Annotated in this window: 47 protein-coding genes and 1 other RNA gene (2 of these 48 cut by a window edge); 29 read left to right on the plus strand and 19 right to left on the minus strand. The window is 56.6% G+C overall.

The annotated features are described in order from the left end of the window. Both DCS96_RS03565 and DCS96_RS03570 read right to left on the minus strand, forming a co-directional pair. Positions 1 to 599: the 5' portion of a universal stress protein gene (locus DCS96_RS03565; RefSeq protein WP_116472968.1), read on the minus strand. 256 nt of this gene lie to the left of the window's left edge; the window shows 599 of its 855 coding nt (coding positions 1-599); the start codon lies at positions 597 to 599; its stop codon lies off the left edge, out of view. A 15-nt stretch (positions 600 to 614) separates the two neighbouring features. Continuing rightward, on the minus strand, positions 615 to 2,099 hold the full coding sequence (locus DCS96_RS03570) for a SulP family inorganic anion transporter (RefSeq protein ID WP_116472969.1): 1,485 nt from the start codon (positions 2,097 to 2,099) through the stop codon (positions 615 to 617). Between the two features lie 474 nt (positions 2,100 to 2,573). On the opposite strand from DCS96_RS03570, the gene DCS96_RS03575 reads away from it, so the two are divergent. Beyond that, a complete protein-coding gene (locus DCS96_RS03575) occupies positions 2,574 to 2,975 on the plus strand; it encodes a phosphate-starvation-inducible protein PsiE (protein WP_116472970.1) in 402 nt (133 codons plus the stop codon). Positions 2,976 to 3,070: 95 nt separating this feature from the next. Here the strand turns inward: DCS96_RS03575 and DCS96_RS03580 are convergent, their stop codons facing one another. Genes DCS96_RS03580 through DCS96_RS03595 form a run of 4 tightly spaced genes read right to left on the minus strand, consistent with a single transcriptional unit; the run spans position 3,071 to position 6,130 of the window. After that, positions 3,071 to 3,553, minus strand: coding sequence for a DUF3299 domain-containing protein (locus DCS96_RS03580; protein WP_116472971.1), 483 nt, complete (start codon positions 3,551 to 3,553; stop codon positions 3,071 to 3,073). Beyond that, positions 3,550 to 4,797: an ABC transporter permease gene (locus tag DCS96_RS03585; RefSeq protein WP_116472972.1), complete on the minus strand. Its 1,248-nt coding sequence runs from the start codon at positions 4,795 to 4,797 to the stop codon at positions 3,550 to 3,552. Before DCS96_RS03585 ends, DCS96_RS03580 begins: the two co-directional genes overlap by 4 nt. Then, the gene (locus tag DCS96_RS03590) at positions 4,791 to 5,477 is read right to left on the minus strand and encodes an ABC transporter ATP-binding protein (RefSeq protein ID WP_116472973.1); all 687 of its coding nucleotides are present in this window, start codon (positions 5,475 to 5,477) and stop codon (positions 4,791 to 4,793) included. Before DCS96_RS03590 ends, DCS96_RS03585 begins: the two co-directional genes overlap by 7 nt. Positions 5,478 to 5,479: 2 nt before the next feature. Next, positions 5,480 to 6,130 carry a DUF2796 domain-containing protein gene (locus tag DCS96_RS03595; protein WP_116472974.1) on the minus strand — a complete coding sequence of 217 codons (651 nt, stop codon included), beginning with the start codon at positions 6,128 to 6,130 and terminating at the stop codon, positions 5,480 to 5,482. A gap of 295 nt (positions 6,131 to 6,425) precedes the next feature. On the opposite strand from DCS96_RS03595, the gene DCS96_RS03600 reads away from it, so the two are divergent. The 7 genes from DCS96_RS03600 to DCS96_RS03630 all read left to right on the plus strand — a co-directional run bounded on the left by DCS96_RS03600 (position 6,426) and on the right by DCS96_RS03630 (position 13,577). Beyond that, entirely contained in the window at positions 6,426 to 8,708 is a 2,283-nt protein-coding gene (locus DCS96_RS03600; RefSeq protein ID WP_116472975.1) for an FdhF/YdeP family oxidoreductase, read from the plus strand. 214 nt (positions 8,709 to 8,922) lie between these two features. Beyond that, the gene (locus DCS96_RS03605) at positions 8,923 to 9,432 is read left to right on the plus strand and encodes a lipocalin family protein (protein ID WP_116472976.1); all 510 of its coding nucleotides are present in this window, start codon (positions 8,923 to 8,925) and stop codon (positions 9,430 to 9,432) included. A gap of 52 nt (positions 9,433 to 9,484) precedes the next feature. Further along, entirely contained in the window at positions 9,485 to 10,276 is a 792-nt protein-coding gene (locus DCS96_RS03610) for a sulfite exporter TauE/SafE family protein (protein ID WP_116472977.1), read from the plus strand. Positions 10,277 to 10,359: 83 nt separating this feature from the next. After that, positions 10,360 to 10,456: signal recognition particle sRNA small type (gene ffs, locus DCS96_RS03615), an RNA gene on the plus strand. Between the two features lie 690 nt (positions 10,457 to 11,146). Continuing rightward, the gene (locus DCS96_RS03620; RefSeq protein ID WP_116472978.1) at positions 11,147 to 11,704 is read left to right on the plus strand and encodes a hypothetical protein; all 558 of its coding nucleotides are present in this window, start codon (positions 11,147 to 11,149) and stop codon (positions 11,702 to 11,704) included. A gap of 123 nt (positions 11,705 to 11,827) precedes the next feature. Beyond that, positions 11,828 to 12,787: a ribonuclease Z gene (locus DCS96_RS03625; protein ID WP_116472979.1), complete on the plus strand. Its 960-nt coding sequence runs from the start codon at positions 11,828 to 11,830 to the stop codon at positions 12,785 to 12,787. Between the two features lie 127 nt (positions 12,788 to 12,914). Then, positions 12,915 to 13,577: a dienelactone hydrolase family protein gene (locus tag DCS96_RS03630; protein ID WP_116472980.1), complete on the plus strand. Its 663-nt coding sequence runs from the start codon at positions 12,915 to 12,917 to the stop codon at positions 13,575 to 13,577. 148 nt (positions 13,578 to 13,725) lie between these two features. Here DCS96_RS03630 and katG read toward each other — a convergent pair whose 3' ends face one another. After that, the gene (gene katG / locus DCS96_RS03635) at positions 13,726 to 15,954 is read right to left on the minus strand and encodes a catalase/peroxidase HPI (RefSeq protein ID WP_116472981.1); all 2,229 of its coding nucleotides are present in this window, start codon (positions 15,952 to 15,954) and stop codon (positions 13,726 to 13,728) included. A gap of 218 nt (positions 15,955 to 16,172) precedes the next feature. Here katG and DCS96_RS03640 point away from each other — a divergent pair, with 218 nt between their 5' ends. From DCS96_RS03640 to DCS96_RS03650, 3 genes are all read left to right on the plus strand, one after another. Continuing rightward, positions 16,173 to 16,799: a 3'-5' exonuclease gene (locus DCS96_RS03640; RefSeq protein ID WP_157953567.1), complete on the plus strand. Its 627-nt coding sequence runs from the start codon at positions 16,173 to 16,175 to the stop codon at positions 16,797 to 16,799. 588 nt (positions 16,800 to 17,387) lie between these two features. After that, complete coding sequence (locus tag DCS96_RS03645; protein ID WP_116472983.1) at positions 17,388 to 18,524, plus strand: efflux RND transporter periplasmic adaptor subunit; 1,137 nt, start codon at positions 17,388 to 17,390, stop codon at positions 18,522 to 18,524. 26 nt (positions 18,525 to 18,550) lie between these two features. Continuing rightward, on the plus strand, positions 18,551 to 21,649 hold the full coding sequence (locus tag DCS96_RS03650; RefSeq protein WP_116472984.1) for an efflux RND transporter permease subunit: 3,099 nt from the start codon (positions 18,551 to 18,553) through the stop codon (positions 21,647 to 21,649). Positions 21,650 to 22,328: 679 nt separating this feature from the next. Here DCS96_RS03650 and DCS96_RS03655 read toward each other — a convergent pair. Further along, complete coding sequence (locus DCS96_RS03655; RefSeq protein ID WP_116472985.1) at positions 22,329 to 23,090, minus strand: SDR family NAD(P)-dependent oxidoreductase; 762 nt, start codon at positions 23,088 to 23,090, stop codon at positions 22,329 to 22,331. A gap of 404 nt (positions 23,091 to 23,494) precedes the next feature. Between DCS96_RS03655 and hisD the strand changes: the two genes are divergently transcribed. The 3 genes from hisD (at position 23,495) to DCS96_RS03670 (ending at position 26,902) form a co-directional block, all read left to right on the plus strand. Then, complete coding sequence (gene hisD, locus DCS96_RS03660; protein ID WP_116472986.1) at positions 23,495 to 24,790, plus strand: histidinol dehydrogenase; 1,296 nt, start codon at positions 23,495 to 23,497, stop codon at positions 24,788 to 24,790. Between the two features lie 227 nt (positions 24,791 to 25,017). Next, positions 25,018 to 25,812: an HpcH/HpaI aldolase family protein gene (locus DCS96_RS03665; protein ID WP_116472987.1), complete on the plus strand. Its 795-nt coding sequence runs from the start codon at positions 25,018 to 25,020 to the stop codon at positions 25,810 to 25,812. A gap of 46 nt (positions 25,813 to 25,858) precedes the next feature. Beyond that, the gene (locus tag DCS96_RS03670) at positions 25,859 to 26,902 is read left to right on the plus strand and encodes a cupin domain-containing protein (protein WP_116472988.1); all 1,044 of its coding nucleotides are present in this window, start codon (positions 25,859 to 25,861) and stop codon (positions 26,900 to 26,902) included. Positions 26,903 to 26,982: 80 nt separating this feature from the next. Here DCS96_RS03670 and DCS96_RS03675 read toward each other — a convergent pair whose 3' ends face one another. Then, positions 26,983 to 27,684, minus strand: a complete 702-nt coding sequence (locus DCS96_RS03675) for an alpha/beta fold hydrolase (protein ID WP_116472989.1) — start codon at positions 27,682 to 27,684, stop codon at positions 26,983 to 26,985. 397 nt (positions 27,685 to 28,081) lie between these two features. Here DCS96_RS03675 and DCS96_RS03680 point away from each other — a divergent pair, with 397 nt between their 5' ends. Further along, positions 28,082 to 29,116, plus strand: coding sequence for a LacI family DNA-binding transcriptional regulator (locus tag DCS96_RS03680; RefSeq protein ID WP_116472990.1), 1,035 nt, complete (start codon positions 28,082 to 28,084; stop codon positions 29,114 to 29,116). A 197-nt stretch (positions 29,117 to 29,313) separates the two neighbouring features. Beyond that, a complete protein-coding gene (locus tag DCS96_RS03685) occupies positions 29,314 to 30,630 on the plus strand; it encodes a hypothetical protein (protein ID WP_116472991.1) in 1,317 nt (438 codons plus the stop codon). A gap of 534 nt (positions 30,631 to 31,164) precedes the next feature. Here the strand turns inward: DCS96_RS03685 and DCS96_RS03695 are convergent. After that, positions 31,165 to 33,108 (minus strand): TRAP transporter permease, encoded by a 1,944-nt coding sequence (locus DCS96_RS03695; protein WP_116472993.1) that lies wholly within the window; start codon positions 33,106 to 33,108, stop codon positions 31,165 to 31,167. Positions 33,109 to 33,195: 87 nt separating this feature from the next. Further along, on the minus strand, positions 33,196 to 34,152 hold the full coding sequence (locus tag DCS96_RS03700) for a TAXI family TRAP transporter solute-binding subunit (RefSeq protein WP_116472994.1): 957 nt from the start codon (positions 34,150 to 34,152) through the stop codon (positions 33,196 to 33,198). 915 nt (positions 34,153 to 35,067) lie between these two features. Here DCS96_RS03700 and DCS96_RS03705 point away from each other — a divergent pair. Together DCS96_RS03705 and DCS96_RS19030 are read left to right on the plus strand one after the other, a co-directional pair. Beyond that, a complete protein-coding gene (locus DCS96_RS03705) occupies positions 35,068 to 35,787 on the plus strand; it encodes an RraA family protein (protein ID WP_116472995.1) in 720 nt (239 codons plus the stop codon). Between the two features lie 17 nt (positions 35,788 to 35,804). Continuing rightward, positions 35,805 to 36,050 carry an NAD(P)-dependent oxidoreductase gene (locus tag DCS96_RS19030; RefSeq protein WP_157953569.1) on the plus strand — a complete coding sequence of 82 codons (246 nt, stop codon included), beginning with the start codon at positions 35,805 to 35,807 and terminating at the stop codon, positions 36,048 to 36,050. A 183-nt stretch (positions 36,051 to 36,233) separates the two neighbouring features. Here the strand turns inward: DCS96_RS19030 and DCS96_RS03715 are convergent, their stop codons facing one another. Continuing rightward, on the minus strand, positions 36,234 to 37,190 hold the full coding sequence (locus DCS96_RS03715; protein WP_157953570.1) for an amidohydrolase family protein: 957 nt from the start codon (positions 37,188 to 37,190) through the stop codon (positions 36,234 to 36,236). Positions 37,191 to 37,597: 407 nt separating this feature from the next. Between DCS96_RS03715 and DCS96_RS03720 the strand changes: the two genes are divergently transcribed. The 3 genes from DCS96_RS03720 (at position 37,598) to DCS96_RS03730 (ending at position 41,000) form a co-directional block, all read left to right on the plus strand. Next, positions 37,598 to 38,689, plus strand: coding sequence for an ABC transporter ATP-binding protein (locus tag DCS96_RS03720; RefSeq protein ID WP_116472998.1), 1,092 nt, complete (start codon positions 37,598 to 37,600; stop codon positions 38,687 to 38,689). A 143-nt stretch (positions 38,690 to 38,832) separates the two neighbouring features. Then, positions 38,833 to 39,966, plus strand: a complete 1,134-nt coding sequence (locus DCS96_RS03725) for a cobalamin-independent methionine synthase II family protein (RefSeq protein WP_116472999.1) — start codon at positions 38,833 to 38,835, stop codon at positions 39,964 to 39,966. 26 nt (positions 39,967 to 39,992) lie between these two features. Then, entirely contained in the window at positions 39,993 to 41,000 is a 1,008-nt protein-coding gene (locus DCS96_RS03730) for a nuclear transport factor 2 family protein (RefSeq protein ID WP_116473000.1), read from the plus strand. Positions 41,001 to 41,232: 232 nt separating this feature from the next. On the opposite strand, the gene DCS96_RS03735 is transcribed toward DCS96_RS03730, so the two are convergent. Beyond that, on the minus strand, positions 41,233 to 42,048 hold the full coding sequence (locus tag DCS96_RS03735) for an MFS transporter (RefSeq protein WP_116473001.1): 816 nt from the start codon (positions 42,046 to 42,048) through the stop codon (positions 41,233 to 41,235). Positions 42,049 to 42,229: 181 nt separating this feature from the next. After that, the gene (locus DCS96_RS03745) at positions 42,230 to 42,520 is read right to left on the minus strand and encodes an MFS transporter (RefSeq protein ID WP_198649909.1); all 291 of its coding nucleotides are present in this window, start codon (positions 42,518 to 42,520) and stop codon (positions 42,230 to 42,232) included. Positions 42,521 to 43,001: 481 nt separating this feature from the next. Here DCS96_RS03745 and DCS96_RS03750 point away from each other — a divergent pair, with 481 nt between their 5' ends. The 4 genes from DCS96_RS03750 to DCS96_RS03765 all read left to right on the plus strand — a co-directional run bounded on the left by DCS96_RS03750 (position 43,002) and on the right by DCS96_RS03765 (position 47,273). Continuing rightward, positions 43,002 to 44,237, plus strand: coding sequence for an ABC transporter substrate-binding protein (locus DCS96_RS03750; protein ID WP_116473004.1), 1,236 nt, complete (start codon positions 43,002 to 43,004; stop codon positions 44,235 to 44,237). Between the two features lie 73 nt (positions 44,238 to 44,310). Beyond that, on the plus strand, positions 44,311 to 45,372 hold the full coding sequence (locus DCS96_RS03755; RefSeq protein ID WP_116473005.1) for a carbohydrate ABC transporter permease: 1,062 nt from the start codon (positions 44,311 to 44,313) through the stop codon (positions 45,370 to 45,372). A gap of 2 nt (positions 45,373 to 45,374) precedes the next feature. Beyond that, on the plus strand, positions 45,375 to 46,208 hold the full coding sequence (locus tag DCS96_RS03760; protein ID WP_116473006.1) for a carbohydrate ABC transporter permease: 834 nt from the start codon (positions 45,375 to 45,377) through the stop codon (positions 46,206 to 46,208). Between the two features lie 90 nt (positions 46,209 to 46,298). Beyond that, the gene (locus DCS96_RS03765) at positions 46,299 to 47,273 is read left to right on the plus strand and encodes an ester cyclase (RefSeq protein WP_116473007.1); all 975 of its coding nucleotides are present in this window, start codon (positions 46,299 to 46,301) and stop codon (positions 47,271 to 47,273) included. 79 nt (positions 47,274 to 47,352) lie between these two features. Here the strand turns inward: DCS96_RS03765 and DCS96_RS03770 are convergent, their stop codons facing one another. Next, the gene (locus DCS96_RS03770) at positions 47,353 to 48,213 is read right to left on the minus strand and encodes a helix-turn-helix domain-containing protein (RefSeq protein ID WP_116473008.1); all 861 of its coding nucleotides are present in this window, start codon (positions 48,211 to 48,213) and stop codon (positions 47,353 to 47,355) included. Between the two features lie 325 nt (positions 48,214 to 48,538). On the opposite strand from DCS96_RS03770, the gene DCS96_RS03775 reads away from it, so the two are divergent. The 3 genes from DCS96_RS03775 (at position 48,539) to DCS96_RS03785 (ending at position 52,686) form a co-directional block, all read left to right on the plus strand. Next, a complete protein-coding gene (locus DCS96_RS03775; protein WP_116473009.1) occupies positions 48,539 to 49,072 on the plus strand; it encodes an ester cyclase in 534 nt (177 codons plus the stop codon). Between the two features lie 66 nt (positions 49,073 to 49,138). Then, positions 49,139 to 50,176: an ester cyclase gene (locus tag DCS96_RS03780; RefSeq protein WP_116473010.1), complete on the plus strand. Its 1,038-nt coding sequence runs from the start codon at positions 49,139 to 49,141 to the stop codon at positions 50,174 to 50,176. 275 nt (positions 50,177 to 50,451) lie between these two features. Further along, the gene (locus tag DCS96_RS03785; protein ID WP_116473011.1) at positions 50,452 to 52,686 is read left to right on the plus strand and encodes an NADP-dependent isocitrate dehydrogenase; all 2,235 of its coding nucleotides are present in this window, start codon (positions 50,452 to 50,454) and stop codon (positions 52,684 to 52,686) included. A gap of 359 nt (positions 52,687 to 53,045) precedes the next feature. Here DCS96_RS03785 and DCS96_RS03790 read toward each other — a convergent pair whose 3' ends face one another. Together DCS96_RS03790 and DCS96_RS03795 are read right to left on the minus strand one after the other, a co-directional pair. Next, positions 53,046 to 53,615, minus strand: coding sequence for a LysR substrate-binding domain-containing protein (locus tag DCS96_RS03790; RefSeq protein ID WP_157953571.1), 570 nt, complete (start codon positions 53,613 to 53,615; stop codon positions 53,046 to 53,048). Positions 53,616 to 53,659: 44 nt separating this feature from the next. Next, positions 53,660 to 53,899: a LysR family transcriptional regulator gene (locus tag DCS96_RS03795; protein WP_116473013.1), complete on the minus strand. Its 240-nt coding sequence runs from the start codon at positions 53,897 to 53,899 to the stop codon at positions 53,660 to 53,662. A 213-nt stretch (positions 53,900 to 54,112) separates the two neighbouring features. On the opposite strand from DCS96_RS03795, the gene DCS96_RS03800 reads away from it, so the two are divergent. After that, positions 54,113 to 54,961, plus strand: coding sequence for a M24 family metallopeptidase (locus tag DCS96_RS03800; protein WP_198649910.1), 849 nt, complete (start codon positions 54,113 to 54,115; stop codon positions 54,959 to 54,961). A gap of 292 nt (positions 54,962 to 55,253) precedes the next feature. Here DCS96_RS03800 and DCS96_RS03805 read toward each other — a convergent pair whose 3' ends face one another. Together DCS96_RS03805 and DCS96_RS03810 are read right to left on the minus strand one after the other, a co-directional pair. Continuing rightward, positions 55,254 to 56,492, minus strand: coding sequence for a dicarboxylate/amino acid:cation symporter (locus DCS96_RS03805; RefSeq protein WP_116473014.1), 1,239 nt, complete (start codon positions 56,490 to 56,492; stop codon positions 55,254 to 55,256). A gap of 298 nt (positions 56,493 to 56,790) precedes the next feature. After that, positions 56,791 to 57,671: the 3' portion of a proline racemase family protein gene (locus DCS96_RS03810; protein ID WP_116473015.1), read on the minus strand. It continues 118 nt past the right edge of the window; the window shows 881 of its 999 coding nt (coding positions 119-999); its start codon lies beyond the right edge, outside the window; the stop codon is at positions 56,791 to 56,793.

Below are 57,671 nucleotides of genomic sequence, written 5' to 3' on the forward strand. Positions count from 1 at the left end.
ACCAGTACCAGGTGGCAGCTGAGCCCCTTGAACAGCGGACTCTGGGCCAGCATTTCGACGCCCTTGCGGGTGGTGGCGCTGCCGTCGAAGGCCAGCATGATGTGCCGCGGCTCCTTGAATTCACCCAGGGTGACCAGTACCGGCCTGTGGACGGCACGGATCACCTGTTCAACATGGCTGCCCAGATGGGCAAAGGCGGAGCCGCTGTCCTCCCCGTGACGGCCCAATACCAGCAGCCGGGTATGGGGCTCAAATTCCACCAGGGTGTCGACCAGCTCACCATGGCGCTGCAGGGTGGTGGGCTCTTTCACGCCATCTTTAACGGCGCGATCCCTGGCCGCTTCCAGCATCAGCCGGCCCTGTTCCTTCGCCAGCCTGGCCCTTTGTTCGTCCAGGCCGGCCAGCTCTTCCAGCAGGTGCTCCTGAGTGCCGAGGCCGATGGTCCCGCTCAGATCGGCCAGATCCGGCTGTTTGGCCCTGTCCAGCACATGGATCAGGGTCAGGGGGGCGTCCAGGCGAAGGCTGGCCCAGCTGGCGAAATCACAGACGGCGCCGGCAAAACCGGAGCCATCGATACATGCCATTACATTGGTGGTCATTATTTTCCCCTTTGTTTAGTGGCCCATCAGCTTTTCTACCGCGTCGGGTTTATTATGCACGGCGAAGCGGTCCACAAGTGTGGCGCTGGCCTCATTCAGACCAACCAGTTCTACCTCTGTTCCTTCCCGGCGCAGCTTGAGCACTACCTTGTCGAGCGAGCTGATGGCGGTGATATCCCAGAAATGGGCGCGGCTCAGATCGATGCGTACCATATCGATGGCCTCCTTGAAGTCGAAGGCGGCGATAAACTGCTCGGATGAGCTGAAGAACACCTGACCCACAACACGGTATTCGCGGGTGCCGCTGTCGGTCAGCTCGGATCCCACGTAGAGGATCTGGCCCACCTTGTTGGCAAAGAACAGGGCGCTGAGCAGTACCCCGACCAGCACACCGTAGGCCAGGTTGTGTGTGAACACCACCACCACTACAGTGGCGACCATCACCACGCTGGAGCTGGTGGGATTGGTGCCCAGGCTGCGCAGGGACTCCCAGCTGAAGGTACCGATGGACACCATGATCATCACCGCCACCAGGGCGGCCATGGGGATCTGCGATACCCAGGGGCCGAGGAATACCACCAGGATCAGCAGTACCACACCGGCCACCAGGGTGGACAGCCGGCCGCGGCCGCCGGACTTTACGTTGATCACAGACTGGCCAATCATGGCACAGCCGGCCATACCGCCGAGCAGTCCGGTGGCAATGTTGGCCAGGCCCTGGCCCTTGCACTCGCGGTTCTTGTCACTCTGGGTGTCGGTCAGATCGTCCACTATGGTCGCGGTCATCATGGATTCAAGCAGACCCACTACGGCCAGTGCCAGCGAGTAGGGGAAGATAATGCCCAGGGTTTCAAGGTTGAGGGGCACCTCGGGCCACAGGAAGACCGGCAGGCTGTCGGGCAGCTCGCCCATATCGCCGACGGTACGGATATCGAGGCCAATCACCAGGGAGACGATGGTCAACACTATGATGCATACCAGCGGCGAGGGCAGCAGTTTGCCGACCACCGGCACCAGCGGCAGCAGATAGATGATGCCGAGGCCGGCGGCGGTCATGGCGTATACATGCCAGGTCACATCGGTCAGCTCGGGCAATTGCGCCATGAAGATCAGGATGGCCAGGGCATTGACGAAGCCGGTTACCACGGAGCGGGATACAAAGCGCATCAGCTCGCCCAGCTTCAGGTAGCCGGCGATGATCTGCAGCAGGCCGCACAGCAGGGTGGCAGCCAGCAGATATTCAAGGCCGTGCTCCTTGACCAGGGTCACCATCAGCAGCGCCATGGCGCCGGTGGCGGCGGAGATCATCCCCGGCCGGCCGCCGGCAAAGGCGATCACCACGGCCATGCTGAAGGACGCATACAGACCGATTTTGGGGTCAACCCCGGCGATGATGGAAAAGGCGATGGCCTCCGGGATCAGGGCCAGGGCCACGACCAGGCCGGCGAGCACGTCCCCTCTGATGTTGAAGAACCAGGTTTGCTTGATACTGGGCAGCATGATTGTTGTTCCAAGTTTGTAGGTAAATAAAAAGCGGTTTCATCACCTTCCGGGCCGAACGACCGGTTCGGGCCAGGGTGATGGTCAGACATGGAAGAAGCGCACGCAGCGGGCGCCGCAGAAGACGACAACAGCGGGAAGTTAAGGCCTGGGCGATGTAGGCGCTTTATCCAAAAATGTCATAAATAGTTAATTTTTTATAAGTTTTGATTGTTCAAGCCGGCGTATTATAGGGAGTATGGTCAGGGGGCACAAGGATGAGACCCGGCAGAAGCTGGACGCTGCTTTCATTGTCCGGAGTCGGGTCTGCCACAGCCCTGCAGGAGCGGGGCTCGTCGCCGGGATATGGCGCTCTGCATCATCCGAGGCGGGGCCGCACCAGGCCCGCAACAAAGCATGGGGGCATGATAATAATTGAATGGTATGAATCTTGCCTGTAGAAATTCAAGACAATCAATTCCTTGAGGACAAAAAATGAATGATATGCGGATATTGGGGAGCCAGTTGCTGCACGGGTTACAGTACCTTGGCTTGATCATAGTGGCACTGGCGACCCTGGTGGCGGTGGGCATCGAGGTCAACACCATGTGGGTGGCGCGGACCGTGACCCTGGCCGATTTGCTGCTGCTGTTTATCTATCTGGAAGTGCTGGCCATGGTGGCCATCTATCTTCAATCGGGCAAGCTGCCGATCCGCATCCCCCTTTATATTTCCATAGTGGCGCTGGCCCGTTACCTGATCCTGGACATGAAGGGCATGGACAACCTGCGCCTGATCGTGGTCGCCGGCGCCGCGCTGGTGTTGGCGCTGACCATACTGGTGATCCGTTTCGGGCACATCCGCTACCCCTACGACAAGGACGAGGGCGGGCACTAAGCGGCATGGTTGAGGGGGAGCGGCAGGCCAGTACAGGCCCGGGGACGGGCCGCCTGCAGGGGATGAACCCACCATTCCTCATTCCCCTCTGTCGTTCAGAGATCGTAGGGTTCCACGCTCGCTCCTTCCAGAGAATAGGAGGCCTGGGCGATATCATGGCTGGCGGCGACGGTGCGCAGGGTACCGGTCACCCAGACCGCATCCCACAGATCATCAACCTTGGCCCCTTTGGGGTAGTTTACATAGACAATCTGGTTGGTCGGGGGCGGCGGTACATGAATACACGCACCAAAATAGGGCACCAGGAAGAAAGTGGTTACCTCCTTGCTGTCGCCTTCGAGCGGGACCACAAAACCGGGCAGGCGCACCTGCTGGCCATCCAGTGCTGAAATGACCTTGCCAACCGGCTGGGAGGGAATGGCAAACTCGTCATCATGATCCACCGCCGGAGGAAGCGGCGGGTTCAGCTGCTCTTCCAGCGGAATAAGATCATCCCACTCCAGGGTTTTGTAATCTTCGGCCCAGGCGGGCGAGAGCACCAGCGCAAGGGTGGCAAACAGCCAGGAAAATCTTGTCATATCTTGATACTCATTCCATCATTCACAGAGTAGCGATAGGCCTGCGCGGCAGGCAGCAGGCCGATGATCATGCCCGCCAGCCAGATAAGCCCCAACAGGCGCCATTCGGTGGCGGTAGGCAGGCCCGGATAGAATAGCAGGCCGTACTGAGCCTGTACCAGCGGCGCGGCCAGGGTCAGGGCAAGATACAGGGCCAGCATGCCCAGCAGTATGCCCAGGCCGGTGAGCACGGCGGCTTCCAGCACCAGCAAGGCAAACAGATGGCGCGGACCGGCCCCCAGCGAGCGCAGTATGGCCAGCTCCCGACGACGGGCCGACAGACCGGCCAGCAGGGTGGTCAGCATCCCCAGCAGGCCGGCGACCACCACAAACAGGGCGATCAGGGCCATGGCCTGCTCCGCCATGGCCATCATGCTCCACAACTCGTGCAGGGCAACGCCGGGCAGAATGGCCGACAGCGGTTCGGCCCGGTAGCTATTGATCGCCCGTTGCAGCTGAAACGCCAGTATCTTGTTGTCCAGCCCCACCAGGAAGGCGGTAATGGCCTGGGGCGTGAGATCGGCGGCACGGGCCTGCTCCTGACTCAGGTTGTGGGTCTGGCGGCCGCTCTGCCAGCCCAGATGAATGGCTTCCAGGCCGTCCAGACGCACGTGTACGGTTCTGTCCACCGGGGTACCGGTCGGGGCCAGTATGCCTACCAGGGTGAAAGGCAAGTCCTCATGTTTACTGAACGAGGTATTGCCGGCACCGTGGGCAATGACCAGCGGTTCATTCAGGCGGTAACCCAGCCGGCGGGCCACATCGGCACCGACCACTGCCTCGAAGGTGTCGGCGAAAGGCCGGCCTTCGGCCAGTTGCAACCGCTGCTGGCGTCCGTAGGCGTAATGGCGGAAATAGTCTTCGCTGGTGCCCAATACCCGAAAGCCCTGGTGGGAATCCCCCAGGGAAAGGGGAATGGTCCAGGCGACGCCTTTCTGCTGCCTGATCTGCTGATAGGAATCCCAGCTGATATTGTTGGTGGGATTACCCAGCCGGAATACCGAATACAGCAGCAGGTTGATCTGGCCCGAGCGGGCGCCAACGATGAGGTCGGTGCCCGAGACGGTGCGGGCAAAACTGTCTTTCAGCTCAACCCGGACTTTTTCCACCCCCACCAGCAGCAGCACACTGATGGCGATGGCCGCCAGGGTCAGCCCGGCGGTAAGTCGGCGCGCCCACAGACTTTTAAATGCCAGCATCAACATAGGTTTACCTTATTCAGCTCGGACAAGGACAGCACCCGGGAAAAGAGTGGCTCAAGATAGGGATCGTGGCTGACAAACACCAGGCTACTGCCCTGCTGCCGGCATTCCGCAAACAGCAGTTCGATAAAGGCTTCCCGGTTATCCGTATCCAGCGCCGAGGTGGGTTCATCGGCAATCACCAGCTCGGGACGCCCTATCAGGGCGCGGGCCGCGGCTACCCTCTGCTGCTGTCCGATGCTCAGGCTGTGCACCGGCTTGGACCACAAGGCACGCGGTAATTGCAGCTCGGTCAACAACCGTGCGGCTTCGACCTCTGCCGGGGCCCGTAATCGGCTGCGCTTGTGGCGTGAAAATATCAGGGCAGCCGTCACGTTTTCCTGCACGGACAAAAAGGGCAACAAATTGAATTGCTGGAAGATGTAGCCCAGGTGATCGGCGCGAAACCGGTCCCGGGCATGACCGCCCAGCCGGGTCAGATCCTGGCCCAGCACGGTGAGCCGGCCGCGACTGGCCGTTTGTATGCCGGCGAGCAAACCCAGCAGGGTGCTCTTGCCGCTGCCGCTCGGCCCCTTGATAAAGACCCGTTCACCGGGATGGACGGTCAGTTGCTCGATATGGAGCAGTTCGGGCTGATCCGGCCAGGCAAAGCGCAGCTCAGCGATATCGATCAGTGCTGTCATGGTTACCAGTTGATGTGGGGGTGTTGCGGCGTCAGGGTACCGGCCACCTGACCATTGGGTACTATACCCTGTATCTCGAGGCGTTCAAGGCTGGGAAAATGGTCAAACAGGGTGACTGCCAGGCCGGTCAGCGCTGTCGGGTTGGCGCAGTGATAATGGTAATGAACCTGAATATCGCTATGACCATGTTCATCATCCCCATTATGGTCTGCGTGGTCTGCGTGGTCTGCGTGGTCTGCGTGGTCTGCGTGGTCTGCGTGGTCTGCGTGGTCTGCGTGGTCTGCGTGGTCTGCATGGTCTGCATGGTCTGCATGGTCTGCATGGTCTGAGTGGTCTGAGTGGTCTGAGTGGTCATCAGTATCCGCCATCTTCACCTTTTCCAACGCACATCTGGCCGTGTCGTTCAGGCTGAACAGGGTGTTGGGCTGGCGTACCTTTGCGAGTGCGCCAGCCAGGGTGGCTTTGTCTTGCTCGGTTTCGGCGGCATGTTCAAAGCCCACTATATCGGCGGCGGGAGCATGCAGTTCCAGTACCAGCTGTTCCCCATCCAGGACAAGGTTGAGTTGGCCAAAGCCGTGCTCATGCACGCCGAGCGGAGGTTGGGCATGCGCGGTGAAGGGTAGCAGTGACAGGGCGACGGCAAGGTATTTCATGGTGGGGTCCGTATTCAGTAAAAAATAAATGTTATGTTATAACGTTGTTTTTAAGGATGTCAAAGTGCTCCCATTTGTTTTTTTAATATATTGATAAGAAAAGATAAATCCTCTCTGCTTGGACTTGCGCCGGGTTCTTTTATACACTGGCGCTCTGTTTCCTCTGCGTCTTGCTTTTATCTATTAACGACCTCCTGGCAGGATAACCCTGCGCTGGCGGGCGAAGCAGGTGCCGCTGCAATTGCAACCCGAACCACTTGGCGCGTCATGCCCCCGTGGTGATGCCGGAGTACCCATGTCTGACCATAAACGAATCGAACCTTATGACGGCGCCGCCGGCGGCTGGGGTGCCCTGGTGTCCACCACCCGGGCCCTGCTCAACAGCAGGCGGCCGCTGGCCAATATCCGCAACCTGCTCAAGGTCAATCAATCGAAGGGGTTCGATTGTCCCGGCTGTGCCTGGGGCGATGCGGCGGGCCATAGCGTCAACTTCTGCGAAAACGGCGCCAAGGCGGTGGCCTGGGAGTCAACCGCCAACCAGGTACGGGCGGACTTTTTCCGGACCAACAAGGTCAGTGCCCTGCGCCGGCAGAGCGACTATTTTCTGGAATACCAGGGCCGCATCGCCGAACCGCTGTGCTATAACCCGGCCACCGACGCCTATGACACCATCAGCTGGCAGGATGCCTTCGAGCTTATCGGCGAAAAGGTAAAGGCGCTGAGCTCGCCCGATGAGCTGTTGCTCTATACCTCGGGCCGGGCCAGCAATGAAGTGGCCTACCTGTATCAGCTGTTCGGCCGCTTTGTCGGCACCAACAACTTTCCCGACTGCTCCAATATGTGCCACGAGGCCAGCGGTGTGGGCCTGGGTCAGAGCATAGGGGTGGGCAAGGGCACAGTTACCCTGGATGATTTCGAGCAGGCCGATGCCATCTTCGTGTTCGGCCAGAATCCGGGCACCAATCATCCGCGCATGTTACACACCCTGAGCCAGGCGGCGAAAAAGGGCGCGGCTATCGTCAGCATCAACAACCTCAAGGAGCGGGGCCTGGAGCGGTTCGACAACCCGCAGGATCCCCGGCACATGCTGACCCGCCGAACTTCTTCCATCAGCTCCCTGTACTTGTGCCCCAGGCTGGGCGGCGACATGGCGCTGGTGCGCGGTATGGTCAAGCAGCTGTGGGCCTGGCAGCAGCAGGGACGTTCGGTATTCGACCGGGATTTTATCGAGCGGCATACTCAGGGGCTGGATGATTACCTGCGGTTGGTGGAGCAGACCGACTGGTCCGAGATCGAGAGCCAGTCCGGCCTGAGCCGGGCGCAGATAGTCGAGGCCGCCGAGGTGTTTGCCGGTGCCAAACGGGTGATCTGCACCTGGGCCATGGGCATTACCCAGCACCGTCATTCAGTCGCCACAGTGCAGGAAATAGTCAACCTGCAACTGCTGGCGGGACATGTCGGCCGTTCCGGTGCCGGCTTGAGTCCGGTGCGTGGTCACAGCAATGTGCAGGGCAACCGCACCGTCGGCATCAACGAGCTGCCGAGCGATGACTTCCTGGATCGGTTGGAGGCCCATTTCGAGCGGCCGATGCCGAGAAAGCACGGCCTGAATACGGTCGAGTCCATCGCCGCCATGGAGCAAGGCACGGCAAAGGCCTTTATCGCCCTGGGCGGCAACTTTGCTGCGGCCGCCCCGGACAGTGCCCGTACCGAGGCGGCATTGGCCAACTGCGAGCTGACCGTGCATATCAGCACCAAGCTCAACCGCAGTCACCTGTGGCCGGGCAAGGCCGGGTTGATCCTGCCCTGCCTGGGCCGCACCGAGCAGGATCTGCAAAACGGCGTGCCCCAGTACATCACGGTGGAAGACTCGTTCAGCATGGTACACGCCTCCCAAGGGATGACGACGCCCAACTCCCCCGAGCAGCGCTCGGAGGTAGCGATAGTGGCGGGCATTGCCGCCGCCGTGCTGGGCGAGGAGCAGTTACCCTGGACTGCACTGGCCGGTAACTATGACCGCATCCGCGAGCTGATCGGCCAAACCATACCGGGGTTTGAACGGATGAATGACCGGCTGTCCACCCCGGGCGGTTTCTATCTGGACAACAGCGCCGCCCGCCGGGAGTGGCAGACCCCGAGCGGAAAGGCAAACTTTATCGGCAGTCCCTTGCCGCAGCAGCGCTTGCCGTTGGAATATTTGGGCCGGCCGGTACAGACCCTGCAGACCCTGCGCGCCCACGATCAGTACAACACCACCGTCTACGGGCTGGACGACAGGTACAGAGGGGTGTACGGCCAGCGCATGGTGCTGTTTATCAACCGGGAGGATATGGCAGATCAGGGTCTGCAAGCCGGGCAGAAGGTCACCCTGCAGTCGGTGTGGTTTGACAACCGGGAGCGCAAGGTCGAAGGCTTTACCCTGGTGCCCTACGACATACCTCGTGGCAACCTGGCCGCCTATTATCCCGAAACCAACCCGCTGGTGCCGCTCGACAGCGTCGGGGAAAACACGGGGACGCCGACGTCGAAATCTGTCGGCGTGGTGTTGATTCCCGAGCAGGAGACCCGGATCCTGTAAACGCCGGACGGGTAACCCCTGTGGGAGCGGTGAGCCCGCCGTTATGTGCTGGCAGGCGACCTGCCATCTTTAATATCGGCCGAGGCCGTGCCGCTCCCCAAAAATCAGGCTATCCGCGGCAATCGCAGCCGATGGCTTTCAAGGCCCTGAGTGAAAGTCTCATTCAGGGCTTTTGTGATATCATGTGCCAGTTCTCACTTTTCCGGGGCACCCGATGCGTATCGTTCTGCTGGTGTTTTCTTTATTGCTGAGCGGTTGTCTGGGTATGCCCAGGGATGTGGAGCCGGTGAAGAGTTTCGAGCTGGACCGTTACCTCGGTACCTGGTACGAAATTGCCCGCCTGGATCATTCTTTCGAGCGGGGGCTGACTCACGTCAGTGCCGACTACAGCCTGCGTGACGACGGCGGGGTGCGGGTACTTAATCGGGGCTTTGATAAGGCGGAAAATACCTGGCGCGAGGCGGAAGGCAAGGCCTATCTGGTGGCCGACCCGCAGCAGGGCCATTTCAAGGTGTCTTTCTTTGGCCCCTTCTACAGCTCTTATGTGGTGTTTGAGCTGGACGAGGCCTATCGGTATGCTTTTGTTTCAGGCTACAACCGCTCCTATCTCTGGCTGCTGGCCAGAACGCCCACCGTCAGCCAGGAAGTTCGAACCCGCTTTATGGTCCGGTCCAAGGCCCTGGGCTTTGATATCGACAGTGTGATTTTTGTGGAGCAGAACTAACCGACCAACGCCCTGGTATCGGGGCCATACCATCGACTCTTGGGGATAATCAATGACCTGGATAATGTACCTGGTGCTCGGCGCCTGTGCCGGCACCATGGCGGGACTGTTTGGCGTGGGCGGCGGCCTGATCATCGTGCCTGTGCTGATCTTCAGCTTTAAATTACAGGTCATCGGCGGGGACGTCATGGCCCATATGGCGGTCGGTACCTCATTGGCCACCATCATTTTTACTTCCATCAGCTCGATTCATGCCCACCACAGCCGCAAGGCCATCGACTGGCCGCTGGTCGTGCTGATGTCGGGCGGCATTGCCGTGGGCGCCTGGCTGGGCGGGTTCACCGCCGACAAGCTTTCGGGCCCCCACCTGCAGATGATCATCGGTATTTTTGCCTGGCTGGTGGCGGCGCAGATGCTGTTCAGCCTGGTGCCCAAGGGCCAGGCCCAACTGCCCGGCAAGCCGGCGCAGGTGGTCGTTGGCGGCTTGATTGGCTGGGCTTCGGGCATTTTCGGTATCGGTGGCGGTTCGCTGACGGTACCCTTTCTTACCTGGAGTTCGGTGCCCATGCAGCGGGCAGTGGCGGCCTCGGCGGCCTGCGGGCTGCCCATTGCGCTGGTGGGTACCGTCAGCTACCTGGTGCATGGTTGGGGGCATGAAGATCTGCCGGCCGAGGCCTGGGGTTACATCTATCTGCCCGCGCTGATCGGGATCGTGCTGACCAGTATTCCCTTTGCCCGTTTCGGCGCCCTGTTGGCCCACCGGTTATCGGCCAAGGTGCTCAAGCGCAGCTTTGCCTGTTTATTGATCTGTATAGGGGCCAAATTCCTGCTGTTTCCAGGTTAGCGGACAATAAACCAGCATTCGCTCGCCGCTCCATTGCAATTGAGGCTCAGTTTGCTAGACTGGCGGCGCTTCGATGGTGACCCCGTTGGTCCTCTCGCATCGATACCTCGTCGACCTGGTCAGGCCCGGAAGGGAGCAGCCAAGGCGAGCGACTCGAGTGCCGGGATGTGGCTGGCGGGCGTCACCTCCAATTTCTCCTTCTATCTTAAGCCGACATGGCCTGTGAGCGTGGCTACAAACCACCAGGCGCAGCGCATCGTGTGCCGGCCGGTCTGAAACAGCCTAAATCAAACCAGTGCTATCGTTCGTTCAGCGACAAGCTGATCCTCGGCCTATTCCTTAGGCTGATACCTGCTTTTCCCCGGCCCCCTTACTAAACCACCGAACATGTCAGCGTGTTGTTCGACAGGAACACGAACAAAACCGCAATCCGTGTCTGATACCCATCCCATTTAACATTCGAACTTTTTGACTGTTATTCCCACCTCGGACAAGAGCCCGCGCGCCCTGAGCTGACGGCGGGCATTAGCGACCTTGATTGTCAATCGCTTGCTTAAGCTGAGAGAAAGATTCATATGAGTTTTATTTTGATAGCGACTATCCTGCTTCACTAACAGGTAAGAAAATCGGCAAGATCGCTTGTAGCGTATCCGGCAGAAATAAACAGCCACGGCTTTTGTATCGGCCCTGACTTCTGCCTCGATAGGTAGGGGGAGTTGTACGGTTATTCAGCTGGTCTGTTGCAGCCGGCGGTTTCGACGGGCATTCAGCGCTGCTTGCTGCTTGCTGCTTGCTGCTTGCCGCTTGGGCGGGGAAATCCTGTTGCCGCTGTTATTCATTGATGAATTTAAACGTTAGGGGAGGCCAGTCATGAAAAGAATATTGCCCGGTTTGTTTTTGTTTGCATTGTATGGTTGTTCCAGTTCAGCTCCGGTTGATGTCGCTCGCGTCACAGAGCAGGGCTGTATTGGCAGCGCGGAATTACCTCAGAACATCGCTTCTCAATTCGAGGTCGCCGAAGACATGCAGCTTTTAAATGAAGCGTTGGGTGAGCCGGAAAAAGGAAAGTTATGTCAGGGGCAGGTATACAAAAGCAAGAAAGATACGCAAGTCATGATTTTTCGAGCATGGAACAGTACCAACCCCAATAGTCAATACGGGAACTGGTGGGCGTTTAATCAGCCCGCCGGCCCTATTTCTGCGTACCGCTCAGACTATGAAATATGCTACCAGTGGTCACCGCTGGATAAAATGGTGGCCTGCACCCTCAAGCCGGAAACAAAGGTGGTGGTGGGCAACGGGCAAAGTGCCAGGTGCTCGGAATACCTGACATATCCGGTCTCGGAAAAACAGCAAATATATATTGTTGATGCCGTTGACTCGGTGGAAAATTGTACTTTCTATGAGGGTGTGATGAGTTGGCAATAGTATTCAGATCTGCGGATTGCCCGCGCCATTGGCCATCGCCCTGACAGGGGGGCCGGCAGTATTTTGCCTATGGCTCCAATCGGCCGTTGGCCCGGCACGCTACCGTGACGAAGGGGGCGGAACATGGAGATCATTTTTTTAGGCACCTCCTCGGGGTCGCCGACCAAGAGCAGGAATGTGTCCGGGGTGGCGTTGAAAAAAACCGGCTCAAAACCCTGGATGCTGGTCGACTGTGGTGAGGGCACCCAGCATCGGCTGTTGCACACGCCCTTGTCGCTGAACAGTTTGCAGGCCATCTGTATCACCCATATGCATGGCGATCATTGTTACGGGCTGCCGGGGCTGCTGGCGAGCGCGGCCATGTCGGGGCGCAGTGCGCCGCTGACCATTGTCGGGCCGGCGGCCCTCCGGGAATGGATTGAGTCCAGCCAGAACGCGACCCGGCTGACCCTTGCTTATCCGCTGCATTTTGTCGATGTCGCCGGGCTGAGCGGCGTGGTTGCCGTGCAAGGCTTCACTATTTCTGCGGTGCCCTTGTCTCATCGTGTACCTTCTTTTGCCTATGTCTTTGTCGAGACGGAGCTGCCACGTAAGCTTGATATCGACAAACTGAAAGAGGACGAAATTGCCCCCGGGCCGCTGTGGGGGCGGTTGCAGCAGGGCGAGGATGTCACATTACCCGATGGCCGCCCTGTCTGCGCGCGAGATTACCTGCTGGAGCTCAGGAAGCCGCGCAAGGTGATCATCTGCGGTGATAACGACAACCCCGCCTTGCTTGCCGAGAGTGTCGGTTCGGCCAATGTGCTGGTGCATGAGGCAACCTTTACCCGGGCCATTGCCGACAAGGTTGGGAGCGGGCCGCAACACAGCTCGGCGATGGCCATAGCGCGGTTCGCGAGCGAGGCTTCGGTCGCCAACCTGATCCTCACCCACTTCAGCCCGCGTTATAAAGACAGTGGCGCCGGTCTGACCATCCGGGATATAGAGCAGGAGGCAAGGGCGCATTACTGCGGCAACCTGTTTCTGGCCCGGGATCTGGATGTATTTCATCTCGACCGGGCGGGCTTGCTTGTCAGGCGATAAGGGTTGGCTGGGTGATGACAGGGCAAACTGGCGGAGCGATAGGCCACGTTCACCATTGTGCTGCATACTTGTCGAAGGAAACCCCCGGCTGGCTGCCGGTGTCGCGTAACATAGTGAGGGGATCATCATGAGTTCGGCTGTTGTTCATCGCGAGGTGCGGTTCAAGGCCGCCGGTGTCGTCCTGGATGGATTTCTGGCGCTGCCCCATCAGTCTCGGGCGCTGGTGCTGTTTGCCCATGGCAGCGGCAGCAGCCGTTTCAGCCCCCGCAACCGGCTGGTGGCGGAGCGGCTTAATGAGGCCGGCATCGGCACCTTGTTATTCGATCTGCTGACTGCAGACGAAAACCTTATCGATGAAGTGACCCGCGAGTTTCGTTTTAATATTCCCCTGCTGGCCCGGCGGTTGAGCGGGGCCATCGATTGGGCAGGCGGCGAGACCGATACCCGGGCGCTGCGCCTCGGCCTGTTCGGATCCAGCACCGGTGCCGCGGCGGCCCTGCTGGCCGCCGCCGATCGCCCCCAGCGGGTGGCGGCCGTGGTATCCAGGGGAGGGCGACCCGATCTCGCCGGCCCGGCCCTGTCGAAGGTGCAGGCTTCAACTCTGTTGATTGTCGGTGGAGAGGATCACCAGGTGCTCACCCTCAATCGGGAGGCGGCTCAGCAGATGACGGCCATGTTCAGGCTGGAGACGGTGCCGGGTGCCAGCCACCTGTTTGAAGAGCCGGGCACCCTGGATGCGGTGATCCGGCTGGCCATCGATTGGTTTGATCGTTATCTGCACGAGGATTGAGCAGCCATGCTGCCAGGGTCAGTCGACAGTGCTGCAAAGCCATGTACCGACCGATGGCCTGCTGCTCACCGGGCAGGATATTGCTTTAATGCGGAATCGACGCTCGGGCCCCCATGCTGACGGTGCCCGAGCGGCCAAGCGTTATGGATCAGACGAGATCGAACCTGTCGGCATTCATCACCTTGTTCCAGGCGGTGACAAAGTCTCGCACGAATTTCTCCTTGGCGTCGTGCTGGGCATACACTTCTGACACTGCGCGCAACTGGGAGTTGGAGCCGAATACCAGGTCGACGCGCGTTGCCGTCCATTTTACATTCCCCGTGATGCGGTCACGTCCTTCAAACACATCTATCTCATCGGCGGTGGGCTGCCACACTGTGTTCATGTCGAGCAGGTTAATGAAGAAATCGTTGTTGAGCGTCCCGGGATGGTGGGTGAACACCCCATGCTGTGCCTGTTTGTAGTTGGCATCCAGTACCCGCAACCCTCCGACCAACACCGTCATTTCCGTGGCACTCAACTGCAGCAGTTGCGCCTTGTCCACCAGCATTTCTTCGTCCGACACGGTGAACCTGGTGCGTCGATAGTTACGAAAACCGTCGGCTTCCGGCTTGAGCGGTACGAAGGCATCAATGTCGGTCTGGTCTTGAGAGGCATCGGTGCGGCCGGGAGCGAAGGGCACCTCGATGGGATGTCCCGCGTCTTTTGCGGCCTGTTCGATGGCGGCCGCGCCTCCCAATACGATGAGATCCGCCAGCGAGACTTTCTTGTTGCCGGCCTGGGCCTGATTGAACTCGCTCTGAATGCCTGCCAGCACCTTCAGTACCTTCGCCAGTCGCACCGGCTGGTTCACTTCCCAGTCTTTCTGGGGCGTCAGGCGAATACGGGCACCGTTGGCGCCGCCGCGTTTGTCGGAGCCGCGAAAGGTGGAGGCCGAGGCCCAGGCGGTGGACACCAGTTCGGAGACCGTCAGACCGGCAGTCAGCAGCCTGCCCTTGAGCTCGGCAATGTCCTGCTTGGTGACCAGCTCATGGTCAACTGCCGGCACCGGATCCTGCCAGATCAGCGCTTCTTTCGGTACCTCCGGGCCCAGATAGCGCGAGACCGGGCCCATATCGCGGTGGGTCAGCTTGTACCAGGCACGGGCAAAGGCATCGGCGAACTCGTCCGGGTTGGCATGAAAGTGCTTGGAGATCTTGCGGTATTCAGGGTCTTCCCGCATCGCCATATCCGCCGTGGACATCATGGGCGCATGGCGCTTGTTCGGGTTGTGGGCATCCGGTACCGTGTCTTTGGCTGCGGGGTCTTTCGGCGTCCACTGGTGGGCACCGGCCGGGCTTTTGGTCAGTTCCCATTCATAGCCGAACAGGGTGTCGAAGTAGCTCATGTCCCATTGGGTTGGGGTTGGTGTCCAGGCGCCTTCCAGGCCACTGGTAATGGTGTCTTCCCCCTTGCCGGTGCCCATGCTGTTGATCCAGCCGAGACCCATGGTGTCGAGGGGGGCGGCTTCCGGCTCTGGTCCCAGGTGAGACGGATCGCCGGCGCCGTGGGTTTTGCCGAAAGTATGCCCCCCGGCGGTGAGCGCCACTGTCTCGTAGTCGTTCATCGCCATGCGCGCAAAGGTTTCACGAATGTCGCGGGCTGAGCCGAGCGGATCGGGTTTGCCGTCCGGTCCTTCCGGATTGACGTAAATAAGACCCATCTGCACGGCGGCGAGTGGGTTCTCGAGTTGGTTGTCTGTATAGCGGCTGTTGGGTTGGTCGCTGGTGGCCAGCCATTCCTGCTCGGCGCCCCAGTAGATATGTTCTTCCGGCTCCCAGATGTCTTCACGACCACCGGCAAACCCGAAGGTCTTGAAACCCATGGACTCCAGCGCCACGTTGCCGGTCAGGATCAGCAGATCGGCCCAGGAGATGTTGTTTCCGTATTTCTGTTTGATGGGCCACAGCAGGCGGCGGGCCTTGTCGAGGTTGCCGTTGTCGGGCCAGCTGTTGAGCGGGGCGAAACGTTGCGCGCCGGAACCGGCGCCACCACGGCCGTCGCCGATGCGGTAGGTGCCGGCGCTGTGCCAGGCCATACGGATGAAGAAAGGGCCGTAATGACCATAGTCGGCCGGCCACCAGTCCTGGGAGTCGGTCATCAGCGCGTGCAGGTCTTTTTTAATTGCCGCCAGGTCGAGGTTCTTGAAGGCCGTGGCGTAGTCGAAGTCTTTGCCCAGGGGGTTAAGCTCGGCGGTGTTCTGGTGAAGCACCCTGAGGTTCAGCTGGTTCGGCCACCAGTGAAGGTTGGCCGTGCCCTTGTCACTCAGCCGGGTACGAGAGCCGTGCATGACCGGGCATTTGCCGGTGCTGCCTGTGTCCTGTTTATTGTCGTTCATATCCTTCTCCAGTGTTGGTGATGCTCATTGAACTGCTCGGCAAAACAGACGACGGGACACCGCTGACCGGTGCAGACACCGGCTTGTCTCCGCCTTGTATTGATAGGTATACCAGTCTCATTACATGGATTTAAATTGCTTGTTCTTATGAGTGCGATAGTTTTTGTGTATGGCCAATTCTTGGCGTGGATATGTTCAACCAACGGTATGAGGACCATATGATTGACCGTCAGTATCTGGAAAGACCCACCAGGGATGCCATGCGCGCACTCCCCGAGTTTAGCGGACTGTCAGTGGAGCACATTCATCTGGTGCGGAGTCCGGCGGAGGTAAGCTTTGCGTACGAGCAGTTGAGCCGGTGTACCCACGTTGGTTTCGATACCGAGAGCAAGCCGACCTTCAGGGCAGGGGAGTCCGGTACCGGCCCGCATCTGGTGCAGCTGGCCACCCCCGAACACGCCTTTCTGTTTAGTGCCGGGCACGCGCCGGGCCATGCATTGCTGGCCGAGATTGTTCAGTCGGAGCGGGTCGTCAAGGTCGGCTTCGGGCTCAAGTCGGATCGGGGGCCTGTACGACGCAAGTTCGGGGTTGAGCTGCATGCCACCATGGAACTGGCGGGGGCGGTCAAGCGATTGGGCTACCGGCAACAGGTCGGATTGCAGGCCGCGGTGGCGATTGTGCTGGGAGAATTCCTGCCCAAATCCAGAAAGCTGACGCTTTCAAACTGGGCAGCGGAGTCGTTGTCTTCCGCCCAGCAGCGTTATGCCGCCAATGATGCCTATGCCAGCCTGCGCGTGTACCAGGCATTGGCCAGGATGGCGCCACAGTTGCTAACCCTGGCCTGAATCATTATGCCAACATGCATAGATGATGAACGCTGCCTCACCAGATGCGGCAGCGTTATGCCGGTTGTTACAGGGCCAGGGGATGCCGATGCCATTTTATGTATGGCTGGGAAGATAGCCGCAGAAACCGGCATCGGTGTCGGACACGGTACTCGCACCGGCTGGATCTCCACCTGCATGGAGATGAGGTCCCGGAACAGGGCTAGACTTCATGAAAGAGCGTACGAGCGAAGTGGTACCAGTCTCAAACACCTGCAAACGGACAACGCGCTTGGGCTTTGACATCATCAGTGAGCCAGGTCAACCCGGTACCGGCCTGATAGGTTATCGGCAAGTACCTGACCATGGTCCGAATGGCGGCCTGGTGACGGATATGCCAGGGGCGCAGCGAGCGGCCGGGACCACCCATCCCTGAAACGAATGTTACGTATTACCCGGTTGGCAAGCATGCTGGAGTGCCGGAACCGGTGGTTATTGGCCCGCGCCTGAAAGGATAAGCTGCCGGATCTGGTTGTGGACCACAAAAACCGCCGGGTACCGCATCGGCGAGGTATCACGGAGCTCCCCCGGGCCAATGGAGAGGGCAATATGCTAAGACACTTACTATGGGCCGGCGTGGGCATCATCGTCGTGCTGCCGATCGTCGGCGGCCTGATGGCCATCAAGCTGTTCCAGTTTGAGGCGATGGAGGCGGCCGGCGCGCAACAGCAGATGCCGCCGGAGCCGGTCAATGTCATTGCGGTGCGCGAAGCTAGCTGGCAGCCTAGCATTGCGGCGGTCGGCTCTGTGGTGGCCGTCCAGGGGACGCTTATCCGCACCGAAGCCGAAGGCATGGTACGTGACATTGTTTTCAAAGCGGGTGCCCGGGTGAAGACCGGCGAACCGCTGGTGCGCCTGGATGTCGAGGTTGAGCAGGCCCAGTTGCGTGAGGCACAGGCCGCCGCCGCCCTGACCCGGCTTTCCTTCGGACGGGGGCAGCAACTTCGCAAGAGCCAGAGCATTTCCCAGGGAGAACTCGACACGCTCGAAGCCAATATGAAGCAGGCCGACGCCCAGGTTGATTTCTTCCGCGCCCTTATCGACAAGAAAACCCTGCGTGCGCCCTTCGCCGGCCGGCTCGGCATCCGCCAGATTAGTCTGGGTCAGTTCCTCGACAAGGGCAGCCCTGTGGTGTCGCTGCAATCGCTCGATCCCGTGTATGTGGAGTTTTCCCTGCCGCAACAGCGGCTGGGTGAGCTGACCGAAGGACTGCAAGTAACGGCATCGTCCGATGCCTATCCGGGGCAGACGTTCGCAGGCAGGGTAACGGCGTTCAATCCGGAGATAGACCCGGTTACCCGCAGTGTCCGTGTCCAGGCGACCCTGGCCAATGCCGACGGCCGCCTGCGGCCCGGCATGTTTGTTACGGTTGCCATGCTGGCCGCGCGCCTGGAGACGGTGCTGCTGATCCCGTTGACGGCGGTGCAGCACGGACCCTATGGCGATACGGTCTTTGTGGTAGAAGAGGGGGAGTCGGAACAGGACGGCACGCCGCTGGTGGTCCGCCAACAGCCGGTGCGTCTCGGCGCCCGGCGGGGTGACTTCGTGGTGGTGACCGAGGGGGTCGCGGCGGGTGAGCAGCTGGTGTCCACCGGGGTGTTCAAGTTGCGTCCGGGCATGGTCGTGGTCATCGACAACAGCCTGGCTCCGGAATTCAAACTGGATCCCTGGCCCGACAACAGCTGAACCGGGTGTGAGGAGCGAGCGTATTCATGAAGGCCTTTACCGATCTCTTCGTTCACCGCCCGGTGCTGGCGCTGGTGGTCAATATCGTTATCGTTATCGCCGGCCTGCAGGCCTGGTGGTCGCTCAGTGTTCGCCAATATCCCCAAAGCGAGAATGCCGCCGTTATTGTCGCAACCCCCTATGTCGGCGCCAGCGCCGAGGTGGTGCGTGGCTTTATTACCACCGCCATCGAGGGCGCCATTGCCTCCGCCGACGGCATCGACTACGTGGAGTCGAAGAGCCTGCTCGGCCTGTCGCTGGTGACCGCGCGGCTCAAGCTCAACTACGAACCGACCAGGGCGCTGGCCGATATCACCGCCAAGGTCAATCAGGTGCGCAATGAGCTGCCGGCGGAGGCGGAAGTGCCGTCGATCAGTGTACAGTCGGCGGATTCCGAGTTTGCGTCCGCCTACCTGAGTTTTTCCTCCGAACGCCTTTCCCAGAGCGAAATCACCGATTACCTGGTGCGAGTGGTGCAGCCCCGGCTGGCGGCACTGGCGGGGGTGCAGCGCGCCGAAATTTTCGGAGCCCGTACCTTTGCCATGCGCGTCTGGCTCAAGCCGCAGCAAATGGCGGCGTTGAACATCAGCCCGGCCGAGGTCCGCGCTGCCCTGGCGGCGAATAATTTCCTGGCGGCGGTGGGCAGTACCAAGGGCGCGCTGGTGCAGGTCTACCTCACCGCCAACACCGACCTGCACACGGCGGAACAGTTCCGGCAACTGGTGATCCGCCGGGAAAAAGATACCCTGGTGCGGTTGCAGCAGGTGGCCGAGGTGGAGCTGGGTGCCGAGGACTATGACACCGAGGTGAGCTTCAACGGCCAGACCGCGGTATTCATGGGCATATTCCCGCTGCCCAACACCAATACCATCGAAGTGATTCAGGGGGTTCGGGCGGATCTGGACGCGCTCGCCCAGGATCTGCCGGACGGGCTGGAGGCGCGGCTGGGTTACGATGCCTCCGAATATATCGACAACGCCATCCATGAGGTGGTAAGCACCCTGACCGATACCCTGACCATAGTGGTGGTGGTCATCTTCCTGTTTCTCGGCTCGTTTCGATCGGTACTGGTGCCGGTGGTGGCCATCCCCGTGTCGCTTGTCGGCGCCATCTTCCTGATGCAGGCTTTCGGCTTCACCCTTAACCTGCTGACGCTGCTGGCCATAGTGCTGTCGGTCGGCCTGGTGGTGGACGATGCCATCGTGGTGGTGGAAAACGTCGAACGCCACCTGCGGGAGGGGCGTACACCGCGCGATGCGGCACTGGTCGGGGCACGAGAGCTGATTGGCCCTGTGATTGCCATGACCATTACCCTGGCCGCCGTCTATACCCCCATCGGCCTGCAGGGGGGGCTGACCGGCTCGCTGTTTCGCGAGTTCGCCCTGACCCTGGCCGGCGCCGTGACCATTTCCGGCATAGTGGCGCTGACCCTGTCACCCATGATGAGCGCCAGCTTGTTGCGCAGCGCCGAGCGGGAAGAGCGCGGGTTCACCGGCTGGGTTAACCACAGGTTCGATCGCTTGCGCCTGACCTACGGCCGCTGGCTGGCGCGTATTCTCAAGGGCCGGCCGGCGGTCTATGCCCTGTGGGCCGTGCTGACCCTGCTGGTGGGACCCATGTATCTGTTTTCGCCCAAGGAGCTGGCGCCACTCGAGGATCAGGGCTTTATGTTCGGCATTATCAATAACGCGGCCAATGCCTCGGCGGATCAGAAAATCCATTTCGGCCGGGCGGCGGAGCAGGTTTTCCTGTCGGCACCCGAGCGGGAACTGACCTTCCAGATCCTGTTGTCGCCCTCGGATCCGTTTGCAGCGGCCCTGGGCGTGGGCGGCTTCAGCGGCATGGTAGTCAAGCCATGGGATCAGCGCAGCCGTGCAATCCGGGAGATAGTCCCCGAGATGCAGGCCGGGCTGTCGGCCATTCCCGGTCTGCAGGTGTTCGCCAGCCAGCCGGCGGCGTTGCCCGGAGGCAGTAATTTCCCGGTGGAGTTCATCATTGCCTCCACCGCCGAGCCGCAGCAGATGCTGGTTTATGCCGAACAATTGCAGCAGAAGGCGATGGAAAGCGGCGTCTTCTATTTTCCGCCGGAGATCGATCTGAAGATCGATCAGCCCCAATCGGAAATCGTACTCGACTACCAGAAGCTGGCCGCCCTCGGGCTGACCCATAGGCAGGTGGGGGCCGATCTGGGTGCGGCCCTGGGGGGTAACTATGTCAACCGTTTCAACATCCAGGGCCGCGCCTACAAGGTGATCCCCCAGCTTGAGCGGGGCGAGCGGCTCAACCCGGAGCAGCTGACGGATATCTATGTGACCGGACCGGGTGGGCGTTTGATCCCGCTTAGTGCTATCGCCACCCTTAACAACAGCACGGTGCCGCGTTCCCTCAACCGCTTCCAGCAACTCAATGCCATCAAGCTGTCGGGCATGACGCCCCGGCTGGACGAGGGGCTCAGGGTATTGGAGGCGGCCGCACGCGAGATCTTGCCGGCGGATTACACCATTAACTACACCGGCGAGTCACGGCAGCTGCGCACCGAAGGCGGCAAGTTCCTGCCGGCCCTGGGGCTGGCGATTATGATGATCTTCCTGGTGCTGGCGGTACAGTTCAATTCCTTCCGCGATCCCCTGGTGATCCTGCTGGGCTCGGTGCCGCTGGCGATGTTCGGGGCGCTGATCTTCACCGTGTTGAAGATGCCCAATCCGGACTTGCCCTACTGGACCGACGGCTGGACCACTACCCTGAATATCTACGCCCAGGTCGGGCTGGTGACCCTGGTCGGGCTGGTGTCCAAGAACGGCATCCTGATCGTCGAGTTTGCCAACAAGCTCCAGCAACAGGGCCATGACAAGCTGGCGGCCATCGAGGAAGCGGCCATGACCCGCTTCCGCCCGGTGCTGATGACCTCGGTGGCCACGGTGGCGGGGCACTTCCCGTTGATCCTGGTCGACGGCCCGGGCGCTGCGGCGCGTAACTCCATCGGCCTGGTGCTGGTGGGCGGCATGGCCATCGGAACCCTCTTTACCCTGTTCGTGGTGCCCTCGCTCTATATGCTGATCGCCCGGCAGCATGGCCAAACGGACTAAGCCGAAAGACTGGAGTGGTAAACGGCAGGAGAGAATCCGGCAGATGCCCTGTAGGAGGCGCGACCTCGTGGCGATGGTGGAAAGCACCAGGCCGATCAGATGAAGCTGCCACATATCATTGCGGCGGGGGAGCCCTCACAACAAACCTCAACTCCGGCTGATCCGGCAGATGCGCTGTAGGAGGCGCGACCTCGCGGCGATATGGCCACAGGCCATCTGGCATCTTCACAGACAGGAACATCGCAGTGATGGTAGAAAGCACCGGGCCGATCAGATGAACCCGTGAGAGTTTTCCTGACTGTCGTGACCGATCCTGATGGTCGTTGTCGCATGGGCAGTGCCCATGCAGAAAGCCATGCCGACTGCTATCGCCAGCGTTTAAGAATCGCTTTCATGTTACAACTCCCCTTTGTATCCAGTTTGCAGCCGGTAGTGGTGAACGGCTGGGATCATGCATTTTACCAGACCGGGATTAATGTCATGCAAACGCACCCATTCATCTCAGTCATCAACGTTGCAATGCCAAACACAATTGGTTGCAACCAACCGGATAATTAACGAAAAAGACATAATCCAGGTGACAAAAGAACTCTTTTTGTTCGCCTGCCTTGGCATGAAAGTCGATATTACAGGGAAGGGCGTGTGCAAGGCGCCGCTTGGCGCCTTTGATAAGGAGGCATTACTGGGCGGTCCAGCCACCGTCAACCTTGAGGCTGGAACCGGTCACCAGGCGGCTGGCATCGGATGCCAGGTATACGATGGCGCCCATGAGATCGCTGACGTCACCGACCATCCCAAGCGGTATTTTGCTCAGCACGTCTTTCTGGAAGGATTCGGACTCGAAAAAGGGTTGGGTCATGGGGGTGGAGATAAAGGTAGGGCAGAGGGTATTGACCCGGATCCCCTGCGGTGCCAGCTCCACCGCCATGGCCTTGGTGAGGCCTTCGATGGCGTGTTTGGTCATGCAGTAGACGGTTCTATTGGCCGCTCCCACGTGTCCCATCTGCGAAGACATATTGATGATGCTGCCACCGCCTTGGGCCTGCATTTTATCGGCGGCCAGCTGAGCCATGAAGAAGGCACCTTTGACATTGAGCTGGACCAGTTGATCGAAGTGCTCTTCACTGACCTCGGCAAAGGGCTCCGGAATATTGGTACCGGCATTGTTGACCAGGATATCGATCCTGGCCAGGGCGGCTACCTTCAACCGAATATCCTGTACCGAAGAAACATCCGCAACCAGCGGGGTTGCCTTGCCACCGATAGAGGCGATTTCCTCGCAGACTGATGTCAGTGAGGCCTGGCTGCGTGCGATACAAATCACCTCTGCTCCATATTCTGCCAGGCCAATGGCGATCGCCCTGCCTATCCCCTTGCTGGCGCCGGTAACCAGGGCGGTCTTGTCCTGTAAGGAAAACGACGGTGTTCTCGGAATACTCATAATCAGCCTCTTGTATTGTGGATATATAAGGCTAGTTTTAATTCATTTAACATACGTATGCAATTGTGATTTGCCAGCGGGTCACCTGGCCCCGGCAGTAGTGCTATTTGATATGCATACAAATTAGATTAAAAACGGTCTCAAATCGATCTGCAGGGGTAATAACAGCGGGGTTGTATTGACCGAACATGCAGACAGGCTTGGTGATATATCATCTTCCATCTGTTAAGTCATTGTTATTATTGCTGTTGTTTTTATTGTTAGAAAATTGCCACAGGTTTTTACATTTACTGTTGACCTCGCCCATCTTAGTGGCTAGTCTAATTGCTAATGCATACGAATTCATTCGATGGCAGCAAGTTTGTTCAAGGCATCAACCAAATATAAAAGAGGCTGGTATTTCTATGGCTAAGTATCTGAAAGATGGAATCAATGTTGAAGTGGCGGCGGCGAACAACCGTGAAGTTCAGCAAACGGTAGAAAATATTCTGGGTGACATAGGTGCCCGCGGCGATGCAGCCGTGCGCGATCTGTCGGCCAAGTTTGATAAATGGAATCCGGCGTCTTTCCGTCTTAGCCAGGAAGAGATCGAGGCTTGTGTCAACAGCCTGCCCGAGAGCGTGATCCGGGATATCGAGTTTGCCCAGACCCAGGTACGTCGCTTTGCCGAAATTCAGCGGGCTTCCATGCTGGATGTGGAGCAGGAAACCCTGCCGGGCGTGACCCTGGGTCACAAGCATATCCCGGTTAACAGCGTGGGCTGCTATGTGCCCGGCGGCAAGTATCCCCTAGTGGCATCTGCCCATATGAGCGTGCTGACTGCCAAGGTGGCAGGGGTTAAGCGAGTGATTGCCTGCGCTCCTCCCTTCAATGGCAAGCCGAGCCCAGCCATCGTTGCCGCCATGCATATGGCCGGCGCGGATGAAATCTATTGCTTCGGTGGTGTTCAGGCCGTCGGCGCCATGGCGCTCGGGACCGAAACCATAGCGCCGGTGGACATGATCGTCGGTCCCGGCAACGCCTTCGTGGCCGAAGCCAAGCGCCAGCTGTTCGGCCGCGTCGGCATCGACCTTTTTGCCGGCCCCACCGAAACCCTGGTCATTGCCGATGAGATAGGCTGTGATCCGGAGCTGGCCGCCGCCGATCTGCTGGGCCAGGCCGAGCACGGTTACAACTCGCCGGCGGTACTGCTGACCAATTCCGAAGACTTCGCCCGCGAGACCATCAAGGAAGTGGAGCGTCAGCTGACCATATTGCCGACTGCCGAAGTGGCGGGTAAGGCATGGCAGGATTATGGCCAGGTTATCGTCTGCGACAGCTATGAAGAAATGGTGGAAGTTGCCGATGAGCTGGCGTCCGAGCACGTACAGGTGATGACCCGGGATCCGAATTATTTCCTGGAAAACATGACCAACTTCGGTGCCCTGTTCCTGGGCCGCGAAACCAATGTCTCTTACGGTGACAAGGTAATCGGTACCAACCATACGCTGCCGACCATGAAGGCGGCGCGCTATACCGGTGGCCTGTGGGTAGGTAAATTCATCAAGACCTGTACCTATCAGCGGGTGACTCCGGAAGCTTCGCTGATGGTGGGTGAGTACTGTTCCCGCCTGTGTGCACTGGAAGGCTTTGCCGGTCACCAGGAGCAGGCCGATATCCGGGTTCGCCGGTATCAGGAGCAATTCAAGCAGGTCGGCTAAGCCGGGCCCAGGTCTTAATTAAAATAACGGTTTATGCCTGATGGCGGCGGGCTTAAGCTGGCGTTATCCCGGTCACGGGCTTTCAGATCAGCGGTTTAAGCAACCGGTGATCTGTTTTTTTATCTTCGCAGTCTGTTTCGGGCCGGTTATCAGGCCGCTCGGGGACAGGGGTACCGCTTTTGATGAATCAGAGCGGTTGCACGTCGCAACAAGCACAAGGGGGGGCCATGGCCACAGCAAATACACTTAAACAAGATTTGAAAAGCAAGGCGCCCATGATGGGGACCTTTGTAAAAACGCCGTCGCCAATCATTGTTGAGGTACTGGCAGACACGGGGCTGGATTTTCTGATCCTGGATGCAGAGCACGCACCCTTCGGTCGTGAGGCGCTGGATCTGTGTGTGATGACGGCACGGCTCAAGGGATGTCGTGTCGTGGTCCGCATTCCCGATGATGCACCCGGTACCATTCTTAATGCGCTGGATCTGGGTGCCGACGGCATCATGGTGCCCCATGTCAAGTCGGCGGCCCAGGCCGAGGCACTGGTCAAGGCGGCCCATTACGGTGCAGGTGGCCGCGGTTATGCAGGCTCCACCCGAGCCGCAGGCTATGGCACAGTGCCCATGGCCCGCCACAAGGCCAACTCGGCAGCCAATACGGTAGTGATTGCACAGATAGAAGATCCGGAAGGCGTCGATGCCATCGAAGACATTGCCGCTGTGGAAGGACTGGATTGCCTGTTTATCGGCCGGGTGGATCTGGCGGTGGCCTACGGCGCGACCAGCATGCAGGATGCGGTCGTGGAGGAAGCGACCATGAAGGTGTGCCAGGCCGGTCGGGACAAGAAGATGACAGTGGGCATGTTCCTGCCGGATATGACCGAAGTTCCCCATTTTCTGGCGCAAGATGTCAGCTTTTTCGGCATGGCATCCGAGCACAAGATGATCCAGGACGGATTCAGAGCCCTGCTGGACAGCGCCGAATGGGCCGAGGCGGAGCAACAGGCGAGTCCGGGTGCCTGAAGGGATGCTGTCAGCGCAGCAACTTTATCAATGAGAGGTGAAGTAAATGAATATTCAGTCAGTAAGCCGGGAAACCATGCAAGGGCGTCTCATTCGTTACAATGAATTGATCCCCTGCAAATCGGCATTTATCGACGCCCATACCCCCAATAGTGACAAGAAAGACAATTTCTGCATTATCGGCCCGGGTGTAGCAGAAAACCCGAATCAACATGTGCACCTGCGCCTGCCGCATGGTTACAACATTGGAGCCGCCGGTCAGCCGCCACATATTACCAATTCACTGCATAGTCATTTCTCTGCCGAAGTGTTCATGGTTTTTTCCGGTACCTGGCGCATCTTCTGGGGAGCCCAGGGTCAGCACGAGGCCGTGGTCAAGCCGGGCGAAGTGGTCAATGTTCCCACCAACATGTTCCGCGGCTTTCAGAATATCGGCGACGACTACGGCATGATGTTTACCGTGCTGGGCGGTGATGATTGTGGCGGTGGTGTGGTGTGGGCCCCGCAGGTGCTGGAAGCGGCTCAGGATCATGGCCTGGTGTTGCTGGAAGATGGCACCCTGATTGATACCAAGGCCGGTGAAACCATCCCCGCCGGTCATCAGCCGGTACAACCGATGTCGGCGCAAGAGGTCGCCCGTTTCGACGAGTACAGTGTGGCAGAGATGCTGGCGCGCTTTGTCTGCACAACCGAGCAGCTCAGGCCTGAACTGGGAACCCGGCTCGGTAATGCCGGGCTCGGCACCGAATACGTGCGGCATCATATTATCGGCCCGACCGGACAGTCCGGCACACCCGTTATCCTCCAGGATGATCAGGCCGGATTCAACCTCTATGGCATCGCCGCCGTGCCGGGCCAGGGTACCTCGGTCACGGTACGCGGCGAGCAGGAAGTGTGGCACGTCAGTCGCGGCCAATGGCGCCTGAGCTGGGGACAGCAGGGAGAGCAAGGCTCGCTGGAGATGGGGGCGGGGGATGTGATTTCCATACCGGCCGGTGTACCCAAGCGGCTGGAGAATATCGGGCCCGAAGACGGCTTCTGCTTCAACGTCGTGAATGGCGTTCAGGCCGATGAGGCGCAGATCCTCTAACTCCTTACTTGTATGTACGCCTGTGTCTTGTAATGACCAGGACACAGGCGTCTTTTCCTTACCTATGTTTCAATCTGGGACTATCGCGACAGCCAGGCCCGCAGTTCGGCGGTAACCACCTCAGGCTGTTCCAGCGTCGACAGGTGGCCACAGCGCTCCAACAGCACCAGCCTGGCATCAGGGATCTCTTCGGCCATTTCCTGATGGCGATCGGGGTTACAAATCACGTCTTCCTTTCCACCCAGTACCAGGGTTGGGCAATGGATTGCTCCCAGGGTGGGCCGGCTGTCGGCTCGTGTCCTGACTGCCTCAAGCTGGTTGTAAAACACCTCCATGCCGCACGCCACAGCCATATCAACAATAGTCTGTATCAGTGGTGAGTTATCCCGATTATCTTCGTGCAGATAAAGGGGGATCAGGGTTTCCCTCAGCAGGGACTCCAGTCCCTGCCGCTGTGCATGTTGCAGCTGTCTGCGCCGGCTCGCTTCATTTTCCGGGATATCCGGTCGCGCATTGGTATTCAGCAAGGCCAGGTGACTGATCCGCTCGGGCGCCTGGCGCATCACCTCGAGGGCCAGAATGCCCCCATAGGAAAGGCCGGCAAGGGCGAAGCGGGAGGGGGCCTGTTGCAGCAGTTGCCGTGCCTGGGACTCGGTAGATGGATGGCTACCCACATCCATGACCATTGGCTGGGCGATATCGGACAGATGCAGGACCTGATGTGCCCACAAACGGTGGTTGCACAGGGTACCGGGCAGCAATAGCAGTGGTATTCTACTCATAAATCTTCATATCCCTCGTTACATGTACTTATGCATTGCGGCTGAAACCATGTCGGGCGATCAACATGGCACGCTATGGGTTCGAATGCAATTGCATTGCCCGATTAACCGCAGCTAATTGCATTTATGCTGTTGGTGACCCTTGTTCAACAGGATATACTGTGTTCAGTTTTTCTCCATTGCGCATGCAAGCCGGTCTTCATTTTAATCGACGGGTAAAGTTTCTTCTTTCTTCTGCCGCCAGCCATCACAGATGCAGGGTATAGAGGCTGGAAGTGTAGAGAGTATGGTTATCTGGCGCTTGCATGCGTATCTAATGTGGGGAGCAATCCGGGGCTTGGCCAGGCGTCCTGGTTGGGCATAGTGAGCGTAATTCAAGTTATAGAAGGAACAGGTTATGAGGCCTGAAAGAGTCACTTCCTCTGATGTGGCAAAAGAGGCTGGCGTCTCGCAATCAGCCGTTTCCAGGGCTTATACGCCCGGAGCCAGTGTCTCGGAGGCAACCAAGGAAAAGGTGTTTGCCGCCGCGAAGAAGCTGGGGTATCAACCGAATGCCATCGCGAGAAGCCTGATCAGCCGACGCTCGAATATGATCGGCATCGTGATGGCGGATATCGTTAATCCGTTTTATCCCGCTGTGCTGGATATGTTTATGCGGTTGTTTCAGGAGCGGGGCCACAGGGTCATGCTGTTCATGGCCTCCCGGGATCAGAATATTGATGACTTGCTGCCTCGGCTGCTGGAATACCAGGTGGATGGAGTCGTGATTACCTCCGTCACCCTATCATCCGAAATGGCCAATTATTGTGCCAAGCTGGGTACCCCGGTGGCCCTGTTCAATCGCTATGTTCCCCAGGCCGAGGCCAGCTCGGTGTGTTGTGATAACATCGATGCTGCCAGAAATGTGGCCGATCTCTTGCTGGATGCGGGGCATCGCCGGCTCGGTTATATCGCTGGGGTGGAAAATACCTCTACCAACCAGGATCGTGAATATGGGTTCACTTCCCGGATCAGGGAACGACGCATGCCTTCGCCGCTGCGTGAAGTGGGCCATTACACCTATGAGGGTGGTTTCGAGGCGGCATTGCGTTTGTTTGCAGGAGAAGACAAGCCGGACGCCCTTTTTTGTGCCAACGATATCATGGCGTTGGGCGTGATGGATGCCATTCGGGGCAAACTGAACCTGCGTATTCCGGAAGATGTCTCCGTTATCGGATTTGACGATATCGCCAGTGCCGGCTGGGAAGGCTACCGTTTGACGACAGTACGTCCGCCGGCTGAGAAAATGGTCGAGCTGACGGTTCAGACCCTGGTTGATTGCATTAATGACCCCAAACAGCCGATGGTCGCATTGATGGAGAAGGGGGAACTGGTGGTCAGGGGCTCGGCCCGTTTGCCCGAGCAATTGCATATGCCTCATGCGCAGGGTTAGCAGTAAGGTGAACGGTTGGTAGACAGCCTTGTGCCAAGCCGCCTATGATGATTTTTGCCCGCAGCCGCACAGCGCTCCGGGCTTTTTTGTGTCGGACGGGGTGGTCGAGAATATGCGCTATACCATTCAGTCTGGCCAGTACTGATGCAACAGGGCAGGAGAGAGTGACTCAGGTAAAACTTTCAGAGAGATACAATTTGATAAGTTGTGGCAGCAGCTTGCTTGGCCGCTATCGCCAGCCGCTGGCCGGCTGGTTTGTTGCCGCTGGCTTGCTGCTGATGATCGCCCGCATCCTGGGCGCCGACCTGTCACCGGCCTGGCCCGGGGTAGCCTATGGGGTGGCATCCGTCCTGCTCTGGCCCCGGCTGGCCCGTCGTAATCGCATTCAGTCGCTGGTGCTGTTGGCCCTGGGGACCTTGTGTCTGCTGTGGAGCCAGGCGCAGGGGACGGTTATGGATCCGGAGCGCCTGCTGGCAGGCAACAGTGCGCTGCTGTCCATGCTGGTGGCGGTGAGCTTCCTGGGGCTGGTCAGCCAGCCGGCCGAACAGCAAGACGAGCGGCTGCCCAGGGGGCGGCGCGCGGTCGGTACCACCCTGATGGCGGTGCACCTGTTCGGCGCCGTGATCAACTTGTCAGCCATCTTTATCATCGGTGACCGGCTCGCTCGCCGCCGCGCCCTTAACCGGGAGCAGGTACTGGTGCTGGTGCGCGGTTTTTCCGGTGCGGCCCTGTGGTCGCCCTTCTTTGCCGCCATGGCGGTGGCCCTGAGTTTTGCCCCGGACGCCCGGCTGTCCGCCGTCTGGCTGGTGAGTATTCCGCTGGCTGCCCTGTCGTTGTTGCTTGCCTTCTGGCTGCAGGGGCGGGCAGAAGGCACGGACAAGGTTGAATTTACCGGTTATCCCATGCATTACGGGGCCCTCTGGCTGCCCCTGCTGCTGGCGGCGGTGGTATTCGTGATGCACCGGCTTTACCCGGCGCTATCGGTGCTGGCGGTGATCACCGTGCTGACCCCGCTGCTGACCTTGCTGGTGCTGCCGTGGCGCAGCCGCGAGCCTTTGGGGATATTAAACCGGCAGATCAGCGGTCGGTTGCCGCAGATGGCCAACGAGTTGATGCTGTTTCAGTGCGCGGGTGTGCTCGGCTATGGCCTGGAGCTGCTGGTGTCGGGCATGGGCGGCGGTCTGTCGCTGAACGGCTTCGGCGCGTTCGAGGCTTCCCTGTGCTACGGGGCCATAGTGCTGCTGTCGCTGGTGGGGGTGCACCCCATCATCAGTATTGCCTTTGTTGGCTCGCTGTTGGCGCCGCTTGAGCCGGATCATACCCTGCTGGCGCTGGCCTTCCTGGCATCCTGGTCTCTTGGCGCCGTGGTAGGACCCTTGTCGGGGATGAACCTGGCGGTGCAGGGCCGTTACGGGGTGGATTCCTTTCAGATAATGCGTTGGAACCTGGGGTATCTGACAGTGATGTCGTTGCTGGTGGTAGCGGCGCTCTATCTGTTGGAAAGGACCCTGTAGTAGGCATACTGCAGGGGGAGTGGGTGGCTCAAGATACACTTTTGCAGTAAGGGTCAGCCGACCTCTGGATGATGACTCAAGATCTGATGTATGCCTTGCATATTCCGATTTTGGCAATGGTGTTGCATTACGTCTTCCGCCGAATCGTCATCCAGATCTGCATAGCCGACGATGGCAGGAGGGTAATGTCCGGGGTTTTGTTCGGCAACCGGGTTGCCCATTGCGCCATCCGCCTGGACATGAACTGACTTGTTAGCGTGCAGACAAACAATATCTCGCCGATATCCCTCGAAGCATGATGGGTCAGATGTCAGGGTGATAGCGGGAACAGCGCTTGTATGACAATCGTTATTTAACGTGTTGTGGGAAGCGACTGAGTTGACGATGAGTACAGGCTTAAACGATGATCAGATTGTTATTGAAGTTGGTATAACCATTGTCAGGTTATGGTGATTATATTATTAACCTATAGGGGTTAGGGAAGTAAACGCCGGTCAGATTGACCGGCGTATTTATTGGTTATTGATAATATCGTTATACTTCTTCGGCTGGATGTGCACCATCATGACGATATGATTTAGGTAGCAAAACTTTATATACGACACTCAGGATAAGTAGGGCCGAAATCGTAGTAACCCAGCTCGGATAAATGGCCATTCCAATAGGGAGAAGCCATAAGCACCAAGAGTAATTATCTTTACCAAATACCGGCTGGGCAGCAAAGAAAGATGCCGCTGAAAGAGTGAAACCTACGCCGGAGGCAACACCCAGAGCAATCGCCTGAACGCCACCATTACCTAACAACCCCGGATAAACCAACAACAGCATAGGGATCACATAGGCTGCTCCTCCTAATCGCAGAGTATAAGCGGCTACGCGCCCCCAAGGCTCTTTGCTAATCATCGCAGATACGAATACCGCCACGCAAACCGGCGGAGTAACAACCGACAAAGCTGCATAGTAGAGCACAAACAGGTGCACAGCCAGCGGATCGATACCCAGCTGGATGAGAGCCGGTGCAAAAACGGCTGCGACCAGTACATAAGCAGCCGACGTAGGGAGACCCATACCAGCAATCAGACATACGATGGCCATGATAATCGCAATGAGCCAGGTATTGCCCTGTCCAAGCTCTAGGATGGCACCAGTAATTGCAACCCCAATGCCTGTCAGATTCACCATGGCAACAAAGACCTGGGCAGCAATTAACAGGATGCCCACAATCAATATGCCGCGGCCTCCATCTTCCAGGGCGCGTATCAGGGTTTTACCTATTACCCGCCATTGGATTCCCTCACTACGGCTGGCCACCACATAGGCAATAATGATTCCTATCATGCCAAAGCAGGCCGTGAGTCCGATGGAATTCCCCTGCACAATGCCGATGGCAAGACCTAGTGCAGCACAAACAATCGGGGACAACCGACGCCAGTTAAGTGCAGACCGCCAATCAGGCAGCTCCTCATCAGACACTTGACCAAGATTACGGCGCTTGGCGATCAGGTGAACGCTGGTAAAAATACCTATATATAACAGGATGGCAGGGATTAATGCTGATAGGGCAATTTTCCAGTAATTTTCTCCGACGAGTTCAGCCATCACAAAGGCGGCTGTACCCATAATTGGCGGCGCCAGTTGTCCACCTGTTGAGGCAATGGCTTCAACACCACCTGCAAACGCGGCGGGATACTTCAGACGTTTCATTAAGGGAATGGTAAAATTACCCGTGGTGGCGACATTGGCGACCGAACTACCACTGATAGTTCCAAACAGACCGGAGGCAACGGTTGCAATCTTGGCTGCACCACCGGGAGAACGGCCACCTGCCCGTGCTGAAAGATCGAAAAATGTCTGTCCTGCTCCTGTATGAAGTAAAAGGCTACCAAACAGTACAAAGGCCGCCAGAGTAGTGGAAGCGATACCTACCAGCATTCCCCAAAGCCCACGATCAGAAAGTAATATAATCTCGGAAATGTAGTCTATATCGAACCCCCGATGACCAAAGGCACCGGGAATTAAGTCGCCAAAGTAAGCATAAACGATGGCTGAACCAACCAATATTGGAAAGAGCGGACTGGTTGTTCGGCGAGCAAGTTCAAGTATAACGAGCAGAGTACCAAGCCCGAGATAGATATCAATATCTTCGGCGAACGGCTGTTCATTCATGATGACATCAAAGTTAATGATAATATAGGTCGTTGTCGTTACTACAATTAGACCTGCACTGAAATCCAGTAATATGCCAAGCATCCGCCAACTCTTGCCTTGTCCTAATGGATACATAAGCAGGCCAAGAATGGTGACCATAGACACGAAGAGCGATCGCTGTATCAGCGTCTCGAACGCACCATAAAAAGATGTATAGAATACGAAGCAACCAATCATTATTGCAACTGCTGCTGCCGATAACTCTTTGAACGGCAATAAAGATGAACTATTCGTATGATCCTGTGTGGCTTGGGAGATATTTTGAGACATAGGCACTCTCTGAAGGTGTAATGCAATATAAAATAAGCTGTGATATCGAACTGATACTTTCGATATCACAGCTATGTGCCAATCGGGTTAACGCAGACGTTCCGGTACGTTCAACCCTATTTCTTCAAAATAACGAATGGCTCCTGGATGCAGGGGGGAGGTTGCATACTTAAGTGTCAATTCAGCCAGGTTCTGACCTTTTACATCGGCATAGGCTGCTGCCTGCTCGACCTTGTCTTCCATAACGGCTTTGACAATATTGTATGCAGTCTCATCATCAAGTTCGGGAGATGCCGCAACACCGATCATGAACCCCCACGTAGAGTATGGTCCACTGTGTTCCATTTCCCCTCCCGGCATTTCTACGATGGATAATTCCGGCAGTTTTTCAACGATCAATTGTTCTTGTGCATCAGTGAGACCCAAAACCTGGACCGGTGTAAAGGTAGCAATATCGGTGGTAAGCGCATCAAACTTGGTGCCGACCGCCGATTTGACGAAACCGATGGCCCGATTATCCTTTATCGCTGCTGCCAGCTCTCCGTTGGAGCCGCGTTTCCAATTCGGCTTAATGCCCATAAGTTCGAGAACTTCCAGTGATGTAGACTCTGTCGAAGAGCCTCGCTGACCAGGTCCCAGTTCCTTGCCTTCGAGCTCGGCAATGGTACTCACCCCACTGTCACGTCTGACTACAACATTTTGTGGTGCCAGGCTGTAAGCCCATAGTAGTTTTGACTCTATGGGGCGCCCTTCAAAAGATTTAACGCCATTGTATGCCTGATAAAGAGTGCTGGTTGTTACCAAACCGATATCGAGCTGGTTACGAGCCATCCGTTTTAGGTTATCCACAGTTGCACCGGTTTCAACAACCGATGCCTGGTAGTCGGGATACGCTTTGTTGACCACTTTTACTAGAGAAGCAAAGTAGGCGTAATGGGCCGACTGAGAGTTAGTGGCACCAAAAGCCAATCGCTCTTCTGCCAATGCCTGGCCGGCAACTAGCAAGCCTATGGCACCCGCAAGAGTTAATGCTTTTTTATACATCGATATCGCTCCTTGATGGAATAGTTATATATGCAGCGTCCATTACCACCCTGAGTCGCAGTAGGGCGCGCAGAGTGTAAAATAATGGTTATGCATGCGTATTCATTTTTAGCTCAATTTAAGCGACAGTCAAGGTAAAATAAGCTACAGACCTAATATTGTGATGACTGCAGCATCAATTTTTGCGGTACCCACTTTTAGCATTAGGCACTGATTCCTAAATCAGGGCACATCTGTCTTACCCATGATCCGCCCTGTCAACGAACGGAATCAGCAGTTGAGGCATGAGAAAGGCACAACACACTGCTGTTTGTGGCCAGCGATGAGCTGACCAATAATGCCGTGGTGCTGACGCCTCATCCAGATCTGCAAAGCCGATGATGGCATGAGGGTCGTGTTCGGGGTTTTGCTCGGCAACGGCCTGCAACCATTTGGTCTCGGCAACCGGATCGCCCATGGCGCCATCGGCCTGGACATGCACTGAGGTGCTGACGAACGATATCTCACTGATATTCTTTGACCAGATAATCCCGCTGAGTGGGTGAGGGGTCGCCGAAGGGCTTGGGGGTCCCCTTATCCTTGAGCCATTTGTAGTCCAGTGTTTCCAGTTGCCAGAGAAAATAATGGCTATCAACCAAAGGATGCAGCTGATTCCAGGAAGTGTCTGATTTATTGTGGTGAGGGTTGTTTATTTGGGTCTAATGCAAAGCTTCCTGGGCTTCTTTTGGATGAATGTAGACCGATTTATTGCCTTGGCCTAAAGCCCTTCAGGAGGAGATGTCAACTGTCTTTGTAACTCAAGTGTTATTAAAAGGTTATCATTCTTGTGGCTAGATTGCATTCGTAGTACCTTTTGTTGAGTGAGTTCCGTGAGCCTGAACACTGCTGAGTTTAACTTCAAAAGGGATAACTGAAATGTCTGATGCAATTGCAAGCCATCCCCTCATAGAGACCGAGATGCTGGAGTATCTTCGTCAATATGATACCCCGACGATCTGTAATGCGCTGGATATCGCAATGCCGGAAAAGTCGCGTTTGACTGGCTTTACCCGTACCCAATTCGTCGCTTTAGATTCTGACTTGCCGCCCATAGTGGGTTATGCACGAACGGCCATGATCAGGTCGACAAGCCCATTTTGCCCGGCCGAAAAACGTGCCAAGGCGTTGGAGTATTATGAATATACGTCCAACGGAGTAGGGCCGACAATTGTTGTGGTTCAGGATATCGATGCTAATCCAGGGCTTGGCGCTCACTGGGGGGAAGTGCACACTGCGCTACATCAGAAGCTCGGCTCTGTCGGCGCGATAACCAATGGTTCGTTCCGGGATATTGATGACAGTGCCAGGGGTTTTCAGGACCTGGGCGGAAGTATAAACCCCAGCCATGCTTACGTGCATGTGGTCGATTACGGGGGCGAAGTCGAGATATTTGGTATGAACGTCAAGCATGGTGACTTACTGCATGCGGACAAGCATGGCGCCGCCGTCATCCCTTTCGAGGCGGTGCACAAGCTGCCGGCTGCAATTAAGACCATTGCTGCGCGAGAGAAAGTGATACTGGATGCGATCAAGGATCCGGATTTTGATATTGAGATGCTGAAGCAAGCGGTTGGTAAATCGGCTGAAATTCACTAAACCTGATCGCCCATAGTTTGGATGTCAAAAGCGGCCAGTGGGGACAATCAGGACAGTTCTGTTTTTTCAATCATCCGATAAGGGATCTGGTGGGCAGCCGGCTGGGTATTATCGGAGAGGGCATTCTGGGTCAGCACATGACCAAGATTGGTCGCGCCCTGGGTATGGACGTTGTGTTTTCAGCTCACAAGGGGCGATACGATATGGGGCCCGAATTCATGCCTTTCGAGGAGGTGTTGGCCAGCTGCGATATTATTATGTAAACATCCCTATTTTAGTTACATCACAAATCAGAGCCGGAAACGCCCCTCCCTAAAGGGCATGATGTGGAGTCAGTGGCAAGCGGCAAGTTTTGAGCCAAAACGCTTGCTGGCGGGTACAGTGTGTTGCTGTTCCTAACTTGCCGGGAAAATATCCTGCGGTAGTTTCACCGCAGGATATTTTCTTCAGATGCGATAAAATCGCTCGGCATTGGCTGCCAATATATTGGTTTGTTCGTCTGTGCTCAGTTGCAGCAATTGGCGACGGTAGCTCTCCATCACCTGATCGTAGCTTGCGCTCAGGCTGTCCACCGGAAAATTCGAGCCCACCATTACCCGTTTGCTGCCGAACAGTTCCAGCAGGGTGTCGGTGACAAAGCTTAGTCGTTGCTCATTCCAATGCCGGTCGAACATGCCCAGGCCGGACATCTTGACGTACACCTGTTCTAGTTCTGCCAGTAAGCTTAGGGAGTATTTCCAGGCTGCCAATCCAACGGGGCTTTGATCCCAGGGGCTGCCGGCATGGTCGATGACCACCGGTACGTCCGGGTGTTGCTCCAGGAAACGGGCGGCCTGTTGCATCTGGTGGGGATAGAGCTGCAGGTCAAAGCTCAGCCCTAGCGGGGCGAGTTTGGCAAAGTTGTGGCGCCAGGTGGGTGAGTCCAGATACTCTTTTGCTGTAAAGGACAGCCGGCTGTCGGGATGATGACTCAAGATCTGCCGTATGCCCCGCATATTCCGATGCTGGCAATGGCGTTGCAGTACGTCTTCCGCCGATGCGTCATCCAGGTTTGCATAGCCGACGATGGCGTGGGGGAAGGGATCCGGGTGTCGGTCGGCAATGGCCTGCAGCCAGGCGGTTTCGGTGACCGGATCCGTGATGGCGCCATCGGCCTGGACATGAACGGATTTGATGACATGCTGACTGGCGATATCTCGCCGATATTCCTCGATCAGATAGTCCCGCTGAATGGGTGTGGGGTCGCCAAAAGGCTTGAGGGCTCCCTCATCCTTGAGCCATTTGTAGTCCAGGGCATCGAGTTGCCAGAGATGATGATGGCTGTCCACCAGGGGCAGCAGTGCCGTTGGGGAATGAACGGCTGCGTCATGGTGTTCGTGGTTGGCTTCGTGGGTCTGGTGCATGATTTTATATGGTTCCTTGCCAAGTGAATGTCGGTGATACACGGCAGATACAGGCTGTTCTAGCATGATTGGTCAGATGCCAGGGGATAGCTGGAACAGCGCTTGTATGACAATCGTTATTCAAAGGTTATCATCCTTGTAGTCGTTTTGCATTCGTAGTACATTTTGACCGTGGTAAATAACCGAGTGGTTACTGACCGGTGCAGAACGCCGCCATTCCCATTCGATTACAAACTGCTAAACCGGGCAAGGCTACTATAGGCAGGGCGGTTATAGCGGGCAGCCCTCGTACGGGATATCAACAGACAGTCGGGTCCGTGAAACTGCTGAATGATCGCATGATGTGGTCGACAAACCAGCGGGTTCATGGAGTGCTAAGGACGCAACAAACAGGACAGGAGGCTCCAATGGCGAGCATTACCCTCAAAAACGTAACCAAGCAATGGGGTGATTTCATTGCGGTAAAAGACCTGACGCTGGAAATACAGGACAAGGAGTTCCTGGTGCTGCTTGGACCTTCAGGCTGTGGCAAGACCACCACCATGCGGATGATTGCCGGTCTGGAAGATCCGGATGGTGGTGATGTCTGCATCGGCGGTCGGCGGGTCAACGATCTGGAACCCAAGGATCGTGATGTGGCTATGGTCTTCCAGAGTTACGCTTTGTACCCGCAGATGACGGTGCTGGAGAATATCGCCTTTCCCCTCAAAATCCGTGGCATGGGCAAGGAAGAACGCAAAGAAAAGGCCATGAAGGCAGCCGAGATGGTCGAGCTTGGCAACTTGCTGGAGCGTCGTCCGCGCGAGCTTTCCGGTGGCCAGCGCCAGCGAGTGGCGTTGGCTCGCGCCATCGTGCGTCAGCCGGCGGTGTTTCTGATGGACGAACCCCTGTCGAATCTGGACGCCAAGCTGCGGGGCACCATGCGGGCCCAGCTGAAACACTTGCAGCATGAGCTGGCAACTACCACCGTCTACGTAACCCATGATCAGATTGAGGCCATGACGCTGGCGAGCCGGATTGCGGTGATCAACAAGGGGGTTATCCAGCAGCTGGGCACACCCGAGACCATTTACAACGATCCGGCCAACCTGTTTGTGGCGACCTTTATTGGCTCTCCTCCCATGAATATCGTTCGGGGCTCGATGGAAAAGGGCGGCTTTATCGGGCCTGGCATGGCGGTGGCCGATGTCTCATCTGGCTCTAATACTGATGTCTATCTCGGGGTGCGGCCGGAAGATCTGGAGGTGGTGCCGGCTGGAACAGGGCAGATCAATGCGCCTATCTACTCGTTGGAGCTGACCGGGGAGTCCACCATGGTGACTGTGCGGGTGGGGGATGATTTCGTGACGGCGCGTACCGACCGGTATTTTCGTCAGGATATCAATACCGAGATCGGCATCAGGATAGACCCGTCCAAGGCGTATATTTTCGATGCCAAGACCGAGCAGCGGATCCGTAGAGAAAGCCCTGTTGTCAGCGATATCCGGGCCCGTGCCTAATCCCGGTGGGAGAGGCGCAGCACCCATGACTGGAGTGCATGCGTAGTATTTTATATCGATAAATGTTGCGTTGAAGGTCTGACGGGGCAGCGGATGTTGCTCCCGATATGTATCAGCCACGCTTGGAACAGAGACTGCAGAGGATGACCAGAATACTAACAACCCATGTGGGTTCGTTGCCACGGCAGCAGGACGTGGTTGATTTTATTTTTTCCCGTGAACGAGCCGACGCGTACGATCAATCGGCGTATGACGCCTGCATGAAGCGTGCGGTGGCCGAAACGGTACATAGGCAAAAGCAGGCCGGCGTCGACATCGTCAGCGACGGGGAGACGTCGAAGATTTCTTATGCCACCTATGTGAAGGACCGCTACAGCGGTTTTGCCGGCGACAGCCCGCGCAATGCGCCGGCCGATCTCAAGCTGTTTCCCGGATTTCTGCAGCGGCTGGCGGACTCGGGGGGCACACCGACCTATGCGCGGCCCATGTGCCGGGGAGAGGTGCGTGCCAAGGGGCATGACGATCTGAACAAAGACATCGCCAATCTCAAGGCGGCGATGTCCGGGCAGGGGCTGGAGCGCGGTTTTTTGAATGCGGCCTCTCCGGGGGTCATTTCACTGTTTATGCAGAATGACTATTACCCGACCCGGGATGCCTATCTGGCGGCCCTGGCGGATGCAATGAAGGAAGAATACGAGCTTATCATTGCCTCTGGTCTCGATTTGCAGCTCGATTGTCCCGATCTGGCGCTGTCCCGGCATATGTTGTTCAGTGAGCTGTCGGATCGGGAATTTGTGAAGGTTGCCGAGGCCAATGTGGAGGCGCTCAACCATGCGCTGCAGCGCATTCCGGAAGACAGGGTGCGGCTGCATATCTGCTGGGGTAATTACGAGGGACCCCATGTCTGTGATATCGATATGGACAAGGTATTTTCCACCCTCATGAAGGCGCGAGCGAGCCAGCTGTTGTTCGAGGCGGCCAATCCGCGACATGCTCATGAATGGACCGTATTCCGGGATCGGAAACATGAGATCCCGGACAGCAAAATCCTGGTCCCCGGGGTGGTGGACAGTACTACCAACTTTGTGGAACACCCTGAGCTGGTCGCCCAGCGCATCGCGTGTTTTGCTGCTATCGTCGGGGCAGATCGAGTGATTGCCGGCTCCGACTGCGGTTTCGGGACCTTTGCCGGCTTTGGCGCCGTTGATCCCGACATTGCTTATGCCAAGCTAAAAAGTCTGTCCGAAGGCGCCCGTCTCGCCGGCAGCAGGCTGTAACCCGCATCACCATATCAGGAGCTCATATGAGTCAATACCAGGAAAGCAAGGCACTCGTGCTCGAATATTATCGCGAGCTGGAAATGGCGACCGCGGAGACGGTCGGTGCGGTTGTTGCAAAATACGCCAGCAGTGATTATCAGTGGTACGGCGTTTATCCCTTCAACGAGCAGCGGGGCAGCGAGGCGGTGGTCGAGGCCTTCTGGAAACCCTTCTATCAGGCATGGTCGCCGCTCCAGCGCCGTCAGGATGTATTCTTCGCCGGTACCAATGAAATCGATGGTACCGAATGGGTGGTCAGCATGGGCCACTTCATGGGGCTGCTGGATCACCCCTGGCTGGGTATTCCGGCAACCCGCAAGATAAGCTTCCTGCGTTATGCGGACTTCAACTGCATCAAGGACGGCAAGATAGTCCGCAGCGGTTTCTTCTGCGATATCATCGGGGTTATGCATCAGGCCGGTATCAATCCGCTGCCGCCCCAGACCGGTGCGTCTTTTATCTATCCGGGACCCAGGACCCATGACGGGCTGCTCTTTCAGCCTCAGGAGCAGGCCGAAGGGGTGAAAACCCTGGAGTTGGTCAACCGCATGGTCAAGGATCTCAGTGAACTGAACCAGAGCGGCAACGATCGCTGCCCCCCTGAACTGCTGGCCAAGACCTGGCATGAGGATATGATCTGGTACGGGCCGGCCGGCATCGGCGCCAGCTACACCATTCGCCGTTATCAGGAGCAGCATCAGTATCCGTTCAGAACCGGGCTTAAGGACAAGGTCTTCAACGGCCATATCGCCCGCTTTGCGGAGGGCAATTATGCCGGCTTCTTCGGCTGGCCGAATCTGACCAACACCCCCGTCGGTGGCTTCCTGGGGTTGCCGGGCAATAATGTACGGGCGGATATGCGGGTGGTGGATATCTACCGCCGCGACGGCGACAAGCTGGCAGAAAACTGGGTGCTGATCGACCTGCCTTACTGGCTGAAACAGCAGGGGCTGGATATCTTCGAGCGTACCCGCAGCCTGGTGAACAGCTAAATCATGGATATCGCATGATTAGAGACAGAGACTAGGCCTCGATAAACAGGCCCGCCGTATCAGGGCCGCAAAATGCGCCTGCTTTTCCAGCATGCCCGCCATTCATCATGGCGGGCATATGCGCGGCGGAGCCTTCATGGGGCAGCAAGCTGCCTGTATCCGCTCGGGGCGGAACCGAGTATCCACAGCCGTTATATTTAACCAGTCCACCGTTGGTAACATCCGTTTGGTATCAGTGTTCCCGTTGCGGGTTATATTGTTCCTGCTGTTCCTGCTGTTCCTGCTGTTCCTGCTGTTCCTGCTGTTCCTGCTGTTCCTGCTGTTCCTGCTGTTCCTGCTGTTCCTGCTGCAGCAGGGCGGCATTATAGAGCTCTTTTGATGTCAGCTGCGCATCCGACAGGGCGATAAAGGGCCACTGCTCTTCTTCTGCCCTGGTGGGGTAATAGCGGGTGTGATAGAAGGCCAGCAGGCCGAGTGAGCCGGTGATGGTGGCGTTGAACAGGAACAGTCCCTGGGGGCCTGTCTGTCCCATGATTGTGGCCGCCGTCACCGGGCCCATGCTGGCACCGATACCATAGGCGATGATCATCCCGATGGCGGTCTGTACCCGCTGCCCCTGAGCTCCCTTGTCGTTGCAATAGGCCACACTCAGGGAGTAAATGGTAAAAGACAGCCCGCCGTACAGGGCACCGCTGAGATACAGCAGTTGCGGTGCCGTATCCATGACCGCCACCAGGCCCCAACAGGCCAGTGAAGTGGCAAGGGCAACACCGCACATCACGCGGCGGCGATCCATACGATCGGAGAGCCGGCCCACAGGCCACTGCAATATCAACCCTCCTAGCAATACGGACGCCATGAATGTCGAGGTGGAGGCGAGTGACAGCCCAAGGCCCTGGGCAAAGACGGGGCCCAGTCCATGAAAGGAGGCACTGACCAGCCCTGCACAGCCGGCACCAATAAACCCCAGCGATGAGCGACGATAGAGGGCCAGCAACGGCAGGCGTTGGTATTGGGGGAGGTAAGGTGCCACCGAGCGGGTCAGCAATACGGGTACCAGCGCAAGGGAATAGATGATGGATGCCAGGCTGAACAGGTGAAACTGGCCGGGATCGGCCAGAGGCAGCAGGAACTGCCCACACCCATGGCGGCATAGCTGTTGATCCTATGCAGCGATAGTATGCGCCCGCGGTTTTCGTTGCTGGCTCGTTCATTGAGCCAGCTTTCGGTCACCATCGACATGCCGGCCAGAAAAATCCTGACAGCATGCGCAGCGCGGTCCAGAGTATCGGTTCGATCATCAACACATGCAGCAGGGCGGTAACTGACAGGATGGATGCAAAGGCGGCATAGGCGCGGATATGGCCCACCACCACTACCACCTTTACCTCGAACAAGGCTCCCAGCAACATACCAAGGAATAAACCGGATTGGATAACGCCGGCGGTTTCCGTGGAGTAGCCCTCCAGGGTGATACGGATATCCAACAGGGTGTTAAACAGCGAGTTGGGTATCATCAACAAGCCATTGCTGATCAAGAAGGATGCGATGGATAGCAGTCTGTTACGTATGGGTAGGGCCTTGGCGCGGTTGTCTGTGACGGCAATGATGCTTTCTGCTTATCAGGGCTGGGGGACGGCGATAAATTACAAACTTATGGCATTCGTATTCACGTCTTGTCTATAACGAGTGTCAGCTATCTGCCCTACAGATAAACAGCTGTTATTTTCGTGTTTTAGAAGGGGTTGTCGATGCTATTTGTATCTGTTTTATAACTATAGGTCAGTCTATTTGACTGACTTTAACTAAAAACTCAATGTTGTGTTTTAGTTTTTGTATGGCTCTTGGGATGTTTTGTTACTTTTTATGTTGCAAGTAAGTTTATAGCCAGTGGAAATACTGTTGCATACGAAGTCATAAGGTGGCAATCTGTTGCCATACCCATCGTCAGCGGGGCAGTGGTGTGCTCGGGACGATAACCATCACGGAGGAAGGAACAAGATGAAGGTATTATCAGCACTTTTCATCAGCGGCGCCCTGTCACTGGCCCCATCACTGGCCTCGGCTGCTTGTCTTGTACAGGGATCGGGTGAAATCAATGTTATCAGCAACAGTTACCCGAGCACCGAAGTTATCTCTAGGGCAGTACAGGCCTGTCAGTCGGATCAGCTGGCCATTAGCTGGAAGCTGACGCGCGAAAGTGAAACGGAAACCAAGCAGGCGCTGGATGCCAAGGTGTCTCCCTACGATATTGCCCAGGTTTCCAATAGTTCCATTTCCCCCCTGCAGGCGGCAGGCATGCTGCAGCCCATGAATGATCTGGTCGAAAAATACCGCGACAAGTTCGGTATCCAGGACAGCATGCTGATCAAGTTTGGCGATGACATCATGGCGATTGCCTTCCAGGTCAATGCCCAGAACCTCTATTATCGTAAGGATGTGCTGGAAAAGTACGGTATTGCCGTACCAACCACCTATGAAGAGCTATTGGCTGCCGCCGAGATATTGAAGCGGGAAGAAGCCATTGAATATCCGCTGGGGGGGACCTATAAGGCCGGCTGGAACCTGGCTCAGGAGTTCGTCAACATCTATCTGGGGCTGGGAGGAGAGTTTTTTGAGTCCGGTAGCCCCAAGCCCGCTTTCAACAATGACAAGGGTGTACAGACGCTCGAGCTGATGAAGCGGCTGATCGGCTATATGTCACCCAATGCACTGGCACTGGATACCACGGCCGTGATGCAGCAGTTTCAACAGGGCAGTGTGGCCATGGCCAACTTCTGGGCCTCTCGTGCAGGCAAGATGGATGATCCTAACGAATCCCAGGTGGTGGGTCTGATTGATTTTGCGGCCGCCCCCGCCGCTACTGCCGGCGGTGCACCCGCGACCACCCTGTGGTGGGATGGATTAGTATTGCCGAAAAACATGGATGGTGATCGTGATCTGGCCTTTCAGCTGATCATGGAAGGGCTGCGGGATCAGGTGGTTGAAGCCAATAACGATGTGACCATCTGGCTGCACCCTGCCTATCAGGCGGGCCGTTATTCCATCGGGGTGGCTGAGTCGGCCCAGGGCGGTGCACCCTCCTTCCCCATGCTGCCGCAAATGACCATGGCCCATGCTGCCATCGGTAATAATATCGGCGACTTCCTGGTCGGCAATGAGAGTGCGCAAAAATCCCTGAAAGATGCCGAATCTGCCTATATCAAGGCTGCCAAGGAAGCGGGTTACCTTAAATAATTGTGACGTCGTACCCGGTTCCTGATGGCCGCTTCGCCTCGGGAACCTTTTATTTCGGTTATTGAGGTTTGTGATGAAATTTAAAACGTTTGCCTTATTTGTCGCGCCTTCGGTGCTGGCGATGTTACTGCTGATTGCAGTGCCACTGGCCGGGGTTGCCTATATCTCGGTATTTAATGCCTCGGTGCAGACAGAGCTGGTTGAAGTGACGACCAAGGTGCCGGTGTTTGCAGGCGTAGAGCGGGAAGTGACCAAGATGGTGCCCCAACCAGTGCTGGATGAACAGGGTAACCCCGTGCGTAACTGGGAATATGTCGGGATGGACAACATCAAGACCGTCGTCGATCCGGATGGTTTGTCGGGTGCCTTCACCCAGGAAGGGAGCGACCCCGAGTCATCTGGACGTTTTCTGGATAACCTGGCCGACATCTACTACGACATTGTTGACATCGACTTCTGGGGCGCACTCGAGTTTACCTTGCTGTACACTTTTGTGACCACGCCACTGGTGCTGTTACTGGGTTTTGCCCTGGCGATGACGGTTGATAATGCAGTCAAAAAAATGAAAGGGGTGGTGATCTTTGCCAGTCTGTTGCCCTTTATCGTTACCCCGCTGATCGGCTCCCTGTCCATCTATTGGCTGTTTCTCGATAACTCTGTGATCACCTCGCTGCTGCAGCAAATGGGGCTGGGCAAGATCTATTTTATGAAGGATGCCTTCACCATCCGCGCTCTGATCATCCTTTATGGTATCTGGCATGTGACGCCCTTCGCCTTCGTTATCTTCTATGCTGGCCTGCAGACGGTGAACAAGGATAGCCTGGAAGCCGCCGTGCTCGACGGTGCCAGCGCCTTTGACCGGGTGCGCTATATCATAGTGCCGCATCTTATGCCGCTGGTGGTGTTTGTGGCCATGATGCACATCATGGATGCTTATCGTATCTTCGAACCCGTGCTGGTGTTCGGCTCCAACCTGTTTGCCAACTCGCTGCAGTATCTGACCTTCTATACCCTCAACTTCGAGGATAACTTCAACAAGGCGGCTGCATCGTCGCTACTGACCGTGCTGGGTGTGGTGATCCTGTTGATCCCTGCCCTGACCAGAAACTGGCGTGAACACAAGAGGGGGTATTAATCATGAAAAGCCAATCAACTGCCTGGCATATATCGGGAAAGGTATTCCTGGCCTTGTGGGTACCGCTGTGTGCGTTTCCGTTCCTGTGGATGTTCATGATCTCGATACGGTCTCCGGTGGATGCCTTTGCCTTTCCGCCCAAGCTGTTTGCCGATGTAACCTTCGAGCACTTCTACCAGGTGTGGGTGGTCGACGGCTTCTGGCAAAACGCCTTGAGCTCGGTGATCGTAACCGTCGGTACTGTGGTGGTGTCATTGACCATCGGTTGCCTGGCAGGCTATGCGCTATCTCGTTATCGGGGGTCGGTCGGCTTCTGGCTGCTGATCATCGCCCTGGTGTTCCGCGCCTTGCCTCACGTGGTGTTGCTGACCTCCTATAAGCCGGCGTTTTTCGAACTGGGGATCTGGAACCGCTACGAAACCCTGATCATGGTGCTGGTGGCGATCAATCAGCCCTTTACCATCTGGATGCTGCGCTCGTTCTTTATGAATATTCCCAATGAGCTGGACGAAGCCGCGCTGGTGGATGGATGTGGGCGGATCCAGGCCTTCTTCCGGGTGATCATGCCGGTGATGTGGCCGGGGGTGATCACCACAGGGTTGTTCTCTTTCCTGCTGGGCTATAACGACTTCCTGATCACCAGTCAGCTGATGGACGGGGATCACATGACCATGACGGCGGCCTTGTCGAATTATATCTATTCGGACGAAAACCTGGCGAAGGTGCTGGAAGGGGTGGCAGGCGCCGTATCGGTCACCATTCCGCTGATCATTCTGGTGCTGGTGTTCCAGAAGCAGCTGGTATCCGGCCTGGTACAGGGTGCAGTCAAAGGCTGACGTACGATCAGCCGCCCGTTTGAATAACGTTAGCAGAGATGCCGGTCAAGGCAACCGACGTCTCTGCCGCAAACACAAGGAGCAGAGATAATGGCATTGCAAGGTTTTGAGTCCCGTTTTGACGACCTGACCGACTATATCATCAAGATCACCGAGGAAATCTGGGAAGGCCGGGGTATTGGTCTCATTGAGGATTATTACGGTGCCGATGCCCCGGTAAAAACCCCGGCCGGCGAAACCCGGGGTATCGAGAGCGTGATCCGTGGCACCCTGGAAACCCTGAAGATGTTTCCGGATCGCACCCTGCTGGGTGAAGATGTGGTCTGGTCGGAAGACGAGCCCGGTACCTATTATTCCTCACATCGTATTCGTTCGACCATGACCCATCTGGGGACCGGCAGCTTCGGACAGCCGACCGGGCGTAGCGTGGTTGCCAGGACCATTGCCGACTGCATCTGCCGCAACAACCAGATTGTCGACGAATGGCTGGTGCGCGATCAGGCAGCCATTGCCTTGCAGTTGGGCCTGGACCCACGGGAAATGGGCAGAGAGATTGCGAGGGCACTGAAGGCCAAGGGCGAATGGCCTTCGGCGGAGGAGCTGGTGCAACGTTGGTCCGGGGGCCCCCAGAGCGGTGAGCCGAGCGGCCAGGCCAAATGGCTGGTCGACACCTATAAGCAACTCTGGTCCGGGACCGCAATTAACCTGGTGCGGGAGCGCTATGACCGTGCCTACCTGGGTTATGGACCGGGCGATCAGGCGCTGCAGGGCTGGAATGGCCTGGAGCAGTTCCTGTTCGATTACTTGGGCGCCATACCTAACGGCCAGTTCAAGCTACATCACTGGATTGAGCGCAATGATCCCGGCATGCCGACCCGCATCTCCCTGCGCTGGAGCTATTCCGGCACCCACAGCGGGCACGGCCGTTTCGGCGCGCCGACCGGGGCCCCCCTGGTGATCATGGCAATCAGTCAGGCCGAACTGCGCAACGGCAAGATCTATGCAGAATGGCATATGATTGACGAGATCAACCTGTGGAGCCAGGTTGCCCTGGGTGAAGCGTGAATGACGGTTGGTCAGAACTCCTGATTGCGTAATAACAGGGCTCGGTGACATGTGCTACGTTACCGGGCCCAGGACGAAATCAGGCCTGGGAATAGAGAGCCTTCCTTATTTTATGCCGGTATTCCCGGGGGCTGTCACCGGTGGCATTCTTGAACCATTTGCTGAAATGAAACTGGTCACAAAAGCCAAGTGAGTCGGCGATGCCGGCGATCGGTAGTTCGCTGTGCACCAGCAGTGACATGGACTTATCCAGACGCTTTTGCGCTACATACTGGGCGGGCGGTTGGCCTAGCACGTCTTTGAACAGTTCGCTAAATCGGTTACGTGACAATGAGCAGAGTTCGGCCAGCCTGGTAACCCGAATGTTCTGATCCAGGTGCTCATCTATATAGGCCATGGCTGTGTGCAGCCGCTTTATCCTGAACAGTTGTTTATCTTTCCCTGGAATGGCGTTGGAGATACCCAGCAGCAGCTGTAAAAATTGATAGGCGCAGCTGTGTCGGCGGGCGACACCGGTCAGGTTGTTGTGTTGGTTGTTTTCGGTTGCCATGGCCAACTCGGCAGTGGCTCGCCCTATTAATGCGGCCTTGTCATCAGACACAGTTACCGGTATCCGGTAGTAAGAGAGCACATCAATCGTTCGGAACAGCGTGAAGTGCACATGCAGGCCATCTGCGGTGGTCGGCTCATCCACTGTGAGTTGATGTTGTATCCCGGCGGGGACCAGTAATACCTCTCCCGGACCCGCTCTGAAATGGGTGTGCGTTTCGTGTTGTGCCAGTACGCAGCCATAGGCACCTTCGGTAATGTGCAATACCACCCAATAGGGCAGGATGCGCCAGCCGGTATTGATGCAATGACTGCTCTGATAGGCAGACCAGTAGACGCGATAGTCCAGTTCATGTTCAAACAGTTGCGGGGTCTCTGTATGCAGATCCAAAGGTCCCTTCCTCTACGCCACGTGTAATTTCACTCCTACTATTACCATCTGTCATTTTTGTGGCAAGAGCATAAACACATATTTTGTTTTTATTTGATAACCTCTTGGTTTGTCTGTTTTATATGACTATATCGCTCATAAGGCGAAAAAATGTGTTTTTACGATGAATTATATCGGTTGTACGCCGATGTCAATGCTGTCGATAATGTTGGTTTGTGGTTGCTGTGGTGCAAATATACATATATTGGGTGCATCGAACCATACCCGTGAGTGATCCCGGTCGGTAGTCTTGACGGCATCATAAACAGGTGCGAATGGAGTAAAGATGAAAGGTTCTCGTCCCGAGCAGGCTACCCTGACCAAAGATAATGATTTAAGCAAAACCCAGGAAACCCTGGCGGCCATCGATGCCATGGTCGATGGATTGAACGACCACGATATCGACAACATGGGCCGTTTTTTCAGTGAATCTTTCCGCTGGATGGGCAATGCCGGCTGCGGGTTCAAACAGGGGTTAAAGGAATTCCAGGACAACTGGCAACGGCCGTTTCAGGCTGCCTTTTCCGACAAGGTCTGCATTGATGAGGCGCGCATTACCCAGGGGGAATGGTGTGCGGCCTTCGGTCGCCAGGAAGCGGTGCATTCCGGACCTTTCATGGGGATAGCGCCGACCGGCAAGCGGGTAGAAATTCGCTATATGGATTTCTGGAAGGTAGTGGACGGCAAGATAGTCGATAACTGGGTGATGGTCGATTTCCCCTATGTGATGCAACAGCTGGGGGTAGACCCGTTTAACGGTCATGGCTGGGATCAACGCGACAGCGGTCGCATGCCGGTGCAAAACGGCGAAGAGGCATAAGCGATTCATTGATAGGGACTGGGTGCGGCAGGTTCGCACCCATACGCTGTTATTGTGGGGAAAACCATGAACCTGGACATTCATTGTCACAATAAAACCATCATCAATCGATTTCGTGCGGCATTATATGATTGCGATCCCGGCACCCTACGTGAGCAGCTGCACGAGCTGTTTGCCAGTGACTGCAAGGTTCAGCTGGCCCATCCCCTGGGGGAAGTGACGGGGCCGGATGGGCTATATCAGGTCGGTTACGCGCCTTTGATGGCGGCGATCCCGGATCTGGAGCGCCGGGACTATATTGTGCTGGCGGGCCCGGATGAAGAGCATAACTGGGTCGGGTGCGGCGGTTTTTACACCGGTGTGTTTGAACAGTCCTGGCTGGATATTCCGGCTACTCGGCTGCTTGTTACCCTGCGTTATGCCGAGTTTTTCCGTATTGAAGATGACCGAATTGTCGAGATGGTGGCACTCTGGGACATACCTGAGCTGATGATGCAGGCTCGCGCCTGGCCGATGGGGCCCAGCCTGGGGCGAGAGCTGTTGGTGCCGGGTCCGGCAGTTCAGGACGGCATAGTGACCGCCCCCTATAATGCGGCGCAGGCGGCGGCCAGCTTCAGGCTGGTGGATAATATGCTTAACGGTCTGCAGGAGCATGCGGTGGGTGGAGAAAAGGCCATGGGGCTTGAGCGTTACTGGCACCCGAAAATGGTCTGGTACGGCCCGGCGGGCATCGGCTCCTGTCGGCGCATATCGGGATTCCGCAACTGGCACCAGATCCCGTTTCTGGCAGGCATGCCGGACAGGGTCAGCTGCCTGGGCAAGCACGAGCGCAAGGCCTATTTCGCCGATGCCAATTATGTGGCCTACTGTGGCTGGCCGGGTCTGAACGCCACCATCAGTGGCGATGGCTGGCTTGGTATTGCCCCTTCCGGCCAGAAGGTCACCATCCGTAGCCTGGATTTCTGGCGTATTGAGAATGACAAAATACGTGAAAACTGGGTACTGGTTGATCTGCTGGATGTTTATCACCAGGTTGGGGTGGATGTACTGGCACGCATGCGTGCGTTGACCCATGATAGGCAAGCGGCTCCGCCGCTGTTATAAGCATCCGGATAGATAGGTAAGGCAGGTTACGGCAGGAGACAAGGGCTCTCCTTGCCACCTGCCGATGGGGTTATTCCGCTGATATAGCCCGCATCTGGGGGAAATTATGGTCATTTAGTCGAAAAATGCGACTAATTACTTAAAGTTGGGGCCCCAAATGTCATATAATGCGCGCCGGAAATTCAATCCATCGGCTGCAGCCTGCATTAATGCCGACCACAAGTCGTTGCAACGCTGAGCCGTTGGCTCCCCAGCCGTATTAATTAGGGAAAATAATGACGACTCAAAAAGCTACCATCGTCTATACACTGACCGACGAAGCCCCCGCACTTGCCACCTATTCCTTGTTGCCTATCGTACGTACCTTTACCAGTGTCGCTGGTATCGATGTGACCCTCAGCGATATCTCCCTGGCCGCCCGTATCCTGGCCGCCTTTCCCGAGCGTTTGAGCGAAGAGCAACGGGTCGTAGACGGCCTGGCCGAACTGGGCGAACTGACCCAGGATCCGCACGCCAATATCATCAAGCTGCCGAACATCAGTGCCTCCGTGCCCCAGCTGCGTGCCTGTGTTGCCGAGCTGCAGGCCCAGGGTTACGATATTCCCGACTTTCCGGAAGAGCCGAAAACCGCCGAAGAAAAAGCCATTCGAGAAAACTACTCCAAGATCCTCGGCAGCGCGGTGAACCCGGTTCTGCGCCAGGGCAACTCCGACCGTCGCGCCCCTGCAGCGGTCAAGGCCTTTGCACGCAAGTATCCTCATTCCATGGGCCAGTGGAGCAAGGCATCCCGTTCCCACGCCGATTACATGAACGGCGGCGACTTCTTCTCCAGCGAACAGTCCGTCACCAGCACCAAGGCCCAGACGGTGCGCATCGAGTTCGTTAACAAGGCGGGCCAGTCCGAGCTGAAGAAAGAGCTGCCCCTGGAAGCCGGCGAAGTGCTGGACAGCATGTACATGAGCAGCAAGGCGCTGTGTGACTTTTTCGAAGGCACCCTGAAAGACGCAAAAGAGTCTGGCGTTATGTGGTCGCTGCACGTCAAGGCCACCATGATGAAGGTGTCTCACCCCATCGTATTCGGTCACGCCGTCAAGGTGTTCTACCGTGACGTATTCGAGAAATACGGTGCACTGTTCGACGAGTTGGGTGTGAACCCGAATAACGGCCTGAGCAGCGTCTATGACAAGATCAAGTCACTGCCCCAGTCTACCCAGGAAGAAATCGAGCGGGCCATTCACGACTGCTATGAGAACCGTCCCGAGCTGGCGATGGTCGACTCGGTCAAGGGGATTACCAACCTGCACATTCCCAGCGACGTGATCGTCGATGCCTCCATGCCGGCGATGATCCGCACCTCTGGCCAGATGTGGGGCCGTGACGGCAAGCCGAAGGATGCCAAGGCGGTGATGCCGGAAAGCACCTATGCCCGCATCTACCAGGAGATGATCAACTTCTGCAAGACCAACGGCGCCTTCGATCCGCGCACCATGGGCACGGTACCGAACGTGGGCCTGATGGCGATGAAGGCCGAGGAATACGGCTCCCACGACAAGACCTTCGAGCAGACCGAAGACGGCACCATGCGTGTGGTCGCGGCCGACGGCACCGTGCTGATGCAGCACGAGGTAGAGAAGGGCGACATCTGGCGCGCCTGCCAGACCAAGGATGCGGCCATTCGTGACTGGGTCAAGCTGGGCGTCACCCGTGCCCGCAACTCCAATACGCCGGCGGTGTTCTGGCTGGACGAGGAGCGCGCCCACGACAATGAACTGCGCAAGAAGGTCGAAGCTTACCTGCAGGAGCACGATCTGAGCGGCCTGGATATCCGTATCATGTCCTACAACGAGGCCATCCGCTTCTCCATGGAGCGCATGAAGCGTGGTCTGGATACCATTTCCGTGACCGGTAACGTGCTGCGCGACTACCTGACCGACCTGTTCCCCATCATGGAGCTGGGCACGTCCGCCAAGATGTTGTCCATCGTGCCCATGCTGGCCGGTGGCGGCATGTACGAAACCGGTGCCGGCGGCTCTGCGCCCAAGCATGTGCAGCAGCTGATGGAGGAAAACCACCTGCGCTGGGATTCCCTGGGCGAGTTCCTGGCCCTGTCGGTTTCCCTGGAAGAGCTGGGTATCAAGGAAGGCAACGCCCGTGCCAAGATCCTGGCCAAGTGCCTGGACAAAGCCACCGAACTGTTGCTGGACAACGGTAAGTCACCGTCGCGCAAGGCGGGCGAGCTGGACAACCGTGGCAGCCACTTCTATCTGAGCCTGTACTGGGCCCGCGAGCTGGCGGCCCAGACCGACGACGCCGAACTGGCCGCTCATTTCGCGCCGCTGGCCCAGGCCCTGGGCGAAAAGGAAGCGCAGATCGTCGCCGAGCTGAACGGGGTACAGGGCCAGCCGGCCACCGAGCTGAAAGGCTACTACCACTTCGAGCCCGCCGCGGTCGAGAAGGTGATGCGCCCGAGCGCCACCCTCAACACTCTGCTGGCCAGCGTTAACGGCTAAGCCCGACGCATCCTCGAACTAGAGGACAAAAAAAGCCCGGTGCCGTTATGCGGCCCGGGCTTTTTTGCGGCTGCGCTACATAGGGCAGGGGGAGCGCTCCCACAGCAAACCCGGTATCCTGAATATGGCCCCGCCTTGTGGGGCCGCGACCTCGCGGCGATATGGCTGCCAGGCCAGCCAGCAGCTTCAACTGTCTTCAGGCTGATGGCAGCTGGCTTGCCGCTCCCACCATAAACCACCTCCCGCATATGGTCATGGGGCCAGCTTGGATCTCTCAGGGCCTATAGTTGACCAACCACTGGTATATCAGGCGTACTTCATCGCTCATCGCTCATCGCTCATCGCTCATCGCTCATCGCTTATTGCTCATTGGCTGCCAGGTAATAGCTGCGTCCCGAGTGCATGCTGAAATCGGCCAGCCGGACCAGGGCGCCGTTTTTCAGCTTGTTGTCCAGCAGGTATCGGCTTCCCAGCGTCACGCCCAGGCCCCGTTCCGCCGCGTCGAGCAGTACTATGTAGTTATTGAAATAGCGACTGATCTTTAGTTCCGGGGTATCAAGGTTCAGGGCGTCAAACCAGACTCGCCAGTTAATCCAGTTAGGCTCGAGCCTTTCGTAATCGAGCAGGGTATGCGCCAAGAGCGCTTCAGGACCGGCATCATTAAAGGAGTGCCGGCGCAGGTAATCGGGATTGGCCACTGGAAACAACTCTTCGACAAACAGTTCGTTTATGCTCCAGCCGGGGCGGCTGCCGGTATCATAGGCGATGGCCAGGTTGACCTCATTATTGAACAGGTCGGGCGTATGATCCGAGAAGATAACCCGTATGTTCAGGGATGAATTTGAATGTTGACGGTAGAAGTCATGGATGGCCCCACTCAACCAGTAATGGGACACGGCGGTGTTGGCTGCGACCGTCACGGTACGCACCGATCCAACCTCGGTCAGCTCCTCGACGGCGTCGGCCAGGTAATTCAGAGAGTGCTCACCTTATGCAGCAGTTTTTCTCCTCGACTGGAGAGGCTGACCTTTCGACCATGACGTTCGAACAGCGCGAATTCAAAATGCTGCTCCAGAAATTTTATCTGTTTGCTGACCGCGGCCTGGGTCACATGCAGCTCTTTGGCTGCCCGGGTAAAACTCAGGGTACGAGCTGCCGCTTCGAACACCATCAGGCTGTTCAATGGTGACAGGCGATGCCTCAGACTCTTCATAACCAAAAGTTATCCATTTTGATGAAAAACCAGCGTATATACAGCAATTATCGCGCCCTATACTCATTTACGGCTCGTTTAGACATGCTTAGCCCCCGGTTTTAATAGATGACTATAACCTGACTGTTGGTTCATAAGTACAGGTTATTTAATTGTCCGTACTAGTAAGAGACCTCTCGGAGGTTTATCAGCGACAGCGTGCAGGAGATATAAATGGCGATTCTTGATTGGCATGGCGAACGGAGTGACCTTTCTGGTATTCAGTTACTGGACCATGCACCGGAAAGCCTGAATGTCGATCTCGGGGCGGTACGACGCTACCGTCTGGGTCGGGTCCGCGCCGAGATGCAGAAACGGGATATAGGGGCACTGATCATTTCTGATCCGGTCAATATTCGCTATGCCTGCGGGGCGCGCAACATGCAGATTTTTTGTGCCCGCAATACGCCGCCCCGCTATCTGCGGGCGACTGAAGTGGTGGTCGGCAAGTTACGTGATGCCATCCGTCCCGGTATCACTGAAAACGAGCTGTGGTCTGTGCTGCATCAATCGGTTATCGCGCAAAATGGCGACTATTGTGAAACCCGCCTGTTGAGTTCCGATCAGTGTACCAATCCCTGGTTCCAGGAAACCGCCAGCAATATAATCGGGGAAAACGAGCTGATCGCCCTCGATACCGATGTGGTCGGCTGTCATGGCTATTATTCGGATTTTTCCCGCACCTTCCATTTCGGTCCCGGCAAACCAACGGAGCAGCAACGCACCCTGTACAAGGTGGCGTATGAACAGGTGCGCAACAACCTGGATATTATCCGTCCCGGTATGAGCTTCCGTGAATACTCGGAAAAGGCCTGGAATATCCCGGAAAAATACCATGCCAACCGTTATTACTTGTCGGCTCACGGCGTAGGCATGACAGGAGAATACCCTTATCTGTACCATCATGCGGACTATCTCGATGCGGGCTACGACGGGGATATCTTGCCCGGCATGACGCTTTGTGTAGAAAGCTATATCTGTGAACAGGGGGGAGCGAAGGCGTCAAGCTGGAGGAGCAGATAGTGGTGACCGAAACCGGTATCGAGATCCTGTCGCGATTCCCCTTTGAGGAGGAGCTGCTGAAGTAACAGTTATATCATCGGTCTGGAGTGGCCCCGGCCATCACCATACCCGTGACGCCAGCCCCATGGATGGGAAAATACTTAAGGAGAGAGGCTCGTTTTATGAACAAATCGAGCGAGTTGTAGTGGTCTAATGATCCCGGACACCAATTTAAGGTGGTAAAATCACCACAAAAAACAAGAGGCCTCCCATTGATGGCCCCTTCCTTATATAGATATCCTACATTTTTTGATCAGCTGGGGACTGCCGCTTCCAGCTCGGCGCTTTTTTCTTCGGCGTCAGCCACGAGACGGGTAGCGACCAGATCGCCTGTAATATTGCAGACGGTATGTCCCATATCCAGCAAGGGAGAAAGCGCGGCAATGATGGGCAATAACGTTAATGGGAAGCCCAAGGTTGTCAGCAGGACAGACGCCATCACAATATCGGCTCCCTTGGTTCCCGCTGTTCCGGCCGCCAGGAAGATCCCAAGAAATATCGTCGTCGCCAGGAAGGCCATGGTGATGGGGGTACCATGAACATTCGCAGCAAACACGGCAATCACTCCCAATACCACAGACATACCATTCATATTCACCGTGGCGCCCAGTGGCAGGGTAAAGCCATAGATACGTTCAGAAATCTTCATTTCATCACGCGCCACTGCAATGGTAGCGGGGAGTGTGGCGCCACTCGAGGTTGTGCTCGCTGCAACCAGCATGGCAGAACTACACTGCTTGTAAAATTTTAGCGGCGAGGTACGGGTCATAGAGAGGATGAGTGCCGGATAAACAACCAGCAGGATGACGGCTAGCCCACTAATATCCGCGATGACGTAGCGCAGCGCCTGTATGAGAAAATCGCTGCCAAAGCTGCCGCTGGCATTGGCCATAAGCGCAAAAATACCATAAGGGGCCAGGGTGACGACCAGTTCTGCCATACGAATACTAAGTTCGGAGCCACGCTGAAATAAAGTGACCAACGGTTTGCCGCGCTCTCCCAGCGAGACCAGCGCCAGCCCCATAATGATCGAAAAGATAATAATTTGCAGCATGCTACCTTCGGCCATTGCTGCAATAGGGTTGTTGGGAACCCACTGAACCAGATTATCGATGAAACTGAAGCCGGCTGTGGGATCGGCTGCCTCGACTACAGCATTCATCCCATCTAGCGCTGTACTGCTTTTTCCCGGGCTCAGTAATAACGCCATACTAACGCCAATTAATGTTGCGAAGAAAGCAGTCAGACAATAGAAGGAAACAGTTTTAAACCCCACTGTCTTGAGTTTTTCCATACTTTCCAGCTGAGTGATACCGGCTACCAAGCTAAAAAATACCAATGGAACAATAACGGTCTGTAATAGGCGGATAAAGATTTCACCAATTGGAGACAGCAGTGTTGCATTTTCTCCGCCAATAATGCCTACGCTGATACCCAGCACCGCACCAATTAGTATTTTTATGTAGAGTTTCTGTTTTTTCCACCAAGCCATAATAATTCCCTCTGATAACTGTTATTTTAGTGGCAGTAGTATTAACCCGACGGCCATCCGAGTCGGATTTAATCCCAGTATCCATACACATTTAAAATCCGCAGGTTGTAATTAAAAAGCCTGCTGAATCAATATTTTTATTTTTTAATTAAATGGCTGAGATAAATGCCACACCATTTTGAAATAGTGATCAGGACCGGTCACCCGACGGGGTGCAGGCCGCAAGTCGGGTGACCGAACATCCGTTTAAAGCAAGCCTATAGGCCGTTAAACAGATTTCAAGTAAATAACATGTAAGTTACCGGCATAAAAATCCTTTTCCTAACTCATCACCTTCATCATAGAAAAAACTTGAACGGCCCGTGTAGAAACCTTTACCTGAGACTTTGACATGGACAGCATTATAGCCTTCCAGGTTAGCTATGGAATGCACTTCGGCTAAAAACTCTGAATCAACAATGCTTTTAAATTTTGCTTTCTCACCAATCTGATAAATATCTCTTGCATATGCTTGTGCCATACGAGCAGTGACACCTGAACCGGTGGGGCTACGGTCAACTTGTGCATCGGCAAAAACACAAATGTTTTTAGAATACTTCTTTGACGTAAGGTTGCTGTCTGTAATGATGGTCCCATACAGGAATGCCAAATCATCACTGTCTGGGTGAGTTAACTTAAGCTGTTCTTTGGCCTTCTGGGTTACAATGTCTGCAGCGTTGGTTAGTTTTTCAACACTATCTTGTTCTATATTTAAACCAAGCTGATGGTCTTCTACCAGCGCGTAAAATGCACCACCATAGCTAATATCAACCTTTATATTGTGTCCGTTGTCGATCTCAATCTCTTGATTCAATAGCAGCGCAAATGCAGGAACACTAATGAATGATGCTTCAGAAGTGGCTGAATCAACCTCTACTTGTACTAAACCACAAGGACATTCAATATTTACGGTGGTTTTAGGGAATTGTTGCTCGACGATTCCCTCATCAATAGCATAACGACCTAATGCGATCACAGCGTGACCACACATTGTGCTGTACCCTTTATTGTGCAGAAAAAGAACAGCCAGATCAGCTTCAGGTAAACTGGGCTCGACTAAAAGAGCCCCATACATTTCTTTATGGCCTCGTGGCTCAAACATCAAGAATTTTCTCAAATGATCAAGATGTTGAGTGACAT

Origin of the sequence: Zobellella maritima (assembly GCF_003075035.1) — a bacterium.
GTDB lineage: Bacteria > Pseudomonadota > Gammaproteobacteria > Enterobacterales > Aeromonadaceae > Oceanimonas > Oceanimonas maritima.

Excerpts from the sequence above, each read along its gene's own strand:
- DCS96_RS03570 (WP_116472969.1), bottom strand. The coding sequence starts at position 2,099 with ATGCTGCCCAGTATCAAGCAAACCTGGTTCTTCAACATCAGAGGGGAC.
- DCS96_RS03575 (WP_116472970.1), top strand. The coding sequence starts at position 2,574 with ATGAATGATATGCGGATATTGGGGAGCCAGTTGCTGCACGGGTTACAG.
- DCS96_RS03580 (WP_116472971.1), bottom strand. The coding sequence starts at position 3,553 with ATGACAAGATTTTCCTGGCTGTTTGCCACCCTTGCGCTGGTGCTCTCG.
- DCS96_RS03585 (WP_116472972.1), bottom strand. The coding sequence starts at position 4,797 with ATGTTGATGCTGGCATTTAAAAGTCTGTGGGCGCGCCGACTTACCGCC.
- DCS96_RS03590 (WP_116472973.1), bottom strand. The coding sequence starts at position 5,477 with ATGACAGCACTGATCGATATCGCTGAGCTGCGCTTTGCCTGGCCGGAT.
- DCS96_RS03595 (WP_116472974.1), bottom strand. The coding sequence starts at position 6,130 with ATGAAATACCTTGCCGTCGCCCTGTCACTGCTACCCTTCACCGCGCAT.
- DCS96_RS03600 (WP_116472975.1), top strand. The coding sequence starts at position 6,426 with ATGTCTGACCATAAACGAATCGAACCTTATGACGGCGCCGCCGGCGGC.
- DCS96_RS03605 (WP_116472976.1), top strand. The coding sequence starts at position 8,923 with ATGCGTATCGTTCTGCTGGTGTTTTCTTTATTGCTGAGCGGTTGTCTG.
- DCS96_RS03610 (WP_116472977.1), top strand. The coding sequence starts at position 9,485 with ATGACCTGGATAATGTACCTGGTGCTCGGCGCCTGTGCCGGCACCATG.
- DCS96_RS03620 (WP_116472978.1), top strand. The coding sequence starts at position 11,147 with ATGAAAAGAATATTGCCCGGTTTGTTTTTGTTTGCATTGTATGGTTGT.
- DCS96_RS03625 (WP_116472979.1), top strand. The coding sequence starts at position 11,828 with ATGGAGATCATTTTTTTAGGCACCTCCTCGGGGTCGCCGACCAAGAGC.
- DCS96_RS03630 (WP_116472980.1), top strand. The coding sequence starts at position 12,915 with ATGAGTTCGGCTGTTGTTCATCGCGAGGTGCGGTTCAAGGCCGCCGGT.
- katG (WP_116472981.1), bottom strand. The coding sequence starts at position 15,954 with ATGAACGACAATAAACAGGACACAGGCAGCACCGGCAAATGCCCGGTC.
- DCS96_RS03640 (WP_157953567.1), top strand. The coding sequence starts at position 16,173 with ATGATTGACCGTCAGTATCTGGAAAGACCCACCAGGGATGCCATGCGC.
- DCS96_RS03645 (WP_116472983.1), top strand. The coding sequence starts at position 17,388 with ATGCTAAGACACTTACTATGGGCCGGCGTGGGCATCATCGTCGTGCTG.
- DCS96_RS03650 (WP_116472984.1), top strand. The coding sequence starts at position 18,551 with ATGAAGGCCTTTACCGATCTCTTCGTTCACCGCCCGGTGCTGGCGCTG.
- DCS96_RS03655 (WP_116472985.1), bottom strand. The coding sequence starts at position 23,090 with ATGAGTATTCCGAGAACACCGTCGTTTTCCTTACAGGACAAGACCGCC.
- hisD (WP_116472986.1), top strand. The coding sequence starts at position 23,495 with ATGGCTAAGTATCTGAAAGATGGAATCAATGTTGAAGTGGCGGCGGCG.
- DCS96_RS03665 (WP_116472987.1), top strand. The coding sequence starts at position 25,018 with ATGGCCACAGCAAATACACTTAAACAAGATTTGAAAAGCAAGGCGCCC.
- DCS96_RS03670 (WP_116472988.1), top strand. The coding sequence starts at position 25,859 with ATGAATATTCAGTCAGTAAGCCGGGAAACCATGCAAGGGCGTCTCATT.
- DCS96_RS03675 (WP_116472989.1), bottom strand. The coding sequence starts at position 27,684 with ATGAGTAGAATACCACTGCTATTGCTGCCCGGTACCCTGTGCAACCAC.
- DCS96_RS03680 (WP_116472990.1), top strand. The coding sequence starts at position 28,082 with ATGAGGCCTGAAAGAGTCACTTCCTCTGATGTGGCAAAAGAGGCTGGC.
- DCS96_RS03695 (WP_116472993.1), bottom strand. The coding sequence starts at position 33,108 with ATGTCTCAAAATATCTCCCAAGCCACACAGGATCATACGAATAGTTCA.
- DCS96_RS03700 (WP_116472994.1), bottom strand. The coding sequence starts at position 34,152 with ATGTATAAAAAAGCATTAACTCTTGCGGGTGCCATAGGCTTGCTAGTT.
- DCS96_RS03705 (WP_116472995.1), top strand. The coding sequence starts at position 35,068 with ATGTCTGATGCAATTGCAAGCCATCCCCTCATAGAGACCGAGATGCTG.
- DCS96_RS03715 (WP_157953570.1), bottom strand. The coding sequence starts at position 37,190 with ATGCACCAGACCCACGAAGCCAACCACGAACACCATGACGCAGCCGTT.
- DCS96_RS03720 (WP_116472998.1), top strand. The coding sequence starts at position 37,598 with ATGGCGAGCATTACCCTCAAAAACGTAACCAAGCAATGGGGTGATTTC.
- DCS96_RS03725 (WP_116472999.1), top strand. The coding sequence starts at position 38,833 with ATGACCAGAATACTAACAACCCATGTGGGTTCGTTGCCACGGCAGCAG.
- DCS96_RS03730 (WP_116473000.1), top strand. The coding sequence starts at position 39,993 with ATGAGTCAATACCAGGAAAGCAAGGCACTCGTGCTCGAATATTATCGC.
- DCS96_RS03750 (WP_116473004.1), top strand. The coding sequence starts at position 43,002 with ATGAAGGTATTATCAGCACTTTTCATCAGCGGCGCCCTGTCACTGGCC.
- DCS96_RS03755 (WP_116473005.1), top strand. The coding sequence starts at position 44,311 with ATGAAATTTAAAACGTTTGCCTTATTTGTCGCGCCTTCGGTGCTGGCG.
- DCS96_RS03760 (WP_116473006.1), top strand. The coding sequence starts at position 45,375 with ATGAAAAGCCAATCAACTGCCTGGCATATATCGGGAAAGGTATTCCTG.
- DCS96_RS03765 (WP_116473007.1), top strand. The coding sequence starts at position 46,299 with ATGGCATTGCAAGGTTTTGAGTCCCGTTTTGACGACCTGACCGACTAT.
- DCS96_RS03775 (WP_116473009.1), top strand. The coding sequence starts at position 48,539 with ATGAAAGGTTCTCGTCCCGAGCAGGCTACCCTGACCAAAGATAATGAT.
- DCS96_RS03780 (WP_116473010.1), top strand. The coding sequence starts at position 49,139 with ATGAACCTGGACATTCATTGTCACAATAAAACCATCATCAATCGATTT.
- DCS96_RS03785 (WP_116473011.1), top strand. The coding sequence starts at position 50,452 with ATGACGACTCAAAAAGCTACCATCGTCTATACACTGACCGACGAAGCC.
- DCS96_RS03795 (WP_116473013.1), bottom strand. The coding sequence starts at position 53,899 with ATGAAGAGTCTGAGGCATCGCCTGTCACCATTGAACAGCCTGATGGTG.
- DCS96_RS03800 (WP_198649910.1), top strand. The coding sequence starts at position 54,113 with ATGGCGATTCTTGATTGGCATGGCGAACGGAGTGACCTTTCTGGTATT.
- DCS96_RS03805 (WP_116473014.1), bottom strand. The coding sequence starts at position 56,492 with ATGGCTTGGTGGAAAAAACAGAAACTCTACATAAAAATACTAATTGGT.